49 protein-coding genes (2 of these 49 cut by a window edge) are annotated in these 57,076 nt (G+C 59.6%); 30 read left to right on the plus strand and 19 right to left on the minus strand.

Annotated elements, in window-relative coordinates; translation table 11 throughout:
- From prfB to AC5SEM_RS02035, 7 genes are all read left to right on the plus strand, one after another.
- The gene (gene prfB, locus AC5SEM_RS02005; RefSeq protein ID WP_102900567.1) for a peptide chain release factor 2 occupies positions 1-664 on the plus strand; it begins 432 nt to the left of the window's first position. Within the gene, positions 1-664 belong to an annotated coding region that runs on past the window's edge; the region does not span the whole gene.
- 113 nt (positions 665-777) lie between these two features.
- A complete protein-coding gene (gene lysS / locus AC5SEM_RS02010) occupies positions 778-2,280 on the plus strand; it encodes a lysine--tRNA ligase (protein WP_007908910.1) in 1,503 nt (500 codons plus the stop codon).
- Positions 2,281-2,385: 105 nt separating this feature from the next.
- On the plus strand, positions 2,386-3,099 hold the full coding sequence (locus AC5SEM_RS02015; protein WP_077571286.1) for a TetR/AcrR family transcriptional regulator: 714 nt from the start codon (positions 2,386-2,388) through the stop codon (positions 3,097-3,099).
- A gap of 155 nt (positions 3,100-3,254) precedes the next feature.
- Positions 3,255-3,809 (plus strand): hypothetical protein, encoded by a 555-nt coding sequence (locus AC5SEM_RS02020; protein WP_495472067.1) that lies wholly within the window; start codon positions 3,255-3,257, stop codon positions 3,807-3,809.
- 51 nt (positions 3,810-3,860) lie between these two features.
- Entirely contained in the window at positions 3,861-5,111 is a 1,251-nt protein-coding gene (locus tag AC5SEM_RS02025; protein WP_176091693.1) for a flavohemoglobin expression-modulating QEGLA motif protein, read from the plus strand.
- Between the two features lie 153 nt (positions 5,112-5,264).
- Positions 5,265-6,170, plus strand: coding sequence for an alpha/beta hydrolase (locus AC5SEM_RS02030; RefSeq protein ID WP_495472068.1), 906 nt, complete (start codon positions 5,265-5,267; stop codon positions 6,168-6,170).
- Positions 6,167-6,496 carry a PA3694 family proteiin gene (locus tag AC5SEM_RS02035; protein WP_034154859.1) on the plus strand — a complete coding sequence of 110 codons (330 nt, stop codon included), beginning with the start codon at positions 6,167-6,169 and terminating at the stop codon, positions 6,494-6,496. The genes AC5SEM_RS02030 and AC5SEM_RS02035 overlap by 4 nt, the downstream gene beginning before the upstream one ends.
- 346 nt (positions 6,497-6,842) lie before the next feature.
- Here the strand turns inward: AC5SEM_RS02035 and lptF are convergent, their stop codons facing one another.
- The 3 genes from lptF to AC5SEM_RS02050 form a co-directional block, all read right to left on the minus strand.
- Positions 6,843-7,631, minus strand: coding sequence for a lipotoxin F family OmpA-related lipoprotein LptF (gene lptF, locus AC5SEM_RS02040; protein WP_116028721.1), 789 nt, complete (start codon positions 7,629-7,631; stop codon positions 6,843-6,845).
- Between the two features lie 54 nt (positions 7,632-7,685).
- The gene (locus tag AC5SEM_RS02045) at positions 7,686-8,090 is read right to left on the minus strand and encodes a DUF4398 domain-containing protein (protein ID WP_034154861.1); all 405 of its coding nucleotides are present in this window, start codon (positions 8,088-8,090) and stop codon (positions 7,686-7,688) included.
- A 377-nt stretch (positions 8,091-8,467) separates the two neighbouring features.
- Complete coding sequence (locus tag AC5SEM_RS02050; protein ID WP_122843232.1) at positions 8,468-8,812, minus strand: pilin assembly protein; 345 nt, start codon at positions 8,810-8,812, stop codon at positions 8,468-8,470.
- Between the two features lie 213 nt (positions 8,813-9,025).
- On the opposite strand from AC5SEM_RS02050, the gene ppc reads away from it, so the two are divergent.
- The 7 genes from ppc to AC5SEM_RS02085 all read left to right on the plus strand — a co-directional run bounded on the left by ppc (position 9,026) and on the right by AC5SEM_RS02085 (position 16,349).
- Positions 9,026-11,656 (plus strand): phosphoenolpyruvate carboxylase, encoded by a 2,631-nt coding sequence (ppc, locus tag AC5SEM_RS02055; RefSeq protein WP_495472069.1) that lies wholly within the window; start codon positions 9,026-9,028, stop codon positions 11,654-11,656.
- Positions 11,657-11,956: 300 nt separating this feature from the next.
- Complete coding sequence (gene adk, locus AC5SEM_RS02060; RefSeq protein ID WP_008078383.1) at positions 11,957-12,607, plus strand: adenylate kinase; 651 nt, start codon at positions 11,957-11,959, stop codon at positions 12,605-12,607.
- Positions 12,608-12,700: 93 nt separating this feature from the next.
- Positions 12,701-13,375, plus strand: coding sequence for a tRNA (adenosine(37)-N6)-threonylcarbamoyltransferase complex dimerization subunit type 1 TsaB (tsaB, locus tag AC5SEM_RS02065; RefSeq protein ID WP_137217476.1), 675 nt, complete (start codon positions 12,701-12,703; stop codon positions 13,373-13,375).
- Between the two features lie 256 nt (positions 13,376-13,631).
- Positions 13,632-13,940, plus strand: a complete 309-nt coding sequence (locus tag AC5SEM_RS02070) for a hypothetical protein (protein ID WP_495472070.1) — start codon at positions 13,632-13,634, stop codon at positions 13,938-13,940.
- Complete coding sequence (locus tag AC5SEM_RS02075; protein ID WP_495472071.1) at positions 13,940-14,800, plus strand: DUF72 domain-containing protein; 861 nt, start codon at positions 13,940-13,942, stop codon at positions 14,798-14,800. The genes AC5SEM_RS02070 and AC5SEM_RS02075 overlap by 1 nt, the downstream gene beginning before the upstream one ends.
- A gap of 32 nt (positions 14,801-14,832) precedes the next feature.
- Positions 14,833-15,654 (plus strand): isocitrate lyase/PEP mutase family protein, encoded by an 822-nt coding sequence (locus AC5SEM_RS02080; protein WP_495472072.1) that lies wholly within the window; start codon positions 14,833-14,835, stop codon positions 15,652-15,654.
- Between the two features lie 2 nt (positions 15,655-15,656).
- Positions 15,657-16,349 (plus strand): extensin-like domain-containing protein, encoded by a 693-nt coding sequence (locus AC5SEM_RS02085; RefSeq protein WP_495472073.1) that lies wholly within the window; start codon positions 15,657-15,659, stop codon positions 16,347-16,349.
- A gap of 3 nt (positions 16,350-16,352) precedes the next feature.
- Here the strand turns inward: AC5SEM_RS02085 and AC5SEM_RS02090 are convergent, their stop codons facing one another.
- A complete protein-coding gene (locus tag AC5SEM_RS02090; protein ID WP_495472074.1) occupies positions 16,353-16,973 on the minus strand; it encodes an energy transducer TonB in 621 nt (206 codons plus the stop codon).
- Positions 16,974-17,065: 92 nt separating this feature from the next.
- On the opposite strand from AC5SEM_RS02090, the gene AC5SEM_RS02095 reads away from it, so the two are divergent.
- Positions 17,066-17,848 carry a class I SAM-dependent methyltransferase gene (locus AC5SEM_RS02095; protein ID WP_495472075.1) on the plus strand — a complete coding sequence of 261 codons (783 nt, stop codon included), beginning with the start codon at positions 17,066-17,068 and terminating at the stop codon, positions 17,846-17,848.
- A 108-nt stretch (positions 17,849-17,956) separates the two neighbouring features.
- Here the strand turns inward: AC5SEM_RS02095 and AC5SEM_RS02100 are convergent, their stop codons facing one another.
- Positions 17,957-18,592: a TetR/AcrR family transcriptional regulator gene (locus AC5SEM_RS02100; RefSeq protein ID WP_495472076.1), complete on the minus strand. Its 636-nt coding sequence runs from the start codon at positions 18,590-18,592 to the stop codon at positions 17,957-17,959.
- 94 nt (positions 18,593-18,686) lie between these two features.
- On the opposite strand from AC5SEM_RS02100, the gene AC5SEM_RS02105 reads away from it, so the two are divergent.
- The 3 genes from AC5SEM_RS02105 to AC5SEM_RS02115 all read left to right on the plus strand — a co-directional run bounded on the left by AC5SEM_RS02105 (position 18,687) and on the right by AC5SEM_RS02115 (position 26,528).
- A complete protein-coding gene (locus AC5SEM_RS02105; protein WP_495472077.1) occupies positions 18,687-19,787 on the plus strand; it encodes an efflux RND transporter periplasmic adaptor subunit in 1,101 nt (366 codons plus the stop codon).
- 6 nt (positions 19,788-19,793) lie between these two features.
- A complete protein-coding gene (locus tag AC5SEM_RS02110; protein ID WP_495472078.1) occupies positions 19,794-22,862 on the plus strand; it encodes an efflux RND transporter permease subunit in 3,069 nt (1,022 codons plus the stop codon).
- A gap of 2,274 nt (positions 22,863-25,136) precedes the next feature.
- Entirely contained in the window at positions 25,137-26,528 is a 1,392-nt protein-coding gene (locus tag AC5SEM_RS02115) for a Fic family protein (protein ID WP_495473436.1), read from the plus strand.
- Here AC5SEM_RS02115 and AC5SEM_RS02120 read toward each other — a convergent pair.
- The 3 genes from AC5SEM_RS02120 to plsB form a co-directional block, all read right to left on the minus strand.
- Positions 26,525-27,214 (minus strand): DUF4197 domain-containing protein, encoded by a 690-nt coding sequence (locus AC5SEM_RS02120; protein ID WP_016985113.1) that lies wholly within the window; start codon positions 27,212-27,214, stop codon positions 26,525-26,527. The two genes, AC5SEM_RS02115 and AC5SEM_RS02120, sit on opposite strands and share 4 nt — an antisense overlap.
- 39 nt (positions 27,215-27,253) lie before the next feature.
- Positions 27,254-27,652 (minus strand): YbaY family lipoprotein, encoded by a 399-nt coding sequence (locus AC5SEM_RS02125; RefSeq protein WP_016985112.1) that lies wholly within the window; start codon positions 27,650-27,652, stop codon positions 27,254-27,256.
- A gap of 131 nt (positions 27,653-27,783) precedes the next feature.
- The gene (plsB, locus tag AC5SEM_RS02130) at positions 27,784-30,285 is read right to left on the minus strand and encodes a glycerol-3-phosphate 1-O-acyltransferase PlsB (protein ID WP_095119305.1); all 2,502 of its coding nucleotides are present in this window, start codon (positions 30,283-30,285) and stop codon (positions 27,784-27,786) included.
- 238 nt (positions 30,286-30,523) lie between these two features.
- On the opposite strand from plsB, the gene AC5SEM_RS02135 reads away from it, so the two are divergent.
- Positions 30,524-30,733 carry a cold-shock protein gene (locus AC5SEM_RS02135; RefSeq protein ID WP_053117589.1) on the plus strand — a complete coding sequence of 70 codons (210 nt, stop codon included), beginning with the start codon at positions 30,524-30,526 and terminating at the stop codon, positions 30,731-30,733.
- 130 nt (positions 30,734-30,863) lie between these two features.
- Here the strand turns inward: AC5SEM_RS02135 and AC5SEM_RS02140 are convergent, their stop codons facing one another.
- The 4 genes from AC5SEM_RS02140 to AC5SEM_RS02155 all read right to left on the minus strand — a co-directional run bounded on the left by AC5SEM_RS02140 (position 30,864) and on the right by AC5SEM_RS02155 (position 36,107).
- On the minus strand, positions 30,864-31,241 hold the full coding sequence (locus tag AC5SEM_RS02140) for a hypothetical protein (RefSeq protein ID WP_495472079.1): 378 nt from the start codon (positions 31,239-31,241) through the stop codon (positions 30,864-30,866).
- A gap of 75 nt (positions 31,242-31,316) precedes the next feature.
- Positions 31,317-32,126, minus strand: a complete 810-nt coding sequence (locus tag AC5SEM_RS02145; RefSeq protein ID WP_495472080.1) for a putative RNA methyltransferase — start codon at positions 32,124-32,126, stop codon at positions 31,317-31,319.
- Entirely contained in the window at positions 32,126-33,277 is a 1,152-nt protein-coding gene (gene dapE, locus AC5SEM_RS02150; RefSeq protein WP_495472081.1) for a succinyl-diaminopimelate desuccinylase, read from the minus strand. The genes AC5SEM_RS02145 and dapE overlap by 1 nt, the downstream gene beginning before the upstream one ends.
- A 238-nt stretch (positions 33,278-33,515) precedes the next feature.
- Positions 33,516-36,107 (minus strand): glycosyltransferase, encoded by a 2,592-nt coding sequence (locus tag AC5SEM_RS02155; RefSeq protein ID WP_123594895.1) that lies wholly within the window; start codon positions 36,105-36,107, stop codon positions 33,516-33,518.
- A 220-nt stretch (positions 36,108-36,327) separates the two neighbouring features.
- On the opposite strand from AC5SEM_RS02155, the gene tcdA reads away from it, so the two are divergent.
- Positions 36,328-37,140, plus strand: coding sequence for a tRNA cyclic N6-threonylcarbamoyladenosine(37) synthase TcdA (tcdA, locus tag AC5SEM_RS02160; RefSeq protein WP_495472082.1), 813 nt, complete (start codon positions 36,328-36,330; stop codon positions 37,138-37,140).
- A gap of 104 nt (positions 37,141-37,244) precedes the next feature.
- On the opposite strand, the gene AC5SEM_RS02165 is transcribed toward tcdA, so the two are convergent.
- From AC5SEM_RS02165 to AC5SEM_RS02180, 4 genes are all read right to left on the minus strand, one after another.
- Positions 37,245-37,649 carry a SufE family protein gene (locus AC5SEM_RS02165; protein WP_495472083.1) on the minus strand — a complete coding sequence of 135 codons (405 nt, stop codon included), beginning with the start codon at positions 37,647-37,649 and terminating at the stop codon, positions 37,245-37,247.
- Complete coding sequence (locus AC5SEM_RS02170; protein WP_495472084.1) at positions 37,646-38,851, minus strand: aminotransferase class V-fold PLP-dependent enzyme; 1,206 nt, start codon at positions 38,849-38,851, stop codon at positions 37,646-37,648. Before AC5SEM_RS02170 ends, AC5SEM_RS02165 begins: the two co-directional genes overlap by 4 nt.
- A 133-nt stretch (positions 38,852-38,984) precedes the next feature.
- Complete coding sequence (gene dapD / locus AC5SEM_RS02175; RefSeq protein WP_077571310.1) at positions 38,985-40,019, minus strand: 2,3,4,5-tetrahydropyridine-2,6-dicarboxylate N-succinyltransferase; 1,035 nt, start codon at positions 40,017-40,019, stop codon at positions 38,985-38,987.
- A gap of 33 nt (positions 40,020-40,052) precedes the next feature.
- The gene (locus AC5SEM_RS02180; RefSeq protein ID WP_042607053.1) at positions 40,053-40,361 is read right to left on the minus strand and encodes an arsenate reductase; all 309 of its coding nucleotides are present in this window, start codon (positions 40,359-40,361) and stop codon (positions 40,053-40,055) included.
- 347 nt (positions 40,362-40,708) lie between these two features.
- On the opposite strand from AC5SEM_RS02180, the gene AC5SEM_RS02185 reads away from it, so the two are divergent.
- Complete coding sequence (locus AC5SEM_RS02185; RefSeq protein WP_495472085.1) at positions 40,709-42,340, plus strand: Na+/H+ antiporter; 1,632 nt, start codon at positions 40,709-40,711, stop codon at positions 42,338-42,340.
- Positions 42,341-42,386: 46 nt separating this feature from the next.
- Here AC5SEM_RS02185 and dapC read toward each other — a convergent pair whose 3' ends face one another.
- From dapC to map, 3 genes are read right to left on the minus strand one after another with little or no spacing between them, the layout of a single operon-like run.
- Positions 42,387-43,586, minus strand: a complete 1,200-nt coding sequence (dapC, locus tag AC5SEM_RS02190) for a succinyldiaminopimelate transaminase (RefSeq protein WP_495472086.1) — start codon at positions 43,584-43,586, stop codon at positions 42,387-42,389.
- A 43-nt stretch (positions 43,587-43,629) separates the two neighbouring features.
- Positions 43,630-46,332, minus strand: coding sequence for a [protein-PII] uridylyltransferase (locus AC5SEM_RS02195; protein ID WP_123594889.1), 2,703 nt, complete (start codon positions 46,330-46,332; stop codon positions 43,630-43,632).
- A 41-nt stretch (positions 46,333-46,373) separates the two neighbouring features.
- Entirely contained in the window at positions 46,374-47,156 is a 783-nt protein-coding gene (gene map / locus AC5SEM_RS02200) for a type I methionyl aminopeptidase (protein WP_016985097.1), read from the minus strand.
- Positions 47,157-47,529: 373 nt separating this feature from the next.
- Between map and rpsB the strand changes: the two genes are divergently transcribed.
- The 9 genes from rpsB to bamA form a co-directional block, all read left to right on the plus strand.
- Positions 47,530-48,267, plus strand: coding sequence for a 30S ribosomal protein S2 (gene rpsB / locus AC5SEM_RS02205; RefSeq protein ID WP_003222119.1), 738 nt, complete (start codon positions 47,530-47,532; stop codon positions 48,265-48,267).
- Positions 48,268-48,457: 190 nt separating this feature from the next.
- Positions 48,458-49,321 carry a translation elongation factor Ts gene (gene tsf, locus AC5SEM_RS02210; RefSeq protein WP_077571318.1) on the plus strand — a complete coding sequence of 288 codons (864 nt, stop codon included), beginning with the start codon at positions 48,458-48,460 and terminating at the stop codon, positions 49,319-49,321.
- A gap of 209 nt (positions 49,322-49,530) precedes the next feature.
- Positions 49,531-50,274 (plus strand): UMP kinase, encoded by a 744-nt coding sequence (gene pyrH / locus AC5SEM_RS02215; RefSeq protein ID WP_003222124.1) that lies wholly within the window; start codon positions 49,531-49,533, stop codon positions 50,272-50,274.
- A complete protein-coding gene (gene frr / locus AC5SEM_RS02220) occupies positions 50,271-50,828 on the plus strand; it encodes a ribosome recycling factor (RefSeq protein ID WP_007908855.1) in 558 nt (185 codons plus the stop codon). The genes pyrH and frr overlap by 4 nt, the downstream gene beginning before the upstream one ends.
- A gap of 14 nt (positions 50,829-50,842) precedes the next feature.
- Positions 50,843-51,598, plus strand: a complete 756-nt coding sequence (gene uppS, locus AC5SEM_RS02225) for a polyprenyl diphosphate synthase (RefSeq protein ID WP_007908854.1) — start codon at positions 50,843-50,845, stop codon at positions 51,596-51,598.
- Complete coding sequence (locus AC5SEM_RS02230) at positions 51,598-52,404, plus strand: phosphatidate cytidylyltransferase (protein WP_038357900.1); 807 nt, start codon at positions 51,598-51,600, stop codon at positions 52,402-52,404. Before uppS ends, AC5SEM_RS02230 begins: the two co-directional genes overlap by 1 nt.
- Positions 52,401-53,591 (plus strand): 1-deoxy-D-xylulose-5-phosphate reductoisomerase, encoded by a 1,191-nt coding sequence (gene ispC / locus AC5SEM_RS02235; protein ID WP_495472087.1) that lies wholly within the window; start codon positions 52,401-52,403, stop codon positions 53,589-53,591. Before AC5SEM_RS02230 ends, ispC begins: the two co-directional genes overlap by 4 nt.
- 54 nt (positions 53,592-53,645) lie before the next feature.
- A complete protein-coding gene (gene rseP / locus AC5SEM_RS02240) occupies positions 53,646-54,998 on the plus strand; it encodes a sigma E protease regulator RseP (RefSeq protein WP_116028746.1) in 1,353 nt (450 codons plus the stop codon).
- Positions 54,999-55,072: 74 nt separating this feature from the next.
- Positions 55,073-57,076 carry the 5' portion of an outer membrane protein assembly factor BamA gene (gene bamA / locus AC5SEM_RS02245; RefSeq protein WP_495472088.1) on the plus strand. 372 nt of this gene lie beyond the right edge of the window, so 2,004 of the gene's 2,376 nt are visible here — the first part of the coding sequence; its start codon is at positions 55,073-55,075; the stop codon falls past the right edge of the window.

The raw sequence follows: 57,076 nt of genomic DNA on the forward strand, positions 1-57,076 counted from the left end.
CAACATCCTGCTGCGCATGTACCTGCGCTGGGCGGACAAGCGCGGTTTCGATGCGACCATCATGGAACTGTCGGCCGGTGAAGTCGCTGGTATCAAAGGTGCGACCGTGCACATCAAGGGCGAATACGCCTTTGGCTGGCTGCGTACCGAGATCGGCGTGCACCGTCTGGTGCGCAAGAGCCCGTTCGACTCCGGCAACCGTCGTCACACTTCGTTCTCCGCGGTTTTCGTCTCGCCAGAGATCGACGACAAGGTCGAAATCGAAATCAACCCGGCAGACCTGCGGATCGACACCTATCGTTCCTCCGGTGCCGGTGGTCAGCACGTAAACACCACCGACTCGGCCGTACGTATCACTCACGTACCGACCAACACCGTGGTCAGCTGCCAGAACGAACGTTCCCAGCACGCCAACAAAGACACCGCCATGAAAATGCTGCGGGCCAAGTTGTACGAGCAGGAAATGCAGAAACGCAACGCCGCGTCGCAAGCGCTGGAAGACACCAAGTCCGACATCGGCTGGGGTCACCAGATTCGCTCGTATGTGCTTGATGCGTCGCGGATCAAGGATCTGCGCACCAACATCGAACGCAGCGACTGCGACAAGGTACTCGACGGTGATATCGACGAATACCTGTATGCCAGCCTGAAATCCGGGCTGTAAAAGACGCAATACAGCATCGGCTGCTTCAATCCGATCCCTGTAGGAGCCAGCCTGCTGGCGATCCCCGGGCTGCAAGGCCCGGGGGCAACGAACCTGATGGAATATCTAAAGACATGAGCGACCAACAACTCGACCCGCAAGCCCTGCAACAGGAAGAAAACTCCCTGATCGCCCTGCGCAAGGAAAAGCTGGCTGCCGAGCGCGCCAAGGGCAACGCCTTCCCGAACGACTTCCGCCGCGAAAACTACTGCGAAGATCTGCAGAAGAAATACGCGGACAAGACCAAGGAAGAGCTGGCAGAGGCTGCAATCCCGGTCAAGGTTGCCGGTCGCATCATGCTCAACCGTGGCTCGTTCATGGTGATTCAGGACATGACCGGTCGCATCCAGGTCTACGTCAACCGTAAAACCCTGTCGGAAGACACCTTGGCCGCGGTGAAAACCTGGGACATGGGGGACATCATCGCTGCCGAAGGCACCCTGGCGCGTTCCGGCAAGGGCGACCTGTACGTTGAAATGACCAGCGTGCGTCTGCTGACCAAATCGCTGCGTCCGCTGCCAGACAAGCACCACGGCCTGACTGACACCGAACAGCGCTACCGTCAGCGCTACGTTGACCTGATCGTCAACGAAGACGTGCGTCAGACCTTCCGCGTGCGTTCGCAAGTGATCGCGCACATCCGCAGCTTCCTGATGAAGCGTGACTTCCTCGAAGTCGAAACGCCGATGCTGCAAACCATTCCGGGCGGCGCCGCAGCCAAGCCGTTCGAAACCCACCACAACGCGCTGGACATGGAAATGTTCCTGCGTATCGCGCCTGAGCTGTATCTGAAGCGTCTGGTGGTCGGTGGCTTTGAAAAGGTTTTCGAGATCAACCGCAACTTCCGTAACGAAGGCGTTTCGACTCGTCACAACCCAGAATTCACCATGTTGGAGTTCTACCAGGCTTACGCCGACTACGAAGACAACATGGACCTGACCGAAGAACTGTTCCGTGAATTGGCGCAGCTGGTGCTGGGCAGCACCGACGTGCCTTACGGCGACAAGGTGTTCCACTTCGGCGAGCCGTTCGTGCGTCTGTCGGTGTTCGACTCCATCCTCAAGTACAACCCTGAGCTGACTGCCGATGATCTGAATGACATCGACAAGGCCCGCGCCATCGCCAAGAAGGCCGGCGCCAAGGTGCTGGGCTTCGAAGGTCTGGGCAAGCTGCAGGTGATGATTTTCGAAGAACTGGTCGAGCACAAGCTGGAACAGCCGCACTTCATCACTCAATACCCGTTCGAAGTGTCGCCGCTGGCCCGTCGTAACGACGACAACCCGAACGTCACCGACCGCTTCGAGCTGTTCATCGGTGGCCGCGAAATCGCCAACGCCTATTCCGAGTTGAACGACGCAGAAGACCAGGCCGAGCGCTTCATGGCGCAGGTGGCCGACAAGGACGCCGGCGACGACGAAGCCATGCACTACGACGCCGACTTCGTGCGCGCGCTGGAGTACGGCATGCCGCCAACGGCCGGTGAAGGTATCGGCATCGATCGTCTGGTGATGTTGTTGACCAACTCGCCGTCGATCCGCGATGTGATCCTGTTCCCGCACATGCGACCGCAAGCGTAAACGTTTCAGTTGAAAAGCCGCCTAAAACAGGCGGCTTTTTATTGCCTGTCTGGTACAAATGTATCAATTGGTTAATTTCGCAATAGCAGAGGAAGTTCTGTCGTGATGGGTGCAATAGCTCAAGAGGGTGCAGCGGGTATCGCCACTGCGGTCGCTGAAAGTGTTCAGTACCAGGGCCGCAAGGCCAGCCGACAGGGCAGCGAGCAGCGTCGACAGGACATTCTCGACGCGGCGATGCGCATTGTCGTGCGCGACGGCGTGCGTGCCGTGCGCCACCGCGCCGTGGCTGCCGAGGCCGGTGTGCCGTTGTCGGCGACCACCTATTACTTCAAAGACATCGATGACCTGCTCACCGATACCTTCGCCCAGTATGTGGAGCGCAGCGCGGCGTACATGGCCAAGTTGTGGATCAACAACGAAGGTTTGCTGCGCGAAATGGTCGTCAGTGGCGACGGCAGTCCCGAGTCGCGCTCGCAACTGGCCGACGATATCGCGCGGTTGATGGCTGACTACGTGCATCGGCAATTGCTTAACCGGCGCGAGCATTTGATGGCTGAGCAGGCATTCCGCCAGGAAGCGTTGCTCAACCCGCGTCTGGCGATTCTGGTGCGCTCGCATCAGCAGATTCTGCTGCAGGGCACCTGCCAATTGTTTCAGGTGCTGGGCTCGCGTGAACCGCAACAGGATGCCAAGGTGTTGACGGCGATTATCGGACGGATGGAATATCAGGGCCTGCTCAACGACGCCGAGCCTTTGGCCGAAGAGGACATGCTCGGTATTCTGACGCGCTACATGCACCTGGTGCTCGCGTCGGTGTAATCCGCTGTTGCTTCACCCTGTGGGAGCGAGCCTGCTCGCGAATGCGGTCTGACATTCAACATCTTTGTTGCCTGACACACCGCTTTCGCGAGCAGGCTCGCTCCCACCGGGTAATGTGGTGATGTTCAGGGCCGCGTGTTCATAGGGAGTATTGAATGAAAGCCTGGCGTGGCGTGCTGATCGCCTTGTCGTTCCTGCTGCTCAGTGGCTGTCTGGTGACCTTCAAGGAGCCGCTGACCGCCAGTGACCCGGCGCCCAAGGGGCTGCTCGGCAAATGGTCGAGTACCAATGCCTGGGGCGAGCCGATGAACCTTGAGCTGACGCGGTTGGGCAACGATCGCTATCAGGCCGTTACGTACTTCAAGGCCAAACCCCACGAACGCGAAGCCTATCCGTTCACCGTGTCGCGCCACGGCAGCCGCTGGTATCTGTCGGCGAAAGTCCCGGCGCAGTACGGTGGCCACTTCACCATCGCTGGTTTCGAGCTCACCGACAAACACGAACTGGTGGTCTACAACCTCGATCTCGAGCAGATCAATCAAGCGATCAAGCAGAAAGCCCTCGACGGTCAGGCTTTCCCGACCGACGATGGCGACGGCGTGCATGTCGACAGCAACCTCGACAAGGTCTTTGCTTACCTCGACGATCCGGCTAATTCCGATGTCTTCGTTGAAGCCGTACGCTACCAGCGCCTGGCACGCGGCAAATAATTCAGTTTTCTACAGGAGTTTCGGGTGGACGATTACCAGCAGACGATACGTATGTTGTCCGACCGCATTGTGCTGGCGCAGACGCCGATTCGCGTACTCGACGCGGTCAAGTGGGATGAGAACATCCGTAAGGGCTTCCTCAAGGCCAAAGGCAAGGAAATGCCGGCGGTGGATCGCGACTATTACCTCAATCGGCCGCTGAGTTTCGATTCGAGCAAGGTCAAACTGGAATTCCAGAACATCGAGCGCGACATCACCCGCCAGCTCGGCCAGTTCAACCCGGTCGGGCAGATCATGCGCCGCATGTGCAAGGAATACCGCATGGTGGTGCGCATGCTCGAAGCGCGCGGCACCGAGGATTTCGGGTTGATCTCGCAAGAGCTGTACGGCGCTGCGTCCGATGCCTTCCACGCCGGTGACCCGACGCTGGCCGACCTCGGCCTGATGATGTCCGACTACCTGAACAACATCGATGGCCGTGGCGACCTCAAGGACGAGCCGAAAATCCTCACCGCCAAGGACGCCGTGCACCTGCTGCAAACCCGTCTGAACAAGGTCTTTGGTGAGGCTGAGGAAACCATTCGCGTATTCGAGTCCGACGGCATCGTCGCCGACGCAGCGGCCGGTGCGGATTACATCAAGATCCGTACCGACGCGATGTTCAACGATCGCGACGTGCGCGCGCTGGAAGTCCACGAAGGTCTGGTGCACGTCGGTACCACGCTCAACGGTTTGAACCAGCCTATTTGCACCTTCCTGTCCAAAGGTCCACCGTCGTCGACGGTGACCCAGGAAGGCCTGGCGATTCTGATGGAAATCATCACCTTCGCCTCCTACCCGAGCCGCCTGCGCAAACTGACCAACCGCACCCGTGCCATTCATATGGTCGAGGAGGGCGCGGACTTCCTGCAGATCTTCGAGTTCTTCCGCGAACAGGGCTTCGAGATGGCGGAAAGTTACGGCAACGCCAGTCGCGTTTTCCGTGGATCGACGCCGACCGGTCTGCCATTCACCAAAGACTTGTCCTACCTCAAGGGCTTTATCATGGTTTACAACTACATTCAGTTGGCCGTGCGTAAAGGCAAGCTCGAACAGATCCCGCTGTTGTTCTGCGGCAAGACCACGCTGGAAGACATGCGTACCTTGCGCCAGCTGGTGGATGAAGGGCTGGTGGTGCCGCCGAAGTATCTGCCGGACCAGTTTCGCGATTTGAACGCGTTGTCGGCGTGGATGTGCTTCTCCAACTTCCTCAATCACTTGAGCCTGGACCGGATCGAAGCGGATTACTCCAATATCCTCTGATACCACACCGATCGTTCCCATGCTCTGCGTGGGAATGCCGCCATGGACGCTCCGCGTCCACTGTGACGCAGAGCGTCACGGGATGCATTCCCACGCGGAGCGTGGGAACGATCTCTCTGTGTTCCAACCTGATTTTTTGCGAGGTTTCACCGGATGAGAATCCTCGGCATCTTCTGCCTGCTACTGACCCTCGGCGGTTGCAGTTCGCTGTTGTTCTACCCCGAACCCGGCCAAATCTTCACCCCGGAAAAAGCCAAGCTCGAATACCGCACCGTCACCCTGGTCACGGCGGATGGCTTGAAGCTCAATGCCTGGTGGCTGCCGGCCAAGCCCGGTGTCGAGGTCAAGGGCACCGTCCTGCACCTGCACGGCAACGGCGGTAATCTGCCCATGCACTTGGGTGGCAGTTGGTGGTTGCCGAAAAACGGCTATCAAGTGTTGCTGGTTGACTATCGCGGCTATGGCTTGTCCGAGGGCGAGCCGAGTTTGCCGGCGATCTATCAGGACATCGACGCCGCATTCGCCTGGCTGGACAATGCGCCGGAGGTCAAAGGCAAGCCGCTGATTCTGCTCGGACAAAGCCTCGGCGGTTCGATGGCGGTGCATTGGCTGGTACAACATCCCGAAAGACAAAAGCAGCTCAAGGCTTTGGTCCTCGACGGCGTGCCCGCCAGTTACCGCAGCGTTGGCCAATATGCTCTCAGCACTTCGTGGCTGACGTGGCCATTTCAAGTGCCGTTGTCGTGGCTGGTGCCGGACAGCGACAGTGCAATCCACTCGATGCCGCAACTCAACGGCGTGCCGAAGCTGATTTTCCACAGCATCGACGATCCGCTGGTGCCGCTTTCCAACGGCATCCGCCTGTATCAAGCAGCGCCGCCACCGCGCGTGCTGCAACTGACCCGAGGCGGCCATGTGCAGACCTTCGGCGACCCGGTGTGGCGTCAGGTCATGCTGCGCTACCTCGATGATCCCGAGCACTTCAACGGCCTGCGCCGCCTCGGCGAAATCCCCAATTACCCGACACCCCCGAATTCTGAAGACGAGAGTCCGCAATGACTGAAGAACGCAACGCCATCCCGCTGATCATCACCGGTATCTGCAGCATCCTCGGCACCGTCGGGGCGCTGTGGTACTACGGTTACCTGCACTTCGCCAAACCCGAGGATGCGTTGCTGCTCAACGAATTCACCATGCTCAAGACGGTGCCGGGCGAGGATTACAAAGTCTCACTGGACCCGGCGCCGCAAGTGGCGCAGTGCATCGATGGCGTGCTGGTGTTGTTTGATACCGAGCAGAAAGGTCTGACCGGTGTGTTGATCAACGCGCAGAAAAAAGCGGTGCGCTGCATGGGCGAAGAGACCCCGCAGAAGCTCGAGCAGTGATTCTGCAGGACCAGCCCTCACCCTAACCCTCTCCCAGAGGGAGAGGGGACTGACCGAGGTGTCTTTCGAGTTACGCCGACCTGATCCATCGTGTCGAACACAAATTCTGAAAGCACCACAAATCGGCTCCCTCTCCCTCGGGAGAGGGCTGGGGTGAGGGGCCGCGATTTCAGCCCGCACAAAAAAGCCCCGCCTGATCTATCGTGTCGAACACAAATTCTGAAAACACCACAAATCGGCTCCCTCTCCCTCGGGAGAGGGCTGGGGTGAGGGGCCACCATTTCAGCCTCACAAAAAAAGCCCCGCCTGATCGCTCAGGCGGGGCTTTTGCGTTACTGCAGGGCGCTTAGTTCGAGCTAACCGCCGAACGTGGCATCACCGGCTGGTTATCGTTGGAAATGGTCACTTCCACACGACGGTTCATCGCACGGCCGGAGACGCTGCCGTTCTCGGCAACCGGATATTCCTTGCCGTAGCCCTGAGCCACGATGCGCGCAGGATCGACGCCCATTTTCACCAGAGCGGTACGTACGGAGTTGGCGCGACGTTCAGACAGAGTCTGGTTGTGGCTCGCAGTACCGGTGCTGTCGGTGTAACCCTCTACGATCACTTTGCGATCCGGGTTTTCCTGGAGGAATTGCGCCAGTTTGTTGATGTTGACCAGACCGCTGGATTTCAGGTCAGCACGGTCGGTGGCGAACAGTACGTCGCCGAAGGTCACCAGCGTACCGCGATCGGTCTGCTTGGCGTTGAGGCTGTCCTGCAGCTGTTTGATCTGCTGATCACGGGCATCCAGACGCGCCTGGGCACGTTGGGCCGCAGCGTTCTTCAGATTGTTTTCAGCGGTGCGCAGGGCGATGGTCTGCTTGGCCACTTCCACACGCTGGTTGGTCAGGTAGGCCAGTTGGTCAACCTTGGCCGCGTCTTGCTTGTCCAGATAAGCCTTGTCGGCCTTGTCCAGGTAGTCGCTGGCGTCTTTGGTTTCCAGTGCTGCGACTTTGCTCGCCTGTGGGTTGGCTTGCAGGCCGGCGTAGTTGGTGCGCGCGTTTTCCAGATTCGGGTTAGGCGGAGTCGAGCAGGCAGCCAAGGCAACGCTTGCGGCGAGGAGAGCGGGGATCATCAGTTGCTTACGCATAATTTTCGTCCTTTCTATCGATAAGAGATTCAGCTTTGCGGTCGGGATGCGCGCTTACTGCACGGTGCGCTGACTTTCCTGACGCAGTTCCTGAACACCTTTCTGGGAATCCTTCACAGCCTGTTCGGCTTTTGCGGCCTGAGCCTTGCGTTCGGCGACGCGAGCGTCCCACTCGGCTTGCTCGGACAGGGTGCGAGCCTCGTCATACTTCTTGTCGTGCATGGCGATTTCGGCTTGTTTCAGTTTGTCCTGCGCTTGTTTCATCTCAACCGCAGCAAACTCGGTACCGCCAGCGCTGACTGCGCTGTTTACAGCCGATTGGGTCACGGCGTATTGCTCGGTCGGCGGGTTACCGGCGCAACCGGCCAGTACAAAACTGGTACCGATCGCCAGAGCAGCCAGTTTCAGACCGCGCAGGTGGGTAAACGAGGTTTGGTTTTTCATGGTCTTCAACTCCATTAGGCATCTCCTGAAAACATCTGAATCCATCCTGGTCGAGGAGCCGCAAGCGACGTGTGAAAGCGCGTTTTTGAAACGCTCGTTCCAGGCGTGGTTACAGGTTCCGACCGGCGGGATTTTTCAAAAGTTCAGAAAAGATGGCCTATCGCCAAAAAATATTTTGACCGAATGGACAAGGCTCTAAAGCGGGAACTTTGGTGGGATGGTGCGGTACGCGCGGGGTTTCAAGACGCCAAAAACACATCGATTTTCAGCTTGAAATACCATCCCTGTAGGAGTGAGCCTGCTCGCGATGGCGTCGTATCAGACAACAAAAATGTTGAATGAAAAACCGCTATCGCGAGCAGGCTCACTCCTACAGTTTGATCTAGGTTGTGTCAGTGTTTTTGCTTGCCTTCAGCAGCCGAGAGGTCATGCAAATGCCTGCGCGACAACGCCAGAAACCGTGGCGTCGGCCCGACGTCCTCATACAACGGATCACCTTCCTCATCGGTCGCCACCACCGTCGAACCCTTCACATACGGCAGGCTCGCTTCAAACTCTTCAAGCGCCGCGCCAATCAGTTCGCCGAGCAGTTCTTCGGCATGCCGTTTGGGGTACATCTCGGCGATCGCTGCCAAACGCGCAGCGGCCTCGACGTCCAGATGAATCGTGTAGCCAGTGTCGGTCAGGCGACCCTTGGCGTTTTCTTCCCAATGCTGGGCGAGTTCACGAATTTTCATGATGACCTCATTTCGCGCCTGCTCATGGCAGGCCTGGGTGAGTGTCCGGCAGCGCCGGCGGCAAGCCGTTGTACGGCTTACTGTTGAGACTAGCTTTTGTCAGTAAGGTTTAAAGTCCCTTGGTCGGCTGCTTGTAAGAAGCGTCGTAGAGCGGCACTCTCTAGGTCATGCACTCGTTTCTAAGCCGTCCGGATTACTGCTGGGGAATTGCTGATGACCGATATTGATGCACGCTTGCGCGAAGACGTTCACCTGCTCGGAGAGCTGCTGGGCAACACCATTCGAGATCAATACGGCGAGGCCTTCCTCGACAAGATCGAGCAGATCCGCAAGGGCGCCAAGGCCGATCGCCGTGGTTCGATGGACGCCGAACTGAGCGCCAGCCTCAATCAATTGAGCGAAGACGAATTGCTCCCGGTGGCGCGGGCGTTCAACCAGTTTCTCAACCTGGCGAACATCGCCGAGCAGTATCAGTTGATCCATCGGCGCGAAGAATCGCAGCCAGCGCCGTTCGAATCCCGTGTGCTGCCGGAATTGCTCGCCCGTTTACGCAACGAAGGCCACAGCGCCGAGTCGCTGGCCCGGCAATTGGCGCGGCTGGAAATCGAACTGGTGCTGACCGCGCACCCGACCGAAGTCGCGCGGCGCACGCTGATCCAGAAATACGACGCGATCGCCGGGCAACTCGCCGCGCAGGATCATCGCGACCTGACCAGCGCCGAACGCGAGCAGATTCAAAACACCCTGCAACGGCTGATCGCCGAAGCCTGGCACACCGAAGAAATCCGCCGCACGCGTCCGACACCGGTCGACGAAGCCAAGTGGGGTTTCGCGGTGATTGAGCATTCGCTGTGGCAAGCGATCCCCAACCATATGCGCAAGGCCGACAAGGCTTTGCATGAAGCGACCGGCCTGCGTCTGCCATTGGAAGCGGCACCGATTCGCTTCGCATCGTGGATGGGCGGCGACCGTGACGGCAACCCCAACGTCACCGCTGCGGTGACACGCGAAGTGCTACTGCTGGCGCGCTGGATGGCTGCCGATCTGTACTTGCGTGATGTCGATCACCTCGCTGCCGAACTGTCGATGCAACAGGCCAGCGATGCCCTTAAAGCCAAGGCCGGCGACAGCGCCGAACCGTACCGCGCAGTGCTCAAGCAACTGCGCGAACGCCTGCGCGCGACGCGCAACTGGGCACACGCCGCGCTGACTGCGCCAACCCCGGCGCCGGCCGATGTGTTGCACAACAACCGCGATCTGCTCGATCCGCTGGAGCTGTGTTTCAACTCGCTGCACGAATGCGGCATGGGCGTGATTGCCGATGGCCCGCTGCTTGATTGTCTGCGTCGGGCGGTGACATTCGGCTTGTTCCTCGTGCGTCTGGATGTGCGTCAGGACTCGTCGCGCCACAGTTCGGCGATGACCGAAATCACTGATTACCTCGGCCTCGGTCGTTATGAAGACTGGGACGAAGAGCAGCGCATCGCTTTCCTCACCCGCGAACTGAGCAACCGTCGGCCATTGCTGCCGGCACACTTCAAGCCTTCTGCTGATACCGCCGAAGTACTCAACACCTGCAAGGAAATCGCCGCCGCACCGGGTGCGTCGCTCGGTTCCTACGTGATCTCCATGGCCGGCGCTGCTTCCGATGTGCTCGCCGTGCAACTCCTACTTAAAGAGTCCGGCGTATTGCGGCCGATGCGCGTGGTGCCGCTGTTCGAAACCCTCGCTGACCTCGACAACGCCGGGCCGGTGATGGAGCGGCTGTTACTGTTGCCGGGCTATCGCGCACGGCTGCAAGGCCCGCAGGAAGTGATGATCGGCTACTCCGACTCGGCCAAGGACGCCGGCACCACGGCAGCGGCCTGGGCGCAATATCGCGCGCAGGAACGCTTGGTGGAGATCTGCCGCGAGCAGCAAGTCGAACTACTCCTGTTCCATGGTCGCGGCGGCACCGTGGGCCGTGGCGGTGGCCCGGCGCACGCGGCGATTCTGTCGCAGCCACCGGGGTCGGTGGCGGGGCGTTTCCGCACCACCGAGCAGGGCGAAATGATTCGATTCAAATTCGGCCTGCCGGACATCGCCGAGCAAAACCTCAATCTGTATCTGGCGGCGGTGCTTGAAGCAACGCTGCTGCCGCCACCACCGCCAACACCGGAATGGCGCCATCTGATGGACGAATTGGCCGCTGACGGTGTCAGTGCTTATCGCCAGGTGGTGCGGGAAAATCCGCAATTCGTCGAGTACTTCCGTCAGTCCACGCCGGAGCAGGAGTTGGGCCGTTTGCCACTCGGCAGTCGTCCGGCCAAACGTCGGGCCGGCGGTATCGAAAGCCTGCGGGCGATCCCGTGGATCTTCGGCTGGACGCAAACGCGGTTGATGCTGCCAGCGTGGCTCGGTTGGGAGTCGGCGCTGAGCAAAGCCCTGGAGCGCGGCGAAGGCGAATTGCTCGGGCAGATGCGCGAGCAATGGCCGTTCTTCCGCACCCGTATCGACATGCTCGAAATGGTCCTGGCCAAGGCTGACGCGGATATCGCGCTGTCCTACGATCAGCGTCTGGTCGAGCCAGACTTGTTGCCGTTGGGCGCGCAGTTACGCGACCTATTGTCGCAGGCGTGCACCGTGGTGCTCGGCCTGACCGGGCAGTCGCAGTTGCTGGCACATAGCCCGGATACCCTTGAATTCATCCGTCTGCGCAACACCTACCTCGACCCGCTGCATCTATTGCAGGCCGAGTTGCTGGCCCGCTCGCGACAGCAGGATGTCGAGCAGGGCAGCCCGGTGGAACAGGCGTTGCTGGTGTCTGTGGCGGGGATTGCCGCCGGTTTGCGAAATACCGGCTAACGTTTTTGTCGTGGCGTGCGGCATCGGCAACAAACGTCGCATGCCGCTTTGCCTGACGGTGGGAAGTGCCGCCAGGCGACAGTTAATGATGGGGTTGCGACTTGGGTTACCGCGTCGCAAGGTCGCAGGGGGCGTCGGTTTCTCCGACTTTTGGCGTCTTGTGTGGGCGCAGCCTGCTGTGTATCTTGATCAGCCTTTGGCCGTTTGTGCGGCCACGACCCGTATTTTCAGGATTCGTCCCAAGCGGCGAATCCTTTGTTTTGTAAAAGCTTTTTATAAAAAAATTGAGGAGCACATCTAATGCGCGTCATTCTGCTGGGAGCTCCCGGGGCCGGTAAAGGTACTCAGGCTAAGTTCATCACCGAAAAATTCGGCATTCCACAAATTTCCACCGGCGACATGCTGCGTGCAGCGGTCAAGGCCGGTACTCCACTGGGCGTGCAAGCCAAGAGCATCATGGATGCCGGCGGTCTGGTGTCGGATGACCTGATCATCGCGCTGGTTCAGGACCGTATCGCTCAGCCAGACTGCGCCAACGGTTTCCTGTTCGACGGCTTTCCGCGCACCATTCCGCAGGCTGAAGCATTGGTCACTGCCGGCGTTGAGCTGGATGCAGTGGTCGAAATCGCTGTTGAAGACGAAGAAATCGTGCAACGCATCGCCGGCCGTCGTGTTCACGAAGCCAGCGGCCGCGTTTACCACATCGTCTACAACCCGCCGAAAATCGCGGGCAAAGACGACATCACCGGCGAAGAGCTGGTACAGCGCAAGGACGACACCGAAGAAACCGTGCGTCATCGCCTGTCGGTCTACCACTCGCAGACCAAGCCGCTGGTGGAGTTCTATCAGAGCCTGTCCGCGAAAAACGCTGGCAAGCCGAAGTACAGCCACATCCCGGGCGTTGGTTCGGTCGATGCGATCACCGCCAAGGTGCTGGCCGCGCTGAGCTGAAAAGTCTGAACCGCAGCATCATCCACGGCCCGCTTGCGGGCCGTAGTTGTTTATACTGACGCACTTTTTCCCTTCCCTGTTTTGGAAACATCGATGAGCACCTTGCTGGCCCTGGACACCGCGACTGAAGCTTGCTCCGTTGCCTTGCTGCATGACGGCAAGGTCACGAGCCATTACGAGGTGATCCCGCGTCTGCATGCGCAGAAGCTGCTGCCGATGATCCAGCAACTGCTGGCCGACGCCGGCACCACGTTGCAGGCGGTCGATGCGATTGCTTTCGGTCGCGGGCCTGGCGCGTTCACTGGCGTGCGGATCGCCATTGGTGTGGTGCAAGGTTTGGCGTTTGCGCTGGATCGTCCGGTATTGCCAGTGTCCAACCTGGCCGTGCTGGCGCAGCGAGCGTTGCGTGAACATGGCGTGAGCCAGGTCGCGGCGGCCATCGATGCGCGGATGGATGAAGTGTATTGGGGCTGCTACCGCGAGACGGCGGGGGAGATGCGCCTCGTGGGTGCCGAAGCGGTGTTGCCACCGGAAGTCGCGGCGCTGCCGGCCGATGCCAGTGGCGACTGGTTCGGCGCCGGCACCGGTTGGGGTTATGCCGAGCGCATTGCGGTCGATCTGACGGGTTCCGACGCCGGCATGTTGCCCCACGCCGAAGACCTGCTGACGCTGGCGCGTTTTGCTTGGGAACGCGGCGAGTCGATCCCGGCGGATGACGCGCAACCGGTTTACCTGCGCGACAAAGTCGCCACCCCCAAGGCTCGTTGATTCACCACAAACCCTGTGGGAGCGAGCCTGCTCGCGAAGGCGTCCGGCCAGTCAATATCAATGTTGAATGTGCTGGACTCTTCGCGAGCAAGCTCACTCCCACAGGGAATTGTGCTTCCTCCAAATTGGCCAATCGTCAGTTTGTAACCCCTCGCTTTAAACCTTTTGCGCTTTATGTGTTCTAGTTATCACTCGGCGGTTTGCTAAGTCGGTCAAGTGCCGCTAAATTGCCATCATCGATACCGAGCATGAAATTATGCGTATAGACGGCCTTTCCTCTCAGTCCTACCCCATCAAGCGCAAGCCTCGCAAAGGCCATGTGACTGTGGATGAGTCCGTCGACGATATCGACGGCGAGCTGGAATTCCCGACTGAAGAGCAATTGGCCGCCCGCGCTGCCAAAGCCTCGGCCCAACGCCTGAGCAATCTGCCTGTCCGTCAGCAAGACATGATCTACCACCGTGCGATGAAAAAAAGCGTAGCGATGGCCTTGGCCAGTTACCTGAGCACTGCCGGTTTTGTCGATTGGGATGCAGACGTGCTGGGCCTCGATCTGTACATCTGATGGATCTGCCTTACTACCTCGGTTGCCCGTCCTGGAGCGAGCACGCCTGGCGCGAGTATCTGTACCCGGTAGACGCCAAAACCTCTGATTTCCTCGGTCTCTATTCGCAAGTGTTCAACGCCGTTGAAGGCAACACGACCTTCTACGCCAGCCCGTCGCCCGCCACTGTGCAGCGTTGGGCTGAGGTGATGCCCGAACACTTTCGCTTCACCGCCAAATTCCCCGGCGACATCAGCCACAGCGGTGATCTGCGCGAGCAACTGACCGCCGCCGAAACCTTCCTGCAATTACTCAAACCGCTCGGTGAGCGCGTCTCGCCGATGTGGTTGCAACTTTCGAAAAGCTTCACACCGCATCGGCTGCCGGAACTGGCGGCGTTCATTGATGCGCTGGATTGCCCGCTGGCGGTGGAAGTGCGGCATGAACAGTTCTTCGCCAAGGGCGAGAGCGAACGCCTGCTCAATCGGCTGCTGCTGGATCGTGGTGTCGAGCGCATCTGCCTCGACCCGCGCGCGCTGTTCAGTTGCCTGTCGACCGAGTCTTCGGTGATTCACGCGCAATCGAAAAAGCCACGCGTGCCGACGCGCCCGGCGGCATTTACGCAATTTCCGCAAGTGCGCTTCATTGGCCATCCAGAGCTTGAGGCCAACGACCCGTTTCTGCTGCCGTGGGTGGCGAAAATCGCCGAGTGGATCGAAGAGGGCCGTACGCCGTATATCTTCCTGCACACTGCCGACAACCTCCTTGCGGCGAAGCTGGCGCAACGTTTTCACGCACAACTGATGCAACGTTTGCCTGGCCTGCCGGCGCTGCCTGAGCTATACAGAGAACCCGCCGCGGAGCAACTTGGCCTGCTCTGAGGCGGATTTTCTTCCTGCCCTGGAGCCTGCCGATGGATGCCCAAGCCCTTAAAGCACACGCTTTCAAAGCCCTGCATGAACGTCCGGGGATTTTTGTCATTCCCAATCCGTGGGATGCCGGTTCGGCGAAAATGCTCGCCAGCCTCGGCTATCAGGCCTTGGCAACCACCAGTGCCGGTTATGCGTTTTCCCAGGGCAAGGCCGATGGTGCTTTAGGTCTCGACGAGACCCTGGCCAATGTCCGCGCGATTGTCGCGGCCACCGATTTGCCGGTGGCGGTGGATCTGGAAAACGGTTTTGCCGATGACCCGGTCGAGGCTGCGAAAAGCCTGCTTCGCGCAGCCGAGGCGGGTGCGGTGGGTGGTTCGATCGAAGACGCGACGGGCCGCGCGGATGCGCCGATCTATTGCTTCGAACACGCGGTGGCACGTATCGAAGCAGCCGTCGCCGCCGTGCGCACGCTGCCATTTCCCTTCATCCTGACTGCCCGCGCGGAAAATTATCTGCACGGCAACCCCGATATCAACGACACCATTCGCCGCTTGCAGGCCTTCGCCGAGGCCGGCGCTGACGTGTTGTACGCGCCAGGTTTGCGCAACGCCGAAGAAGTGCTGGCGGTGGTACGCGCGGTGGCGCCGAAACCGGTCAATGTGCTGATGTCCGGCGGCTTGAAACTGACCGTGCAGGAACTGCAGGAAATGGGCGTGCGCCGCATCAGTACCGGTTCTGCATTGGCGTTGGCAGCATTCGGCGAGTTCTTCCGCGCCGCTGAAGAGATCCAGCAATCGGGCACATTCGGCTTTACCTCGCAGTCGATGCCGTACGCCAAGGCCAATCAGTTTTTCAAAGGCTGAACATGGGGCGGTGGATATTCTGGCTGGTGCTGCTGATGATTGGCGGCGCTGCGGTCAGTGTCTGGCGCGGTTGGCTTGAAGTCCCGCCGCAGTGGAATCCGTGGGCACCGCTGGACGTGAAAGCCGCGCCCAATTGGCTGACCGGTTACAAGCTGATGCGTTTGCGCAGTGATCCTGAGCTCTGTGCCCAGGCGTTAAGCAGCTCCGATCTGCGCGTCACACGTCAATCCGACAGTCCTGACGCCAAGTGCCCGCTGATCGGCGCCCTGCGCGTACAGGGCGGCGAGGCGGCGCTGAGCAGCAGTTTCCTCGCCAGTTGTCCGCTGGCGGTTGCCTACGCGATGTTTGAACACCACACCCTGCAACCCGCCGCTCAGTCTGTATACGGCCAGAAGGTCACACGTCTCGATCACCTCGGCAGCTTCGCCTGCCGCAATGTCTACAACCGCGAGAGCGGAGCGCTCAGTCGCCACGCCAGTGCCGATGCATTGGACATTGCCGGGTTTCGTCTGGCGGATGGCCGTAGCATCAGCGTGTTCAAGGACTGGCCCAAGCAAAATCAGCACGCGCAGTTTCTCCGTCAGGTGCGCGATGGCGCCTGCGAGGCGTTCAGTGTGGTGTTGAGTCCGGATTACAACGCCGCCCACCGCAATCACTTTCATGTCGATGTCGGGCGCTGGAGCGTGTGTCGCTGAGGCTTAAGCGGCGAGGCGCAGGTTCTGCAGAACGATCGGGCGCGCCCAGCCATTATCGAAGTCCAGCGCCTTTTGTTGCTCGACGATTTCTTCTGGCGGGAACGGCGGGTAAGGCTTTTGCAGCAGATCCAGATCGAATTCGGCAATCGGTAGGTACAGCGGTTTCTTCTGCGGGGCCGGGCCAGGCTCTGGAACGGGCTGACCATTGTTGATCACCACCGGCCGCACCCAGCTGCTGTCGAAATCCTGTTGCTCTTGCTGAGCTTTCAATTCTTCTGGCTGGAACGGTGGGAATGGCTTGTCGAGCAAGTCCATTTCGAACTCGGCGATCGGCAGGAACAGCGGCTCCGGCGGACGCACTTCAGTTTCGACCACATCGCACTCGCGCTGGCTGACGATGTGCGCGTGCAGCTCGCTGCCGATGGTCGGCTCTTCCGGGCTGTTCAGGTCAACCGGCGGAAATGTACCGCAGGCAGGCACCACTTCACTCGTCTGTTCGGCCAGCGCCTGGGCAAAGAAATCCTGCCACAGGTGACTGACGCCGCTCAGTGCTTGAGTGTTGTGACGGCTAAAGTCGCCATGGGGCGAGATGTAGCCAATCGATGTGGGAAGAATGCCTGACATTTTTTTCGGTTGACGCTCAGCTCTGGCAAAATGCGCGTTGAATGAATTATCGGCGGTTTTTGCCGATCCTTGAATTTTTGAGCGTGTTTTCCATGATCGAGCAACCTGCGGCCTGCCGCATCCATGTCGAAGCCCTTGGCGCTGCGTATGAAGCGCCAGCCGAGCAGTGGGCCGAACGCCTGGGCCTGCCGCGTGAAGTGGCGGACGGCGAGTTCGCCTTGCAGGTCGGCGAGCAGGGTTTGCAGCTGCAACAGCTTGGCCCGGACGCACCGGGGCCGGTGCGCGTCGACTTCGTCGAGGGCGGCGCGGCACACCGGCGCTTATACGGTGGTGGCAGCGGGCAGATGATCGCCAAGGCTGTCGGCATCGCCCAAGGCGTGCGCCCGCGCGTGCTGGATGCCACGGCGGGGCTGGGCAAGGATGCGTTCGTGCTGGCCAGTCTCGGTTGCGAAATGAGCCTGATCGAGCGCCAGCCGCTGATTGGCGCGCTGCTGGAAGATGGCCTGGCGCGAGGCGCGGAAGATTTTGACGTGGCGCCAATTGTGGCGCGGATGAAATTGCTCAAGGGCAACTCCATCGAGGTCATGCAGAACTGGGAAGGGGAGCCGCCGCAGGTGATTTATCTCGACCCGATGTTTCCCCATCGCGAGAAGACCGCGCTGGTGAAGAAGGAAATGCGTCTGTTCCGGCCGCTGGTGGGCGATGATCCGGATGCGCCGGCGTTGCTCGAAGCCGCGTTGGCTCTGGCGACGCACCGGGTGGTGGTCAAGCGGCCGCGCAAGGCGCCGTGCATTGAGGGGCCGAAGCCGAGTCATGCGCTGGATGGCAAATCGAGCCGGTATGACATTTATCCGAAGAAAGCGCTCAAGCCCTGACACCGAGTCGCTGCTATTCGCGAGCAGGCTCGCTCCCACCTTGGAATGCATTTCAACTGTGGGAGCGAGCCTGCTCGCGAAGGCGTCCGCCCAAGCAACGCAAGGCTGTCAGGGGCGATAGGCACGCATAAACAACGCTACAACTTCCTGCACATGGCTTTCCGCTGCCTCTTCAGTCAACGGCTCCCCACACCCATACAACAGCCGAAAATTCCCCGCACCCTTGATCAGGCAAAAGAAATGCTCGGCGGCATTGCGCGGCAGATCGATGCTCAGCGCGCCGGTTTCGTGGATGCGCGTCAACAGCCGTTCCATGCCCTGCACCATGCGCTGCGGGCCGGCCTCGAAGAAAATCAGTGACAGCTTCGGGTCCTGACTGCCGAGTGCCATGATCAAGCGGTGCAGATTCACCGATTCATCACTGTTGATCAGGTGATGAAAGCCGCGCGCAATGTTCAGCAACACATTTTTCACGGCGATGCCTTCGGGCAATTCGAAGAACAATGGCGGCAATTGCTCCTCGCATTTGGCCACGACGGCAGCGGAGAACAGCGTCTCCTTGTCGTTGAAATGGCTGTAGACCGTCAGCTTCGACACGCCGGCCTCGCTGGCGACCGCGTCCATGCTGGTGTTGGCATAGCCATGACTCAGAAACAGAATTTTCGCCGCGTCGAGGATTGCCTGGCGCTTGGCCAGATCCTTGGGACGGCCCGGACCGTTTGGAGCTGAAAGATTGTTCGACATTCTTCGCTTTTAATACTGGACTGGTGAGTTTGCTATTAATAACATACCCGCCAGTATAATTATTCCAAGCACCATTAGCGAAAGGTCCGTCACCATGTTCCGCCATGCGTTGTCCCTCGCGTTGCCAGTGAGTCTGGCGTTCCTTTTGTCAGCGTGTGGTCAGGAAGAGGCGACGCAAGTCACCGTGCGACCGGCCATGGTGGTGCAGCCAGAGCCTTCGGCGCAGGCCATGGAAAGTTATCCGGGCGAGGTGCGCGCCCGCTATGAACCCGATCTGGCCTTTCGCATTGGCGGCAAAGTCAGCCGACGACTGGTCGATGAAGGTCAGCGCGTGAAGGCCGATCAGCCACTCGCCGAACTCGATCCGCAAGATGTACGCCTGCAACTGGAAGCCACCCGCGCCCAGGTTGCCGCCGCCGAAGCCAATCTCAATCTGGTCCGCGCCGAGCGCGATCGCTACAAGACCCTGATGGATCGGCAGATGGTCAGCCGCTCGGCTTACGACAACGCGGAAAACCTTTACCGTTCCGGTGACGCCCGCCTCAAACAAATCAAAGCTGAATTCAACGTTTCGACCAATCAGGCCAGTTACGCGGTGCTGCGTGCGCCGCAGGACGGCGTGGTGGCCAAGCGTTCGGTCGAGGTGGGGCAGGTCGTCGCCGCCGGGCAAACCGTGTTTACCCTCGCCACCGATGGCGAACGCGAAGTGCTGATCAGCCTGCCGGAGCAGAGCTTCGGCCGCTTCAAGGTCGGTCAGCCAGTGACGGTCGAACTGTGGACGCAGCAGAACCAGCGCTTCGCCGGGCAGATTCGTGAACTGTCGCCCGCCGCCGATCCGCGTTCGCGCACCTTTGCTGCACGTATTTCCTTCACCGGCGGCAAAGTCCCGGCCGAACTGGGCCAGAGCGCCCGTGTGTTCGTGCAGTCGGCCGACAGCGTTTCCCTGTCGGTGCCGCTCTCGGCACTCACTGCCGAAAACGGCGCGACCTACGTCTGGGTCGTCAACGGCAACAACACCTTGAAGAAAACCCCGGTGCGCATCGGCCCGTTCGGCGAAAAAACCGTGCCGGTACTCGAAGGCTTGAACGCCAGCGACTGGGTAGTCGCCGCCGGTGTGCATGTGTTGCTCGAAGGGCAGCAGGTGCGTCCGGTGGATCGCTCCAACCGTGTGGTCAATCTGGCGGACAAGGAGTAAGCCCCGATGCGCTTCAACCTTTCCGAATGGGCGCTGCGTAATCGCCAGATCGTACTGTTCCTGATGCTTCTTCTGGCCATCGTCGGTGCGCTGTCCTACACCAAACTGGGCCAGAGTGAAGACCCGCCGTTCACTTTCAAAGCCATGGTGATTCAAACCCGTTGGCCGGGTGCAACCGCGCAGGAAGTCTCGCGCCAGGTCACCGAACGCATCGAAAAGAAACTGATGGAAACCGGCGAGTACGAACGCATCGTGTCGTTCTCGCGCCCCGGTGAATCGCAAGTCACGTTCATTGCCCGCGACTCGATGCACTCCAAGGAAATCCCCGACCTCTGGTATCAGGTGCGCAAGAAGGTCAGTGATATTCGCCAGACCTTGCCGCCGGATATTCAGGGGCCGTTCTTCAATGATGAATTCGGCACCACGTTCGGCAATATCTATGCGCTGACCGGCGACGGTTTCGATTACGCCGTGCTCAAGGATTACGCCGACCGCATCCAGATTCAGCTGCAACGGGTCAAGGATGTCGGCAAGGTCGACCTGCTCGGTTTGCAGGACGAGAAGATCTGGGTCGAGCTGTCCAACGTCAAACTGGCGACCCTCGGCTTGCCGCTGGCGGCAGTGCAACAAGCGCTGCAAGAGCAGAACGCGGTGTCGACCGCCGGGTTCTTTGAAACCGGTAGCGAGCGCTTGCAACTACGAGTCTCAGGGAATTTTCAGACGGTGGAGGAGATAAAAAACTTCCCGATCCGCGTCGGTGATCGTACGTTCCGCATCTCCGATGTGGCCGACGTGCGTCGCGGTTTCAACGATCCACCGGCGCCGCGCATGCGCTTCATGGGCGAAGACGCGATTGGTCTCGCCGTGGCGATGAAGGACGGCGGCGACATTCTGGTGCTTGGCAAAGCGCTGGAAGGCGAGTTCTCGCGCATCCAGAAAAACCTCCCGGCCGGTATGCAATTGCGCAAGGTTTCCGACCAGCCGGCGGCGGTGAAAACCGGGGTCGGCGAGTTCGTTCAGGTACTGGTCGAAGCGCTGGCGATTGTCTTGCTGGTGAGCTTCTTCTCCCTCGGCGTGCGCACCGGCATGGTCGTGGCGCTGACCATTCCGCTGGTGCTGGCGATGACCTTCGCCTGCATGTATTACCTCGGCATCGGCCTGCACAAGATTTCCCTTGGCGCGTTGGTGTTGGCGCTGGGCTTGCTGGTGGACGACGCGATCATTGCCGTGGAAATGATGGCGATCAAAATGGAGCAGGGCTTCGACCGCATCCGTGCGGCGAGTTATGCCTGGACCAGCACTGCGTTCCCGATGCTCACCGGTACGTTGATCACCGCCGCCGGGTTTCTGCCGATTGCCATGGCGCAGTCCGGTACCGGCGAGTACACACGTTCGATCTTTCAGGTGGTGACCATTGCGTTGCTCGCATCCTGGGTGGCGGCGGTGGTGTTTGTGCCGTATCTGGGGGAAAAACTCCTGCCGGATCTGGCGAAAATTCATGCGGCCAAACATGGCACTGGCGATGGACAGCCAGATCCGTATGGCACGCCGTTTTATCAGCGCGTTCGGCGCTTGGTGGAGTGGTGCGTGGCGCATCGCAAGACCGTGATCGTGCTGACAGTCGGGCTGTTTATCGCCTCGGTGATGTTGTTCCGCTTCGTTCCGCAGCAGTTTTTCCCGGCCTCGAATCGACTGGAGTTGATGGTCGATCTGAAGCTCGCTGAAGGTGCGTCGTTGGCCAATACCACTGGCGAGGTCAAACGGCTGGAGGCGATGCTCAAGGATCACGCCGGCATCGACAATTACGTGGCTTACGTCGGCACCGGATCGCCGCGTTTCTATCTGCCGCTGGATCAGCAATTGCCGGCGGCGAGCTTCGCGCAGTTTGTGGTGTTAGCGAAAACCATTGAGGAGCGTGAAGCGCTGCGCAGTTGGTTGATCGAAACGCTCAACGAACAGTTCCCGGCGCTGCGTTCGCGGGTTACGCGCTTGGAAAACGGCCCACCGGTTGGCTATCCGGTGCAGTTCCGCGTCACCGGTGAGCACATCGAGGAAGTCCGGGCGTTGGCGCGCAAAGTGGCGGCCAAGGTTCGTGAGAACCCGCATGTGGTCAATGTGCATCTGGATTGGGAAGAGCCGAGCAAGGTGGTCTACCTGAATATCGATCAGGATCGCGCGCGGGCGTTGGGTGTGAGCACGGCCAATCTGGCGAAGTTTCTGCAGAGTTCGTTGACCGGGTCGAGTGTCAGCCAGTATCGCGAAGACAATGAGTTGATCGAGATTCTGCTGCGCGGCACGGTGCATGAGCGCACTGAATTGTCGTTGCTGCCGAGTCTGGCGGTGCCGACGGATAACGGCCGCAGTGTGGCGTTGTCGCAGATTGCCACGCTGGAATATGGCTTTGAGGAAGGGATTATCTGGCACCGCAATCGCCTGCCGAACGTGACCGTGCGCGCGGATATTTATGGCAAGGAGCAGCCGGCGACGTTGGTCAAGCAGATCATGCCGACACTGGATTCGATTCGCGCCGAGTTGCCGGATGGTTATCTGTTGGATGTCGGCGGTACGGTGGAGGATTCCGAGCGTGGGCAAAAATCGGTGAATGCTGGGGTGCCGATGTTCATTGTCGTGGTGCTGACGCTGTTGATGGTGCAGTTGCGCAGTTTTTCGCGCACGGCGATGGTGTTTTTGACGGCGCCTTTGGGGTTGATCGGGGTGACGCTGTTTTTGATGGTGTTCCGTCAGCCGTTCGGGTTTGTGGCGATGTTGGGGACCATTGCGCTGTCCGGGATGATCATGCGTAATTCGGTGATTCTGGTGGATCAGATTGAGCAGGATATTGATTCGGGGCTTAAGCCTTGGCAGGCGATTATCGAGGCTACGGTTCGACGCTTCAGGCCGATTGTGTTGACGGCGTTGGCGGCGGTTTTGGCGATGATTCCGTTGTCGCGGAGTGTGTTTTTTGGGCCGATGGCGGTGGCGATCATGGGCGGGTTGATTGTTGCGACGGCGTTGACGCTGTTGTTTTTGCCGGCGTTGTATGCGGCTTGGTTCCGGGTGCGTAAGGACGCTTGATTGTTTTGTGACGTGGCGGCCTTCGGGCCGACCATGCTCTGGTTGTTCTTTGTGAATATCCGTTGCTTCGGGGGCTGCCGCTGGCGGTTTCGCTCTTACAGCGAGTCCCTTTGGCAAACGCCCCAAAGGAACCAAAGGTCTGTGCCCTGACGTTCGGCCCGCTCGCTGGGGCTCGGGGTTCCTTCGCTCCGGGATCGATCCGGGGGGCATCGCCTACGGTTTGCTTCGCTGCACCTCCTCTCGATGTGTTCGACTTCGTCGAACGGTCGCTGCGCTCCCACCCCCGGATCAATCCCTCCACTCAGCCTGCCGACGGGCTTCCAGATCAAGATCAAAAGCTGCAGCCGAGCTAACGCTCATCCTGTTGAGTGGTGAGGAGCAGAAGCGATCTGCTCTCGCTTTTCTGTGGGAGCGAGCCTGCTCGCGAAGGCGGCCTGACAGCCGACCTGTTTTTTGCAGATGTACCCCATCCAACTGTAGGAGCGAGCCTGCTCGCGAAGGCGGCCCGAAAGCCGACCTGTTTTCCGCAGGTGTACCCCATCCAACTGTAGGAGCGAGCCTGCTCGCGAAGGCGGCCTGACAGCCGACCTGTTTTTTGCAGATGTACCCCATCCAACTGTAGGAGCGAGCCTGCTCGCGAAGGCGGCCCGACAGCCGACCTGTTTTCCGCAGGTGTACCCCATCCAACTGTAGGAGCGAGCCTGCTCGCGAAGGCGGCCCGACAGCCGACCTGTTTTCCGCAGGTGTACCCCATCCAACTGTAGGAGTGAGCCTGCTCGCGAAGACGGCCTGACAGCCGACCTGTTTTCCGCAGGTGTACTCAATCCAACTGTAGGAGCGAGCCTGCTCGCGAAGACGGCCTGACAGCCGACCTGTTTTCCGCAGGTGTACCCCATCCAACTGTAGGAGTGAACCTGCTCGCGAAGACGGCCTGACAGCCGACCTGTTTTCCGCAGGTGTACCCCATCCAACTGTAGGAGTGAACCTGCTCGCGAAGACGGCCTGACAGCCGACCTGTTTTCCGCAGGTGTACTCAATCCAACTGTAGGAGTGAGCCTGCTCGCGAAGACGGCCTGACAGCCGACCTGTTTTCCGCAGGTGTACCCCATCCAACTGTAGGAGTGAACCTGCTCGCGAAGACGGCCTGACAGCCGACCTGTTTTCCGCAGGTGTACTCAATCCAACTGTAGGAGTGAGCCTGCTCGCGAAGGCGGCCTGACAGCCGAACTGTTTTCCGCAGGTGTACCCCATCCAACTGTAGGAGTGAGCCTGCTCGCGAAAGCGGCCTGACAACCTGTTTCCGCAGGTGTACTCAATCCAACTGTAGGAGCGAGCCTGCTCGCGAAGGCGGCCTGACAGCCGACCTGTTTTCCGCAGGTGTACCCCATCCAACTGTAGGAGTGAGCCTGCTCGCGAAGGCGGCCTGACAACCTGTTTCCGCAGGTGTACTCAATCCAACTGTAGGAGCGAGCCTGCTCGCGAAGGCGGCCTGACAGCCGACCTGTTTTCCGCAGGTGTACCCCATCCAACTGTAGGAGTGAGCCTGCTCGCGAAGGCGGCCTGACAGCCGACCTGTTTTCCGCAGGTGTACCCCATCCAACTGTAGGAGTGAGCCTGCTCGCGAAGGCGGCCTGACAACCTGTTTCCGCAGGTGTACTCAATCCAACTGTAGGAGCGAGCCTGCTCGCGAAGGCGGCCTGACAGCCGACCTGTTTTCCGCAGGTGTACCCCATCCAACTGTAGGAGTGAGCCTGCTCGCGAAGGCGGCCTGACAGCCGACCTGTTTTTTGCAGGTGTACTCAATCCAACTGTAGGAGTGAGCCTGCTCGCGAAGGCGACCCGACAGCCGACCTGTTTTCTGCAGATGTACTCAATCCAACTGTGGGAGCGAGCCTGCTCGCGAAGGCGGCCCGACAGCCGACCTGTTTTCCGCAGGTGTACCCCATCCAACTGTAGGAGTGAGCCTGCTCGCGAAGGCGACCCGACAGCCGACCTGTTTTCCGCAGATGTACCCCATCCAACTGTGGGAGCGAGCCTGCTCGCGAAGGCGGCCTGACAGCCGACCTGTTTTCTGCAGATGTACTCAATCCAACTGTGGGAGCGAGCCTGCTCGCGAAGGCGGCCTGACAGCCGACCAGTCTCTAGCTGAAGGCCCATAGCCCGCTTTACCTGCGCCACTTCCTACATCTTTTTCAGAAGCCTCTGATCTTGAGCCAGATTGCCTCGGATGTTGTACTCCAGCCTCTGCTTTCCAGCCTTCCTGAGTTTGTCTTGATGAAAAAGCCGCCAGCATTGAAAGGTAGAACCGACGCGGTGTTCGACTTGTTGGTGCGCCCGACTCACCGGCAACGTCTGGCTGATTATCTTGCGCTGCTCAAGCCGCTCGATGATCAAGGTCGTTATCTGCCATTCGAAACGTTGCGTTATCGCTGGGCGTCGGGTCTGGATGCCAGGCTGTGCTGGGCGTTGGTCAAGAAGGCGCGGGCGGCCCAGTACATTAACCTTCTGCCACTGGGCGAGCCGGTGCAGTGGGGCAAGTATCTGTTCACGCCGCTGGCACAGAAAACCATCTCCATCGTCGATCGGCAGGCCAGTACGGCCGCGCTGGAATACATGACCAGCCAGATCGGCGAGCGGGCGCATTTCAGTTATCTGCTCAATGACTTGATCGAAGACGAGGCCATCGCCAGTAGTCAGCTGGAGGGCGCGGCGACTACCACGCGCGTGGCCAAGGACATGCTCAAGCGGCAGCGTCTGCCCCGTACTCCGGATGAGCGCATGGTGTTGGGTAATTACCGGATGATGAATTTTGCCTGGGAGATGCGTTACCAACCCATGAGCGTGGAGTTGATTGCGGCGATTCATCGGGTGGGTGTCGAGGGTATCGATGACGAGCAGTATTCCCCCGGGGTGTTCAGGATCAATGACGAAGTGGTCGTTCAGGACGGGGCGGGCAACACGGTGCACCGGCCGCCACCTGCAGCAGGATTGGTGTCGCGGTTGGAGCGACTGTCGCACTGGATCAACCTGCCCGAAGGCTCACCGCAAGAGACGAGCTACCTGCATCCACTGATCAAGGCAATCACGCTGCATTTTGCCTTGGGCTACGAACATCCCTTTCGCGACGGCAACGGGCGGGTCGCCAGGGCGTTGTTTTACTGGTTCATGTTCAAGAACGAGTTTGCGGGGTTTCGCTACGTAGCGATCAGTTTGTTACTGCGTAATGCGCCGGTGAAATACGGACGTTCATACCTGCATACCGAGGCGGATGAGCTGGATCTGACGTACTTCATCGAATTCCAGTGCTCGGTGATCCAGCGAGCGGTGCTCGGGTTTACCGATGTTTACCGCAAGAGCGTGGGGTGCTCCGAAGAGTTCGAGCGCAGGCTGAAGAATTGCGGCTTCTTTGATCAACTCACGGAAAAACAACGCGCGTTGTACGAGGTGGCCAAAAACGGAGTGGCGAAGGAGTTCACCGCGAGCAATGTGGCTGAGAACTTTGCTTGCTCGTATAGCGAGGCGATGTCGGCACTGGATGGATTAGACGAGTTGCGGGTTTTTGAACGAAGGAAGATGGGGCGGGAGTGGGTGTTCTTTTTACGTAAACCTGTCGGTGGATGGAAGCACGGGAGCGAATTCCTTCGCCCCCATGTTGTGACGGCTTAAAGCGTGCCGAACACCTTCTTCGCCAGACTGGTCGCCGCAGCAGCCGGGTTCTGGCGGATGGTTTCTTCCTGTTTGCCGATCATTTCGAACAGGCCATTCAGCGCTTGCTCGGTCACGTAGTTTTCAACATTGGCGCTCTTCGCATCGACAACGCCAAACGCAGCGGCCTGACCCGCGAACGAGTTGTACTTCTGCGCCACGCCAACCTTGTCGGTTGCCTGTTTGACGATCGGCAGGAACTTGGCGCGGATCTGTTCGCGGCTGGATTTGTCGAGGTATTGCGTGGCCGAATCCTTGCCGCCGCTGAGGATGCCTTTGGCGTCTTCCACGCTCATTTTCTTCACGGCGTCGACAAGGATTGGCTGGGCCTGGGTCACCGCGGATTCGGCAGCCTTGTTCATCGCGGTTTCCAGTTCTTCGACCTGGGCGCCCATGCCGAAGGCTTTCATCTTGCTTGCGGCTTTGCCGAGTTTGCCCGGGAGTTCGATCTTTACGTCGGGGTTGTTGCTGAAACCGCCGGGGGTGCCGAGTTGCTTGACGGCGATTTGCGCGCCTTGGGTCAGGGCATCCTTGAGGCCGCCGGTGGCGTCTTTTTGCGACAGGTCACTGAGCGACAGGGCCAGCGCGCTGGCGGAGATCATCAGGCCTGCGCACAGGCCAGCGAAGCGAAGGGTAGGGCGGAGCATGGCGGCTTCCTTGTTGCGGAAAAGGGCTGCGGAAATGGATTAACGAACGGCGTCGACGCGGATTTTCAGCGGCTGCGGGTCGTTGCCGTCGAGTTGCACGGCGTGGTTTTCGGTGGTGATGAACATCAACTCACCGTTGACTTCAATGCGCGCGCTGACCGAGTAACGGTGGCCCGGTTTGACTTGGGCCGGATCGTAGCTCAAGTGGAAGGGCAGCGGCACCTGGCCTTTGACCGGGCCTTTTTGCTCGTCCAATACGACGGCTGGCGCATCGGCTAGCGAGACGTCTTGCAGGCTGACGCTGAGGGTCGCGCTCGGTGGCAGGGCGATGCGCTGCAGGTAGAACACTTCACCGTCGAGGCCGACCTTGCCGGCAGGTGTGGTCGATTGGCAGGCGCTCAACAGTGTGGCGGCGGCGAGCAGGGTGAGTTTTTTCATCGGGAATTCTCCTATCAGTGTGGGAGCGACGGTGCGACGATTCGACCTGCTCGCGAAAGCGGTATTTCAGTCACTGAGATGTCGACTGACACTCTACCTTCGCGAGCAAGCTCACTCCCACCAGGTTTGCATCAGGTCTCGGGTTGGGCGACGACCTGATCGGCAGCATCTTCACTGCGATGCAGTGCAACTTGGCGGATCGACAAACGAATCTCCGCCGGCAACACGCGTTTGGCCGCACCTTCGGCGAGTTCGCCGAGCAGTTCGTGGTAACTCAGTTTGCCGGCCTCGTCGCGGCGCAGCACGTCGAGGTCGAGCAGGGTCTGGATGAAGTGACGGAACAGACTCTTGTCGAAGAACTCCGGCGCATTCAGGCCGTGTAGGATCGACAGGCGCTGAGCCATGACCGTACAGAGGTCTTCCAGCTCTTCGGCGCTGATGCTGTTCTGGCCGCTGTTGAGCAGCAAGGACACGGTCATGTAGAAGCGCTGCAAGGTCTGAGCGATGCTCTTCGACAGCAGCGTCAGCAAGACGAAATGCCGCGAACTCGGTGCCGGACGCAGATAGACGTCTTTCTCGAAACGCAGCAGGCCTTGCTCGACGAACGCTTCCAGCCACTGATCGACTACGCCGTCCAATTCGTCCAGCGTCCAGCGAATGAACAGTTCCGATTGCAGGTACGGATACAACGCGCGGGTGTAGCGCAGGATCTGTTCGCGACTCATGCGCGAAGCGCTCTGGAAGAAGCTCGCCAGCAACGCCGGCAACGCGAAGATGTGCAACACGTTGTTGCGGTAGTAAGTCATCAGGACGGCATTCTGCTCATCCAGATAGAGAATCTTGCCCAGCGCATCGTTCTGCTCGGCGAGCAGGTCCATGTCCTTCACATGCTCGATCAGCGCGCGGCCATCGCCTTCCGGCAGCGTGGTGTGCGGCGAGTACGGGACTTTGCGCAGCAGCGCCAGGTACAGATCCAGCACTCGCGCCATGGCACGATCATCCAGCGCCAGACGCGTAGTCGACAGCAGCGCCAGCGCCACCAGGTTGACCGGGTTGATCGCCGCCGCTTCGTTCAGGTGCTGCGCGACTTTTTCGCCGAGGCGATTGGTGGTTTCGTTGAGCCACGCCGGTTTGTACTGCGGGCCGAGTTCCTGCTGGCGCCAGTCCGGTTGCTCGGCGTCGAGGAATTCCGCCAGTTTGATCGGCTCGCCGAAGTTCACCGCGACCTGACCGAAACGCTGCTTGAGCGCACCGATGACTTTGAAAATGTCGAAGATCGATTCTTTCTTCTTGCTCGCCCCGCGCAACTCGCCAAGGTAGGTACGACCTTCCAGTACGCGCTCGTAACCGATGTATACCGGCACAAACACGATCGGCATGCGCGACGAACGCAGGAAGCTGCGCAGGGTGATCGCGAGCATGCCGGTTTTCGGCTGCAGCATGCGCCCGGTGCGCGAGCGCCCACCCTCAACGAAATACTCGACCGGGAAACCTTTGGTGAACAGCGTGTGCAGGTATTCGTTGAACACCGAGGTGTACAGCGGATTGCCCTTGAACGTGCGGCGCATGAAGAACGCGCCGCCGCGACGCAGCAGGCTGCCGATCACCGGCATGTTCAGGTTGATCCCGGCGGCGATGTGCGGCGGGGTCAGGCCGTTGCGGAACAGCAAATACGAGAGCAGCAGGTAGTCGATGTGGCTGCGGTGGCACGGCACGTAGATCACTTCGTGACCCTGGGCGACTTTCTGCACGCCTTCGATGTGGTTGACCTTGATGCCGTCGTAAATCTTGTTCCAGAACCAGCTCAGCACCACTTCGAGGAAGCGAATGGCGGTGTAGGTGTAGTCCGAGGCGATCTCGTTGCCGTAGCGCAGGGCCTGCGCCTTGGCTTTCTCCGGCGAGATGTTTTCGCGCTCGGCTTCGTCGAGGATCGCTTGCTTGACCAACGGCTGGTTGAGCAGGCCTTTGACCAGGTTACGGCGGTGGGAAATGTCCGGGCCGATGACCGCTGCTTTCAGATTGCGGAAGTGCACGCGCAGGATTCGCTGGGCCATGCGCACGGTGCGTTCGTGGCCCTTGTTGTGCTCGATCAGCTCGCGCAGGTGAATCGGCGCCGAGAATTGCACGCGGGTTTTACGGCCGAGAACAATGATGCTCAGCAGACGACGCAGGCGCCCGGTGACGGCCCAGCTGTCGGCGAACAGCAGCTTCCACGGACTGTTTTCGCTGTCCGGCGATTGGCCCCAGAACACGCTGACCGGGATGATTTGCGCATCTTCGGCAGCATTCTGGGTGAGGGCGCTGACCAGACGGGTCAGGGTCGGCGGCGCACCGCGTTTGTCCTGGCGGCCGAGCCAGTCCGGATCCGGCGTCAGGTAGAAAAACGCTGCCGGCTCGATCAGCGAACCCACCGACACCGGCAGCACCGGACGCGGCAGACCGGCCTTGGTGCACTCGGTGTCGAGCACGGCCAGATCGGTCAGCGAAGGGTTTTGCAGGACGTAGAACACCGGACGACTGCGGTCGAGGTTGAGGGTGAACGACGACTGGTTGATCGTCTCCGAGCGGACCCAGAGGTACAACAGTCGGCGCAGGGTGCCAAACACAAGACGGCGGAACGGGGAACGGGTCATACGGCTTCTGCATGAGTGGATAAAACCGAGCGTTTGCTCGGGTGGGCGATAGTGTGCCGGATTACTCGAAAATCGGCAAAAAAGCGGCGAAGTAATCTCCTGTTGAGACTTTCCGCACCTGTCATATACTCGGCGGTCTGTCGCCGGGGCCCTTTTATGGACGTCGGACGCAGGCTGACGTTCCTCTAAGGCTTTCCTGCGAAAAGCCTGTTCAATAATAAAAAAGGAGTATGAACAGATGGCAACACGTGAAACCGGCAACGTGAAGTGGTTCAACGACGCCAAGGGCTACGGCTTTATCCAGCGCGAAGACGGGGTGGACGTGTTCGTGCACTACCGCGCGATTCGCGGCGAAGGGCATCGGTCGCTGGCTGAAGGTCAGCAGGTCGAGTACGCGGTGATTACTGGCGAGAAGGGTTTGCAGGCTGAGGACGTTGTAGGCCTGTAACACAAACCTCCAGAACGCCAAAAACCATTGTAGGAGTGAGCCTGCTCGCGATTGCGCTGAATCAGTCAACATTGATATCGACTGGCACACCGCAATCGCGAGCAGGCTCACTCCTACATGGGATCTGTGTTTATGCGGTTTTCCAGGTGATTTCTTCTTCACCGTCTGCGCTGATGCGCATCCAGCGATCCGCTGTCTCCTCACCTTCTTCTTCAACCCACGTCCCCGGCGCGCAACGCACTTCGACGTTCAGCGCAGCGAATGCGGCGCGGGCGCAGGCGATGTCGTCGTCCCATGGGGTCTGGTCGCTTTCCAGAAAAAGGCTGTTCCATTTGCCCACGGCTTTCGGCAGCCAGGTCACTGGCACGTTGCCGGCCTTGCACTTGTAGGTCTGGCCTTTCTGTACCCAGTCGCTGCACGGGCCCAGCGCGGCGCCCAGCCAGGCCGAAATGGCCTTGTGGTCGACGTCGGCGTCTTTCAGGTAAATCTCGATATCCGGTTGGCGCATGGATGTCCTCACTGCGGGTCTGAAAAATCCATTCGCGGATTTAGCCGGCCCCGGGCACTCGCCCGAGACCAAAAGTTATTGAAGAACGAAATAATCGTAGCGCATCGACACGGTGGTCTCGAACGGCTCGGCCTGTTCGATGACTGCCGCACGACGCTCGGCACTGGCGCGCCAGCCGTGGGGTGTCATCGCCAACAGGTTGGCGCGATCCTCGGGCTTGTCCAGCGTTAGCTTGAATTCCAGGGTTTCACTGTGCGCCAGCGCCATGCCTTGCGGCACCAGGGCCAGATGCTTGTCGTCGGTGTATTCGCGAACTTCGTCGTACAGGCGTTCGCGCAGTTCCATCAGGTGGCCGCTGGTCGGGCCGACTTTCATCAGACCACCGCCGACACTGAGCAAACGCTTGGCTTCTTCCCAGTCCAGTGGACTGAAAACGCTGGCGAGAAACTGGCAACTGCTCGACGCCAACGGCACACGGGCCATGCTGGCGATCAACCAGCTAATCGCCGGGTTGCGCTTGCAGGCGCGTTTGACCGCCTCGCGGGAAATATCCAGCGCGTAGCCATCAGCGTTCGGCAAGGCCTCGGCGATTTGCGCGGTGTAATAACCCTCGCCACAGCCGATGTCGACCCAGCGATCCGGCGCATAACTTGCCGCCAGTTCAGCCAGACGCTTGGCCACTGGCGCGTAATGGCCAGCGTTCAAGAAGTCCCGGCGCGCCTCGACCATGGCCTGGTTGTCGCCAGGGTCGCGGCTGTTCTTGTGCTGCACCGGCAGCAGGTTCAGGTAACCCTGGCGCGCACGGTCGAAGCGGTGGCCGGCGGGGCAGACCACGCCATTGTCCACCGCATTCAGCGGTTCATTGCAAATGGGGCAAGCGAGCATCAGGCGAGCAACTTGATCAGGGTCTGGTAGTAGATCTCGGTCAGTACATCGAGATCCGCCGCCAGCACGCGCTCGTTGACCTGGTGAATGGTCGCGTTGACCGGGCCCAGTTCAACAACCTGCGTGCCCATGGTCGCGATGAAACGGCCATCGGAAGTACCACCGCTGGTCGACGCTTTGGTCTCACGGCCGGTGATGCCCTTGATGCTCGCCGACACCGCGTCGAGCAGTGCGCCCGGTTCGGTGAGGAATGGCAGGCCGGACAGCGCCCAGTCGATGTGCCAGTCCAGATCGTGCTTATCGAGAATATCGGCTACACGTTTCTGCAGGCCTTCGACGGTCGATTCGGTGGAGAACCGGAAATTGAACACCGCCACCAGATCACCCGGAATCACGTTGGTCGCGCCAGTGCCGGAATTGACGTTGGAAATCTGGAAACTGGTCGGCGGGAAGAAATCGTTGCCGTGATCCCAATGCTCGGCGGCCAGTTCGGCCAGTGCCGGAGCGGCGAGGTGAATAGGATTCTTCGCCAGATGCGGATAGGCCACGTGGCCCTGAATGCCTTTGACGGTGAGCTTGGCGCCCAGCGAGCCGCGACGACCGTTCTTCACCACGTCACCAACCAAAGTGGTGCTCGACGGTTCGCCGACGATGCACCAGTCCAGACGCTCGTTACGCGCGGCCAAACGCTCGACCACCGCTTTAGTGCCGTGGTGCGCCGGGCCTTCTTCATCGCTGGTGATCAGGAACGCGACCTTGCCCTTGTGGTTCGGGTAATCGGCGACGAAACGCTCAGCGGCGACGGTCATCGACGCCAGGCTGCCTTTCATGTCTGCCGCGCCACGGCCGCAGAGCATGCCGTGTTCGTCGATCAGTGCGTTGAACGGGTCGATCTGCCATGCGGTGACCGGACCGGTCGGCACCACGTCGGTGTGGCCGGCGAAGCACAGCACGGGGCCGTCGTTGTTGCCGTGGGTCGCCCAGAAGTTATCCACATCTTCGATGCGCATCGGCTCGAGGCTGAAACCGGCATCGCCCAGGCGCTGCATCATCTGCTTCTGGCAATCGGCGTCGACCGGCGTCACGGACGGACGGCGGATCAGGTCGATGGCGAGTTGGAGGGTCGGCGAAAGGTCGGCGTGGGCCGTCATGGAAAACTCCGGGATCATGAATTTGAGCGAGGGCCAATGTGGGAGCGAGCCTGCTCGCGAATGCGGTGTATCAGGCAACATAAGGGTTGAATGTTACAAAGCCTTCGCGAGCAAGCTCGCTCCCACAGGGATTGGGTTCGGTCGGTTACACCGCGTATCACGCCAAGCCCCGCAAAATGGCGGTTATCTTAAAGCAAAACGGCGACCATTGGCCGCCGTTTAGTGCATCGATGAGGATTTAGACGACCGGTGCCGGCTCAGGCGCAGCGGCCGGTTTCGGCAACGACGACAGGAACGCCATGATCAGCGCCGCCAGATACGGCAGCGACTGCACCAGCAACATCACCACCCAGAAACGCATGTCGTTGCTTGGCATGCCATTGACCAGGAAGATCCCCAGCGCCGCGCCCCACAACAGCAGCATGATGAACAGCTCTTCCCGCGCTTCGGAAATCGCCACCCAGAAGCCGTGGTTGTCGGCGTTTTTCGGCGTGCGGAAGAACGGAATGCTGCTGGTGAAGAAACCGTACAGCACCGCTTTGGCGATGGTGTGCGACAACGCCAGCCCGGCCAGTGCCGCGCAGAATGCATCCTTCAGGTTCACGCCGACGGCGCGACGATAGAGGAAGATGATCTTGCCGACCTTGAACACGAACAGCGCCAGTGGCGGGATTGCGAAGATCAGCAGCGGCGGATCGACGCGTTGCGGCACGATGATCATTGCCGCCGACCACAACAGCGCACCGACGGTGAAGAAGATATTCATGCCGTCCGCCACCCACGGCAACCAGCCCGCGAGGAAATGATAACGCTGGCCACGGGTCAGCTCGGTGTCCTTGCCGCGCAACAGGCTGCCGGTGTGGCGTTTGATGATCTGAATCGCACCGTAGGCCCAGCGGAAACGCTGTTTCTTGAAGTCGATAAACGTATCCGGCATCAGGCCCTTGCCGTAGCTGTCGTGGTAATACGCCGCCGACAGGCCTTTTTCGAACACGCGCAGACCGAGTTCGGCATCTTCACAGATGCACCAGTCAGCCCAACCCAATTCTTCCAGCACCGAACGACGGGTCATGGTCATGGTGCCGTGCTGAATGATCGCGTCACGGTCGTTACGAGTGACCATGCCGATATGGAAGAAGCCTTTGTACTCGGCGTAGCAGAGCTTCTTGAAGGTGCTTTCGTTCTGGTCGCGATAATCCTGCGGCGATTGCACCACAGCGATTTTCGGGTCGGCGAAGTGCGGCACCATGTGCTTGAGCCAGTTCGGATGCACGCAGTAATCGGAGTCGATCACGGCGATCACTTCGGCATCCTTGGCGGTGTGCGGAATCAGGTAGTTCAGCGCACCACCCTTGAAACCGGCCAGCGGCGAGACGTGAAAGAACTTGAAGCGCGGGCCGAGGGTTTCGCAGTAATCGCGCACCGGCTCCCATACCGCCGGATCCTTGGTGTTGTTGTCGATGATCAGGACCTCGTAGTCCGGATAATCGAGCGCTGCCAGTGCGTCGAGGGTCTGTTTGACCATCTCCGGCGGCTCGTTGTAGCACGGCACGTGGATCGAGACTTTCGGGCGATAGCTGGAGTCGCCCTCGACCGGCAGAAATTCGCGCCGCCGCTTGTGAATCCACACCGCTTCGGCCAATTCATGCGCTTCGGTCAGCAACACGATAAACACCCCGAGCGCACCCAGCGCCAAGAGGAAGCCCACCGTCAAACTGAACCACGTGCTGTATTGCAGGCTGTAGTCGTAACCGATCCACACCAGCACCGAACCGCAAAGGAAGGCGATAAAGGTCAGGAAGATCCGCCCGCGTTGACGCAGGGCCGAGCCGTCGATCATCAGCAAGGTCAGCGACAACAGCGCCAGCACCACCGAACCGATGGCCAGCACGCGCCATTGCGGGATCGCGACCACCGGGCCTTCGAAGTTGAATTTCTGCTGACGCGCGGCGTTGAACACGCCCCAATAGGCGCCGACCGAACCTTCATCGCTGGCCTTCCACGGCTGGTCAAACGCTTCGATCACGAAGTAGTTGAAGCCTTGGCGATTGAGCTTGTTGACCAGGGTACGCAGGTAAATCGCTTGATCCGCCGGCGACGCATCGGCGCCACCGCGCATGCGACCGTTGCTCGGCCAGCCGACCTCGGAGAGCAGCAGCGGTTTTTTCGGGAACAGTTTTTTCAGATCGCGAGCGCGGTCGAAGACGAACTGGCCAGCCTTGTCGACCGGAATGAATTCCCAGTACGGCAGAACGTGCGCAGCAATCAGGTCAACGTGCTTGGCCAGCTCTGGATGTTCTTCCCAGACGTGCCATTGCTCGGAGGTGGTCACCGGCACTTTCACCGCAGCGCGCACGCGATCAAGCAATACGCTCAGCTCTTGGGCGGTGATTTCCTTGCGGAAGATCGCTTCGTTACCGACCACCACGCGCACCACACTGCGTGAGGTATTGGCCAGTTCGATCGCGCGGGTGATTTCCCGTTCGTTGCGTTCCTGGTCGGGGCTGATCCAGATCCCCAGGGTCACGCGCAGGCCGAATTCTTCAGCCAGTTTCGGGATGTCTTGCAGCGAGCCGTCGACCGAGTAGATGCGGATGTTGTCCGTCAACTTGCTCATGATCTCCAGATCGCGGCGCATTTCGTCGTCAGTCGGATACTGATCCTTCTGCGGGAATTGTCCTTGCTGGAACGGCGAATAGGAGAAACCGGAGATCTGCTCCGGCCAGTTCGGCGCGGAAACCGGGCGATTGATCAGCGCCCAGAAACCGGTGAACAGGGCAGCGATTGCCAGAACCACCACCAGGTTGAGTCCAAATTTACGCGATGACATAGCTATTTCGGGTTCCAAAGGCTGTGGAACGGAGGATCGGTCGGCTAGACGCCCGAGGGGCGCGCATCCTACACCGGCAGTTCGCAAGTCGTACATCAGACAGGGAAATGCCCGACATTGGGCAGCCGACTTTGACTTAAGTTCTTACACTTGTAGCTCGAAGCTTAAAACTTGTCGCTGTGTAGCCCTATAATGCGCGCCGGTTTTTGGGGTAATGGTCATGAGTACAGAAGATCCGCGGTTTGCAGGCATTGCCCGTTTGTATGGCATCGAGGGCCTGGCGCGCCTGCGCGCGGCCCATGTGGCGATCGTCGGCGTCGGTGGCGTCGGTTCCTGGGCGGCGGAAGCCATGGCCCGTTGTGGTGTCGGCGAGATTTCGCTGTTCGACCTCGATGACGTCTGCGTCAGCAACGCCAACCGTCAGTTGCACGCACTGGACAGCACCGTCGGCAAGCCCAAGGTCGAAGTGATGGCCGAGCGTCTGCGCGGGATCAACCCGGATTGCACCGTGCACGCGGTGGCGGATTTCGTCACCCGCGAGACCATGGCCGAATACATCACGCCGAATATTGATTGCGTGATCGACTGCATCGACGCGGTCAACGCCAAGGCTGCGCTGATCGCCTGGTGCAAGCGCCGCAAGATCCAGATCATCACCACTGGCGGTGCGGGCGGGCAGATTGATCCAACGTTGATTCAGGTGTGCGATCTAAACCGCACCTTCAACGATCCATTGGCGTCGAAAGTGCGCTCGACACTGCGGCGCGATTATGGCTTCTCGCGCACCGTGACCCGCCATTACAGCGTGCCGTGTGTGTTTTCCACGGAACAACTGCGTTATCCGAAGCCGGATGGCAGCATTTGCTTGCAGAAGAGTTTTGTCGGCGATGGCGTGAAACTGGACTGTGCCGGCGGGTTTGGTGCGGTGATGATGGTCACGGCGACGTTCGGCATGGTCGCGGCGACCAAGGCTGTGGACAAGATTGTCGCCGGTGTTCGGCGCCCGGCGGATCGCATTAAACCTGAGGTTTGATCGGTGAGGCTGATGGCCTCTTCGCGAGCAGGCTCGCTCCTACAGGGGGAATGCGTTCCAATTGTAGGAGTGAGCCTGCTCGCGATGGCTGCGAAGCAGCCGCTTTAAAGTGCCAACTCATTCATCCGCTGGAGCACAGCATTCAGGCCATTGCTGCGCGATGGCGATAGCTGGCGCGACAGGCCGAGCTGATTAAACCAATCAGGCAAGTCGATTTGCTTTAAATCAGTCGCCGACAACCCGTTGACCCGCAACAGCAACAACGCCACCAACCCGCGAATCATCCGTGCATCGCTGCTCGCGCTGAATTGCCAGTGACCGTCGTGCAGTTCGCCAACCAGCCACACCTGACTCTCACAGCCATGCACCCGGTTCGCCTCGCACTTATCCGCATCACCAAGCGGCGGCAGACGATCACCAAACTGCATCAACAATCGCGCCCGCTGTTCCCAGCCGGCCGCGTTCTGAAAGATCTGCAACGCTTCTGCCGCTTCGACCGGCAAGCTCATCGCAACAACTCCAGCGCCTGATCCAGCGCTTCGAAAAAGCGCTCCAGATCCTCGGAGTCGTTGTACAACGCCAGCGACACGCGGATCGCCCCGGCCAGTTCGAAGCTTTTCAGCAGCGGCATGGCGCAGTGGTGCCCGGCGCGCACGGCAATGCCTTGCTCGGTCAGCAGATGCGCCAGATCGGCGTTGTGCACGCCCTCGACGACAAAACTTGCCAGCGCCAGTTGCGGCTTGCCGAGCAGACGAATGCCATTACGCGCCGCGAGGCCACGCAGCAAATAGTCATGCAACGCGGCTTCATGAGCAGAGACCGCGTCCTGATCCAGACCCGCCAGATAATCCAGCGTCGCGCCGAGGCCGATCACACTGGCAATTGGCGGCGTGCCCGCTTCAAAACCCAGTGGCGCCGGGCGAAAGCGCGCGTCGTGATAATTGGCTTCCAGCACCATCTCACCGCCGAACTGCCAGGGCTTCAACTGCTCAAGTGCTGCATTGCGCCCGAATAGCACGCCGAGGCCATCCGGGCCATACAGCTTGTGACTGGAAAACACATAAAAGTCGCAACCCAGCGCCTGCACGTCATGCCGACCATGAACCACGCCCTGCGCGCCATCGACCACGGTCAGCGCGTTCTGCGCCTTGGCCATGCCCAGCAACGCCGGCAATGGCTGCCATGCACCGAGCACGTTGGACAGCTGACTGACCGCCAGCAAGCGCGTGCGCGGGCCGATCAGATGCACAGCGGCGGCGAGGTCGATCAGGCCGTCGTCATCCAGCGGCAGGATCACCAGTTTCAGAGCGCGACGTTGCGCCAGTTGCTGCCACGGCAGCAGGTTGGCGTGATGCTCCAGGGCGCTGATGACAATTTCATCGCCCGGGTGGAAAAGATGTTCGAGGCCATAGGCCAGGAGATTCAGCGCACTGGTGGCGCCGTGGGTAAAGACGATCTGCCCGCTGTCACCGGCATTCAGCCACTGGGCGACCTTCAGCCGACTGTCCTCGAACGCCTGCGTCGCGTGAGCGCCGGGCAGGTGTTGCGCGCGATGCACATTGGCCGCGCCATTGGCGTAGTAATGCGTCAACGCGTCGAGCAGGGCCTGGGGTTTTTGCGTGGTGGCAGCGTTGTCCAGATAAGTCTGGTCTTGCCGTTGCAGCGCGGTGATGGCCGGAAAATCGGCGCGCCACGGGGAGGGAATCATCACGGTCTTTAGCCCTGGTGAAGAGGGGCGGGATGTACGCCAAATCCTGTAGGAGTGAGCCTGCTCGCGATGGCGTCCGTGAGGGCGCTAAAAGCATCGCGAGCAGGCTCACTCCTACAATGGATTATCCAAGCACTTAGTTGTGAGCGTGCAGCGCTTCGTTCAGTTCGATCGCCGATTTGTGGGTCTTGCATTCCACAGCACCGGTTTCCGAATTGCGACGGAACAGCAGGTCAGTCTGACCAGCCAATTCACGCGCTTTCACAACCTTGACCAGGTTGTTGTTTTCGTCGAGCAGCGCCACCTTGGTACCGGCGGTCACGTACAGGCCCGACTCAACGGTGTTACGGTCGCCCAACGGGATGCCGATACCGGCGTTGGCGCCGATCAGGCAGCCTTCGCCGACCTTGATCACGATGTTGCCGCCGCCCGACAGGGTGCCCATGGTCGAGCAACCGCCGCCCAGGTCCGAGCCCTTGCCGACGAACACGCCAGCCGACACGCGGCCTTCGATCATGCCCGGGCCTTCGGTGCCGGCGTTGAAGTTGATGAAACCTTCGTGCATCACGGTGGTGCCTTCGCCTACGTAGGCGCCCAGACGCAGACGTGCCGCGTCAGCGATACGCACGCCGGCCGGAACCACGTAGTCGGTCATTTTCGGGAACTTGTCCACCGAGAACACTTCCAGCAGCTCGCCACGCAGACGGGCTTCCAGTTGCATTTCCGCCAGTTCGCTCAGGTCAACAGCACCTTGGCTGGTCCAGGCAACGTTCGGCAGCAGCGGGAAGATCCCGGCCAGGCTCACGCCGTGTGGCTTGACCAGACGGTGCGACAGCAGGTGCAGCTTGAGGTAGGCCTCAGGGGTCGAAGTCAGCTGTGCGTCTTCAGCCAGCAAAGTGGCGACCAGCGGCTTGTGGCTTTCAGCCAGACGGGTCAGCAGCTTGCCTTGCACGGCGTCGATGCCTTTCACGGCTTCGGCCAGTTGCGCAGCCTGAGCGGTGGTGAAGGTGATGGCCTGGTTGCCTTCGGTGTAACCGAGGATCGGCGCAACCGCCGCGACCAGTTCGGCCGATGGGTTGAGCAATGGCTGTGCGTAGAACACTTCCAGCCACGCGCCTTGACGGTTCTGAGTGCCGACACCAAAAGCGATGCTGAACAGGGAATTGGACATGTAAATACACCTCTACAAAGAGTGACGGGCTGCTTACTTCAGAGCGGCCGCGTAGATATCTGGCTTGAAGCCAATCAGGGTTCGGTCACCGAGATCGAGCACCGGGCGCTTGATCATCGAGGGTTGAGCGAGCATCAGTTCGATGGCTTTCGACTGGTCGAGATCGGCTTTGCGTTCGTCGTCGAGTTTGCGAAAGGTCGTGCCTGCGCGGTTCAACACCGTTTGCCAGCCATGCTCGTCACACCATTGGGTCAGGTGTTCACGGTCGATGCCGGCGGTTTTGTAATCGTGAAAGTCGTAACTGACAGCGTGTTCATCGAGCCAGGTGCGCGCCTTCTTCATGGTGTCGCAGGCTTTGATGCCGAAAAGGTGCAACGTTTTACTTGAAACGGTCAAGGAATTGCCCCCTTTACAGGTGCTGGAGAAAAAATGGTGTCGGATTATGCCATGACCAAAGCGTTTCGTCGGCCACGGTTGTCGTAACGCTGCAAAACCTGTGGGAGCGAGCCTGCTCGCGAAAGGGCCATTTCAGTCAATATCGGTGTTGAATGATCCACCGCATTCGCGAGCAGGCTCGCTCCCACAAGGGACTGCAATCCGGCAGCTGCGACATAGGTGCAACGGTCAGACGCATCCTAAGCGGCTAATATGGCAGTTCAACGCTGTCGATTGTCTGAGATTTCCGCTTTATGCAAACCGCTTACACCGTCCTGATCCTGCTGATGCTGGTCAGCGTCTCGCGGCTGGTCGGACGGGTCATCCCGTTGCCACTGCCTCTGGTGCAAATCGGCGCCGGTGCCTTGCTCGCCTGGCCGACCTTGGGTCTGCATGTGGCCCTCGATCCCGAATTGTTTCTGTTTCTGTTCCTGCCGCCCCTGCTGTTTTCCGATGGCTGGCGCATGCCCAAGCGCGAGTTCTGGCATTTGCGCGGGCCGATCCTGACGCTGGCGGTCGGGCTGGTGCTGTTCACCGTGGTCGGTGCCGGGTACTTCATTCATTGGTTGTTGCCGTCAATTCCGTTACCGGTAGCCTTTGCCCTCGCGGCGGTTTTGTCGCCGACCGACGCCGTAGCGGTGTCGGCCATTTCGCAAAACCGTTTGCCGACCCCGCTGATGCATATATTGCAGGGCGAGGCGCTGATGAACGATGCCTCGGGTCTGGTGACCTTCAAGTTCGCCCTGGTAGCGGCCATCACGGGCGTGTTCTCGCTGACCAACGCCAGCCTGACCTTTGTCGTGGTGGCGCTCGGCGGGTTGGCGGTCGGTGTGGCCTTGAGCTGGCTGGTCGGGCGCTTGCGGGCATGGATGATCGCCCGCGGCTGGGATGATCCGGCCACTCACGTGGTGTTCATGTTGCTGTTGCCGTTCGCTGCTTATGTGTTGGCCGAGCGTCTTGGCGTGTCGGGCATTCTCTCGGCCGTGGCGGCGGGGATGATGCAGAGCTGGCTAGATCTGCTGCCTCGGCAGACCAGCACTCGACTGCTTAATCGCAGCGTCTGGTCGCTGCTGGAGTTCGCATTCAACGGCTTGATCTTCCTCCTGCTTGGCCTGCAATTGCCGGACATCATCAAAGCTGTGGTCAGCCATGAACCGACGCTCTGGCCAACGTTGTTCTATCGCTGCCTCGATGTCGTGGCGATATTCTTCGCGCTGGTGTTACTGCGGTTTATCTGGGTGCAAAGCATCTGGCGATTATCTGTGCTGCTGCGCCGTTTGCGTGGCAAGGGCGAGCTGACGCAAGTCCCGACCGCGCGCTCCTGCTGGCTGCTGACCGTCGGCGGTGTGCGCGGTGCGGTGACCCTGGCCGGTGTGATGTCAGTACCGATGTTGATGGGGGCTGATGCGTTTCCCGAGCGTGATCTGCTGATTTTCATCGCTGCCGGAGTGATTCTGCTGTCGCTGGTTTCGGCCTGTATCGCGCTGCCTCTGCTGTTGCGCGGCATCGAAAAAAGCCCGGACGACAAGCGGCGCCAGGAAGTGCGTGATGCCTGGCGCAAAACCGCAGAAGCGGCGATTCATGCGCTGGAGACCGAGGAAACCACCCCGCAGGACGCCGCTCAGGCTGCGCTGTCGGCCGAGTTGAAGGCGCGGATCATGTCCGAGTATCGCCATCAGCTCGATGTCTTCAACGACTCCGCCGAAGCGCAGGCCTTGGCGTTCCAGATGGATCTGCTCGAGCGTCGCATGCGCCTGAAAGGGCTCAGGGCACAGCGCCTGGAACTGTATAGCCTCAGTCGACATCACCAGATCGGTGATGACGTCCTCAGAGAAGTGTTGGCCGATCTGGATTTGAGCGAAGCCAATCTGGGGAAGGTCAAGTAACTCATCGGGATGCCCGCACAAAATTCCTTGTGCGGGCTCTTGATGATTACTTCTGGCGAGTGATGAAGGCGCGAATCCGTTCAGCGGCTTCGACACATTCTGCCAGCGGCGCAACCAGCGCCATGCGCACACGGCCAGCGCCCGGGTTGACGCCATCGACGTCGCGGGACAGGTAAGAACCCGGCACCACGGTCACGTGCTCCTGCTCGAACAGATCACGGCAGAACGCGGCGTCATCACCTTGCACGCTCGGCCACAGATAGAAGCTGCCGTCCGGACGCTGCACGTCCATCACCGGGCTAAGGATTTCCAGCACCGCATCGAACTTCTCGCGGTACAGCGCACGATTGGCGCGCACGTGGACCTCGTCGTTCCACGCGGCAACGCTGGCCAGTTGGGTTTGTACCGGCATCGCGCAGCCGTGGTAGGTGCGATACAGCAGGAAGCCTTTGAGGATGTCGGCATCACCGGCGACAAAACCTGAGCGCAGACCCGGCAGGTTGGAGCGCTTGGACAGGCTGTGGAACACCACGCAACGCTTGAAGTCCTTGCGGCCCAGTTCGACGCAGGCCGTCAGCAGGCCTGGCGGCGGCGTTTGCTCGTCAAAGTACAGTTCGCTGTAGCACTCGTCGGCGGCGATCACGAAATCGTACTCGTCGGCCAGGGCGATCAGCTTTTTCAGGGTATCGACCGGGATCAGTGCGCCGGTCGGGTTACCCGGCGAGCAGAGGAAGAGGATCTGGCAGCGTTTCCAGATATCTGGCGAAACGGCATCGAAATCCGGGTTGAAGCCGTTTTCGTCGAGGCATGGCAGGTAGTGCGGCTTGGCCCCGGCGAGGAACGCGGCGCCCTCGTAGATCTGATAGAACGGGTTCGGGCTGACCACCAGCGCGTCGTCGCCACGGTTGACCACGGTCTGGGTGAATGCGAACAACGCTTCACGGGTGCCATTGACCGGCAGCACGTTGCGCGCCGGATCGATCCAGCCGCTCGGCACGCCGAAACGCCGCTCGCACCAGCCGGCGATGGCTTCGCGCAGGGCGGGGATGCCGAGGGTGGTCGGGTATACGGCCATCTGATCCAGACTGTTCGCCAGGGCTTCGGCGACGAAGCTTGGCGAACGGTGTTTCGGCTCGCCGATCGACAGGGCGATCGGGCGTTTGTCCGGGTTCGGCGTCACGCTGCCGAGCAGAGCGCGGAGCTTTTCGAACGGGTACGGCTGGAGCTGGTTCAGAGCGTTGTTCATTGGGGCTGGGTCTCTCGCAAAGCCATTTGAATCCGGGGCGCCATCAGATACTGATGCGCGACAATTTGATATCGGGTTCCTGATTAACGCTCAGTTGCTCAACGATCGCATCCTGCAAACGGCTGCACAGCAACGGGTCGGACAACGGTTGGTTGTGGGCGTCGGTGATGAAGAACACGTCTTCCACCCGCTCGCCGAGTGTCGCGATCTTGGCGTTCTGCAGCGACAGGTCGAATTCGAGGAAAATCCCGCCGATCCGCGCCAGCAGGCCCGGCCGATCGGGCGCGGTCAATTCCAGCACGGTCACCGGACGCTGCGCATCGTTGTGAATGGTGACCTGCGGCGCAAAGGCGAAATGCTTGAGCTGGCGCGGCACCCGGCGCTGGATGATCGTCGGGTAATCGTCGGGATTGCGCAGGGCTTCGGTAAGGCCTTCGCGGATCTGCTTGACCCGCGCCGGGTTGTCGCCGATGGACTCGCCTTCGTTGTCGAGCACGATGTAGGTGTCGAGGGTGAACTGGCTGCTCGAGGTGATGACCCGGGCGTCGTGAATGTTCAGGTTGAGCTGATCCATCGCCGCCACGGTCACCGCGAAGAAGTCGTGTTGATCCGGTGCATAAATGAAGATCTGCGTGCCGCCCTCGAACTCGCGCTGGGTGGTTTCCTTGATCAGCACCAGCGGCCCGCCATCGACCGGTTGCTGGAGGATCGCATCGCTGTGCCAGGCCACGTCACCGGCGGTGTGGCGCAGGAAATAGTCATCGCCCAACTGCGCCCACAGTTGCTCGACATCGTCCGGATCGGTGCCGCCGCGCACCAGAATATCCAGCGCGGCGCTCTGGGTCTGGCGGATCTGCTCCTCGCGATCGACCGGGTTTTCCAGGCCGCGACGCAAGGCGCGTTTGGTCTCGGTGTAGAGCTGGCGCAACAGGCTGGCGCGCCAGGAATTCCACAGCGTCGGGTTGGTCGCGTTGATGTCGGCCACGGTCAGCACGTAGAGATAGTCGAGGCGGGTTTCATCGCCAACGGCCAGGGCAAAGTCGTGGATCACTTGCGGGTCGGACAAGTCCTTGCGCTGCGCGGTGGTCGACATCACCAGGTGGTTCTGCACCAGCCAGACGATCAGGCGGCTGTCCCACACCGGCAACTGGTGGCGCTGGCAGAACGCTTCAGCATCGACCGCGCCGATCTCCGAGTGATCGCCATGCCGGCCCTTGCCGATGTCGTGGTACAGGCCGGCCATGTAGATCAGTTCAGGCTTGGGCAGTTTGGCCATCAGCTTGGCGGCCAGCGGGAATTTCTCCGAGACCTGGGTGTACTGCAATTTGCGCAGGTGCTTGATCAGGTTCAGCGTGTGCGCATCGACCGTATAAATGTGGAACAGGTCGTGCTGCATCTGCCCGACGATAAAACCGAACTCCGGCAGATAGCGCCCGAGAATGCCGTAACGGTTCATCCGTCGCAGGTTGCGGTGAATGCCGATCTTGCACTTGAACAGCTCGATGAACAGGCTGGTGTTGCGAATATCGTTGCGGAAGTTGTCGTCGATCAGGTGACGGTGCTCGCGCAGCAGACGAATGGTGTCGGCGCGCACGCCTTTGATTTCCGGCTGCTGCGCCATCAGCACGAAGATTTCGAGCATGGCGAACGGCGTGCGGCGGAACACGTTGTCGTTGCGTGCCTCGATATAGCCGTCATGCAGTTGGAAGCGCGAGTTGATCGGCTGTGGCGGCGCTTCGTCTTCCGGCGCGAGGATGACTTCCTCGAAGTGCTGGATGATCAGGTCGCTGAGCTGGGCGATGCTCATGACCACGCGGAAATACTGCTGCATGAAGTTTTCGACGGCCTGTTTGGCGTCGTCACCTTCAAACCCGAGCAGCCCGGCAATAGTGCGTTGATGATCGAACAGCAAGCGGTCTTCGGAGCGACCGGCGAGCATGTGCAGGGCGTAGCGCACTTTCCAGAGGAATTCCTGGGAGGAGGCGAGCAGCGCGTTTTCACTCTCGACCAGGAAACCTTCGCCAGCGAGTGCGCGCAGGTTAAGGGTGCCGTACTGACGTCGTGCCACCCACAGAATCGTCTGAATATCCCGCAGGCCGCCGGGCGAGCCTTTGACGTTGGGTTCCAGGTTGTATTCGGTGTCGTTGTATTTGTGGTGGCGGGCCTTTTGTTCGGCACGCTTGGCGAGGAAGAACTCCTTGGCCGGCCACATGTGTGCGGTGCTGGTGACGTCGAGCATGCGCTGACGCAGGCGCTCGGGGCCGCAGATGGTGCGGCTTTCCATCAGGTTGGTGACCACTGTGAGGTCGGCGCGGGCTTCTTCGGCACATTCATCGACCGAGCGTACGCTTTGACCGACTTCCAGGCCGATATCCCACAGCAGCGTCAGAAAGCGCTCGATGGAGTCGCGGAAAACTTCGTGATCGGCGCTGTCCAGCAGGATCAGCAAATCGATGTCGGAATACGGGTGCAGTTCACCGCGACCATAACCGCCGACCGCGACCAGTGCGATGTCGGCGTCTTCGCTCCAGTTGAACTGCTCCCAGGCCTTTTGCAGGATGTTGTCGACGAACCAGGCACGGTCTTCGATCAGGCGGCGGATGTCGCGACCTTGGCGAAAACGCGTGTCGAGGACCTCGCGAGCCTGGCGGATCGCCTTCTTGAACGCCGCGATAGGACTCGCTTTGAGGGCCAGTTCAGCCTGGAACTGGCCGCGGTCGAAGAGTTCGGGATCCACCTGCGGCATCGATTGGCTTTCCTTCTATAAGGCTGGGAGCGTTGTCTGGATCAGGCCGAGATGCGCGGGATGGTGTCATCGGCGCGCAGGGTGAAGATCTCGTAGCCGGTGTCGGTCACCAGCAGGGTGTGTTCCCACTGCGCCGAGAGCTTGCGGTCCTTGGTGATCGCGGTCCAGCCATCGCCCAATACTTTGGTGTCGGCCTTGCCCTGGTTGATCATCGGCTCGATGGTGAAGGTCATCCCGGCCTTCAGTTCCATGCCAGTGCCGGCGCGGCCGTAGTGGAGGATCTGCGGCTCTTCGTGGAAAACCTTGCCGATGCCGTGACCGCAGAACTCGCGAACCACCGAGAAACCGTTCTTCTCGGCGTGCTTCTGGATCACTTCGCCGATGTCACCGAGGCGGCAGCCGGGTTTGACGATCTCGATCGCCTTGTACATGCATTCCTGGGTGATCTGCGACAGGCGTTCGGCCCAGACCGGTACTTCGCCGACGTGGAACATGCGGCTGGTGTCGCCGTGGTAACCGTCCTTGATCACGGTGACGTCGATGTTCAGGGTGTCGCCGTTTTTCAGCGGCTTGTCATTCGGAATGCCATGGCAGACCACGTGGTTGATCGAGGTGCAGATCGACTTCGGGTAGCCCTTGTAGTTGAGCGGGGCGGGGATGGCTTGCTGCACATTGACGATGTAGTCGTGGCAGATCTGGTTCAGCTCATCGGTGGTGACGCCCGGTTTGACATGTTCGGCAATCATTTCCAGCACATCGGCGGCCAGTTTGCCGGCGACGCGCATGCCAGCGATGTCCTCGGGGGTTTTGAGGTTGACGGTCATACAGGCTCTCTCTGCGCTCGGCGGCGCTTGCTGATACGAATAGGGTGGCAGGTGTGCGTTTTGCGACCCTGAAAAACGCGATTCTAACAGACGCACGGCGCAATTCAGCGCCCGCGTGCATCGCTTCTCTCTATACAATGGTGCGTTCGGGGCCGATTCCAAGGGGGCTGCGCCCATGTCCTTGGTGCGAATACAGATTCCGGGTTCCGTTTCTGCGCACCCTGTGGTATAAAATGCGCCGCTTTCCGGGGATACCCCGAAAAGCTTAAATCCACACACGTGTCGACACGATGACCTGGGTGCTTTTGGCTTTATGCCACTGGTTGGTCATTGGGATACGTGGAGGCCAAACCCGACTTATTAAGGAACTATCATGTCCCAAGTCAATATGCGCGATATGCTGAAGGCCGGTGTGCACTTCGGTCACCAAACCCGTTACTGGAATCCGAAAATGGGTAAGTACATTTTCGGCGCGCGTAACAAGATTCACATTATCAACCTTGAAAAAACCCTGCCAATGTTCAACGAAGCTCTGACTTTCGTAGAGCGTCTGGCCCAGGGCAAAAACAAGATTCTGTTCGTCGGCACCAAGCGTTCCGCTGGCAAGATCGTTGCTGAAGAAGCAGCACGTTGCGGTTCGCCGTACGTCGATCACCGCTGGTTGGGCGGCATGCTGACCAACTTCAAAACCATTCGTGCTTCCATCAAGCGTCTGCGTGACCTTGAAGTTCAAGCCGAAGACGGTACTTTCGCCAAGCTGACCAAGAAAGAAGCGCTGATGCGCTCCCGTGATCTTGAGAAGCTGGATCGTTCGTTGGGCGGCATCAAGGACATGGGCGGTCTGCCAGACGCACTGTTCGTGATCGACGTTGACCACGAGCGCATCGCGATCACCGAAGCCAACAAGCTGGGCATCCCGGTAATCGGCGTTGTCGACACCAACAGCAGCCCGGAAGGCGTTGACTACATCATCCCAGGCAACGATGACGCAATCCGCGCTATCCAGCTGTACATGGGTTCGATGGCTGACGCAGTAATCCGTGGTCGCAACAATGTTGCTGGCGGCACTGTAGAATTCGCAGCTGAAGAAACTCAGGCTGCAGCTGAGTAATTAACGCCCTGGCGTTGACTCAGTAAGCAAAAAGGGGGCTTGGCCCCCTTTTTGCCACCTCGAAAACCATTTGTTGGCGCCCACGGCACTGTTTGTAATGTGCGGCAGCTAACAAGGGTGGTTCGGGAAGAATTGAACGCCCGTTCGATCGGGTGGAATGGTTGAAAACCTATCCAAGAGGAATTTGAAAATGGCAGCAATTACTGCAGCGTTGGTTAAAGAACTGCGCGAGCGTACCGGCGAAGGCATGATGGACTGCAAGAAAGCCCTGGAAAAGGCTGACGGCGACATCGAAAAAGCCATTGATGACATGCGTGCTTCGGGCGCGATCAAGGCTGCGAAGAAGGCTGGCAACGTTGCCGCCGAAGGCGCAATCGCAATCAAGGACGACGGTAAAGCTGCCGTTATCCTGGAAGTGAACTCGCAGACCGACTTCCTGGCTCTGCAAGACGACTTCAAAAACTTCGTTGCTGCCAGCGTTGAAAAAGCTTTCGCTGACAAGCTGACCGACGCTGCTCCGCTGATCGCTTCGCAAGAAGCTGCTCGTGAAGCACTGGTTGCCAAAGTAGGCGAAAACGTCAACATCCGTCGTCTGACCCGTATCGAAGGTGACGTTGTAGGTTCGTACCTGCACGGCAACAAGATCGGTGTTGTTGTGGCTCTGAAAGGCGGTGACGTCGAGCTGGCCAAAGACATCGCGATGCACGTAGCTGCAAGCAACCCTGAGTTCCTGCTGCCTTCGCAAGTTTCGGACGAAGCGATCGAGCGTGAAAAAGCTGTGTTCCTGCAGCTGAACGAAGAGAAGATCAAAGGCAAGCCAGAAAACATTGTTGAGAACATGGTCAAAGGCCGTATCAGCAAGTTCCTGGCAGAAGCAAGCCTGGTTGAGCAGGCGTTCGTCAAGAACCCTGAAATCAAGGTTGGCGAGCTGGCCAAGAAAGGCGGCGCAGAAATCGTTTCCTTCACCTACTACAAAGTGGGCGACGGCATCGAGAAGCCAGTAGACAACTTCGCTGAAGAAGTTGCTGCTCAGCTGGCTGCCGCCAAGCAGTAAGACGGTTTTTCAACTGTCGCCGAAAGAGGCTGCCCGCTAACGCGCGCAGCCTCTTTTCAGATGGGGTTGCCAATTTTTTATTGGTTTCCACTTGGAACTGACTTACAAAGCCATGTTCCGATGGCGCTGAAGCAGCGCCAAGCTAGAGTGAACGCCAGCTGTAAACAGCTCGCAAAGAATTTTTAAATACGCCGCAGGAGAGATTCGCAATGGCTCAGCAGGGCAGTGGTTATCAGGCTCGCTATAAACGCATTCTACTCAAGCTTAGCGGCGAGGCCCTGATGGGCTCGGAAGAGTTCGGGATCGATCCAAAAGTGCTGGATCGCATGGCGCTGGAAGTCGGCCAGCTGGTCGGCATCGGTGTACAGGTCGGTCTGGTGATCGGTGGTGGCAACCTGTTCCGTGGCGAAGCCCTGAGCAAAGCCGGTATGGATCGGGTCACAGGCGACCACATGGGCATGCTGGCCACTGTGATGAACGCCCTGGCCATGCGCGATGCGCTGGAACGTGCCAATATCTCGGCCATCGTGATGTCGGCCATTTCCATGGTTGGCGTGACCGATCACTATGATCGCCGCAAAGCCATGCGCCACCTGAACTCCAAAGACGTCGTGATTTTCGCAGCCGGTACCGGCAACCCGTTCTTCACCACGGATTCGGCAGCCTGCCTGCGTGCAATCGAAATCGATGCCGACGTCGTGCTGAAAGCGACCAAGGTCGATGGCGTTTACACCGCTGACCCGTTCAAAGACCCGCATGCCGAGAAGTTCGATCATCTGACTTATGATGAAGTGCTGGATCGCAAGCTGGGTGTAATGGATCTGACCGCTATTTGCCTGTGCCGCGACCACAAGATGCCGCTGCGCGTATTCAACATGAACAAGCCCGGTGCCCTGCTGAACATCGTCCATGGCGGCGCTGAAGGCACCCTGATCGAGGAAGGTCAACAATGATCAACGAAATCAAAAAAGACGCTCAAGAGCGCATGCAAAAATCCCTGGACTCTCTGGCCCACGCATTCGGTCAGATTCGTACCGGCAAGGCTCACCCAAGCATTCTGGGTAGCGTGATGGTGCCGTACTACGGCGCAGACACCTCCATCACTCAAGTGGCGAACATCACCGTTAAGGACTCGCGTACCCTGCAAGTCGTTGCGTTCGAGCGCAACATGCTCGCCGCAGTCGACAAGGCAATCCAGAGCGCTGGCCTGAACCTCAACCCGACCAACCTGGGCGAGTTGTTGCTGATTTCCATGCCGGCCCTGACTGAAGAAACCCGCAAGGGCTTCACCAAGCAGGCGCGCAGTGCCGCCGAAGACGCGCGTGTTGCCGTGCGCAATATTCGTCGTGACGCCTTGGGCGAGCTGAAAAAACTGGTCAAGGACAAAGAAATCAGCGAAGACGAAGAGCGTCGTGCCGCTGCCGATATTCAGAAGCTCACCGACAAGGCCGAGGCTGATATCGACACGGCTACCAAGCAAAAAGAAGCGGATCTGATGGCCGTATAAGGTTCGAGCTTTTAATGGACAAGACCAAGCAGACTGCGCCGTCCGCGGTGCCGCGCCATGTCGCGATCATCATGGATGGCAACAATCGCTGGGCGAAAAAACGCTTTATGCCGGGTGTCGCCGGGCATAAAGCGGGCGTGGATGCTGTGCGTGCGGTAATTGAGGTGTGCGCCGAGGCCAAGGTCGAAGTGCTCACCCTGTTCGCGTTTTCCAGTGAGAACTGGCAGCGTCCGGCCGATGAGGTCAGTGCCTTGATGGACTTGTTCTTCAAGGCATTGCGTCGTGAGGCCAAGCGCCTCAACGACAACAACATCAGCCTGCGCATCATTGGCGATCGCTCGCGCTTTCATCCGGAGCTTCAGGCGGCAATGCGTGAAGCCGAGGCGATGACGGCGGGTGCCAACCGTTTCATCCTGCAGATCGCCGCCAATTACGGTGGCCAGTGGGATATCGCGCAAGCTGCACAGCGTCTGGCGCGTGAAGTTCAGGCCGGGCACCTGCGTCCGGAAGACATCACTCCTGATCTGCTGCAAACCTGTCTGGCGACCGGCGATCTGCCATTGCCTGACTTGTGCATTCGTACCGGTGGTGAGCACCGCATCAGCAACTTCTTGCTGTGGCAACTGGCTTACGCCGAGTTGTACTTCTCCGACCTGTTCTGGCCGGACTTCAAACACGATGCCATGCGCAATGCGCTGGCCGATTTCGCTTCGCGCCAGCGTCGCTTCGGTAAAACGAGCGAACAGGTCGAAGCTGGAGCCCGGGTTTAATGCTTAAACAACGAATCATCACTGCACTGATCCTGCTGCCGATCGCCTTGTGCGGGTTTTTCCTGCTGGAAGGCTCCGGTTTTGCCTTGTTTATCGGTCTGGTTGTGACTTTGGGTGCCTGGGAATGGGCGCGTCTGGCTGGCTTCACCGGGCAAGCGTTCCGCGTGGGTTTTGCCGCCGTGGTCGCGTTCATGTTGTTCATCATGTACATCCTGCCCGGGCTTGCCCCGTGGGTGCTGGGTGCGTCTGTATTGTGGTGGGCGGCGGCGACCTGGCTGGTGCTGACCTATCCGCGCTCCAGCGTGCATTGGTCGAGTGCGGCAACCAAACTGGTCATCGGCCTGCTGATTCTGCTGCCGGCCTGGCAAGGCCTGGTGCAAATCAAACAGTACCCGCTGGGTAACTGGCTGATCATGGCCGTGATGGTGCTGGTCTGGGGCGCCGATATCGGTGCCTACTTCTCTGGTCGCAAATTCGGCAAGCGCAAGCTGGCTCCGCAAGTCAGCCCAGGCAAGAGCTGGGAAGGTGTTTACGGTGGTCTGGCGCTGAGTTTGCTGATTACAGCGATTGTCGGTCTGGTGCGTGACTGGACCGTCGCCGAGCTGCTTAAGGGCTTGATCGGCGCTGCGCTGATCGTCTTTATCTCGGTTGTCGGCGATCTGACCGAAAGCATGTTCAAGCGTCAGTCCGGCATCAAGGACAGCAGTAATCTGCTGCCCGGTCATGGCGGCGTGCTTGATCGTATCGACAGTCTGACCGCGGCAATCCCGGTATTTGCCGTGCTGCTGTGGATGGCGGCACCGTGAGTCGTCCTCAACAGATTACCGTTCTCGGTGCGACGGGCTCGATCGGTCTGAGCACGCTGGATGTCATTGCTCGTCATCCTGAGCGTTATCAGGTCTTCGCGTTGAGTGGTTTCACGCGCCTCAGTGAGCTTTTTGCTTTGTGCGTGCGCCATGTGCCGCAATTTGCTGTGGTGCCCGAGGCCGCCGCCGCGCGTGGCTTGCAGGATGATTTGCGTGCCGCCGGTTTACCGACCCGTGTGCTGGTGGGGGAGGAGGGTCTGTGTCAGGTCGCTGCTGCTCCGGAAGTCGATGCGGTGATGGCGGCGATCGTCGGTGCGGCAGGTCTGCGCCCGACCCTGGCGGCCGTCGAGGCCGGCAAGAAGATACTCCTCGCTAATAAAGAGGCGCTGGTGATGTCCGGCGCCTTGTTCATGCAGGCGGTGCGCAAGAGCGGTTCGATACTGTTGCCGATCGATAGCGAACACAACGCGATTTTCCAGTGCATGCCACAGGATTTTGCCCGTGGATTGAGTTCGGTGGGTGTTCGTCGGATTTTACTCACAGCCTCTGGTGGCCCGTTCCGACAGACGCCGATGAGTGAGCTGGCGCATGTTTCACCTGATCAGGCGTGTGCACACCCGAACTGGTCCATGGGGCGCAAGATCTCGGTCGATTCGGCCAGCATGATGAATAAAGGTCTTGAGCTGATCGAGGCCTGTTGGCTGTTTGATGCACAACCTTCGCAGGTCGAGGTGGTGATTCATCCGCAGAGCGTGATTCACTCGCTGGTCGATTATGTCGACGGTTCGGTGCTGGCGCAGTTGGGCAATCCCGACATGCGTACACCGATCGCCAATGCCTTGGCCTGGCCGGAGCGCATTGATTCCGGTGTCGCACCGCTGGATCTGTTCGCCATCGCGCGGCTGGACTTCGAGGCGCCGGATGAAGAGCGCTTCCCTTGCCTGCGTCTGGCACGGCAAGCTGCCGAGGCTGGCGACAGTGCGCCAGCGATGCTCAATGCGGCCAACGAAGTGGCCGTGGCAGCGTTTCTCGACGGACGGGTCCGTTACCCGGAAATCGCGAGTATCATCGAGGAAGTCTTGGATCTCGAGCCGGTGGTTGCGCTGGCAGATCTCGAAGCCGTGTTTACGGCAGATGCCAAGGCACGAGTTCTGGCAGAACAGTGGTTGAAGCGTCACGATCGATAGAATTTGCAACACAATGGCTACACGCGGCACTGAACAGGATTGCGGAGAAAGTAGATGAGCGCGCTCTATATGATTGCCGGCACCCTGATCGCCTTGGGTGTGCTGGTCACCTTTCACGAATTCGGCCACTTCTGGGTCGCGCGTCGCTGTGGCGTCAAGGTTCTACGTTTCTCCGTAGGCTTCGGCATGCCGTTGCTGCGCTGGCACGACAAGCAAGGCACCGAGTTTGTGGTTGCCGCGATTCCGCTGGGCGGCTACGTCAAAATGCTCGACGAGCGTGAGGGTGAAGTTCCGGTTGATCAGCTAGATCAATCGTTCAACCGCAAATCCGTACGCCAGCGTATCGCCATTGTTGCGGCCGGGCCCATTGCCAACTTTCTGTTGGCGTTGGTGTTCTTCTGGGTATTGGCGATGCTCGGCAGCGAGCAGATTCGCCCGGTCATTGGTGCAGTTGAATCCGGCAGTATCGCCGCCAGTGCCGGTTTGAACGCTGGTCAGGAAATTGTTGCTGTCGATGGTGAGCCGACTACCGGTTGGGCCGCCGTCAATCTGCAATTGGTACGACGCCTTGGTGAAAGCGGTTCTCTGCAGTTGCTGGTGCGTGAGCAGGGCTCGTCGGCGGATACGCCTCGTGAGCTGAAGCTGGACAACTGGCTCAAAGGTGCAGATGAGCCGGATCCGATTCGTTCTCTGGGTATTCGTCCTTGGCGCCCGGCGTTGCCGCCGGTGTTGGCTGAGCTTGATCCGAAAGGCCCGGCCCAGGCGGCCGGCCTGAAGACTGGCGATCGCCTGTTGGCCCTCGACGGTCAGGCGCTGAATGACTGGCAGCAAGTGGTTGATACCGTTCGTACGCGTCCTGATACCAAAATCATGCTGCGTATCGAGCGTGACAGTGCTCAAATCGACGTCCCTGTAACCCTGGCAGCGCGCGGTGAAAGCAAATCGCCTAGCGGATATCTGGGTGCGGGCGTAAAAGCTGTCGACTGGCCACCGGAGATGATCCGCGAGGTCAGTTATGGCCCGTTGGCCGCGATTGGCGAGGGTGCCCGTCGCACTTGGACCATGAGCATTCTGACACTCGATTCACTGAAGAAAATGCTGTTCGGCGAGCTCTCGGTAAAAAACTTGAGTGGACCGATAACCATTGCTAAAGTGGCGGGCGCTTCTGCCCAGTCGGGCGTCGCTGATTTCCTGAATTTCCTTGCTTATCTGAGTATTAGCCTGGGAGTTCTGAATTTGCTGCCCATTCCTGTACTGGATGGGGGGCATTTGTTGTTTTATCTGATCGAGTGGGCGCGTGGTCGTCCCTTGTCGGATCGGGTGCAAGGTTGGGGGATACAGATCGGTATCAGTTTGGTGGTCGGGGTGATGTTGCTTGCTCTGGTCAACGATCTGGGTCGACTGTAACGCTTCGCTGAATTGCGAATCTGCCGCATTTTGCGGCAGTTTGTTTATTGCCAGTTGGAATAAGAAAGGACTTCATGAAACGTCTGCTGCTAACTGCGGTTCTCACCGTATTGATGATCGCCGAAGTTCACGCCGAGTCCTTCACTATCTCTGATATTCGCGTCAATGGCCTCCAGCGGGTCTCCGCGGGTAGCGTCTTTGGTGCCTTGCCGTTGAACGTCGGTGAGCAGGCGGATGATCGTCGCCTGGTGGAATCCACTCGTGCGTTGTTCAAAACCGGTTTCTTTCAAGATATCCAGCTGGGCCGCGAAGGCAACGTTCTGGTCATCACGGTCGTCGAGCGTCCGTCGGTCGCCAGTATCGAAATCGAAGGCAACAAGGCGATCTCGACTGAAGACCTGATGAAAGGTCTCAAGCAATCCGGTCTGGCCGAAGGCGAAATCTTCCAGCGTGCCACCCTCGAAGGTGTGCGTAACGAGCTGCAACGTCAGTACGTCGCGCAAGGTCGCTACTCGGCTACGGTCGATACCGAAGTGGTATCGCAACCGCGTAACCGTGTCGGCCTGAAAGTGAAGATCAACGAAGGCACCGTTGCGGCCATTCAGCACATCAACGTGGTGGGCAACACGGTTTTCCCTGAGGAAGACCTGACCGACCTGTTCGAACTGAAAACCACCAACTGGCTGTCGTTCTTCAAGAACGACGACAAGTACGCCCGTGAAAAACTGTCCGGTGACCTGGAGCGTCTGCGTTCCTACTACCTGGATCGTGGCTATATCAACATGGATATCGCTTCGACGCAGGTGTCGATCACCCCGGACAAGAAACACGTCTACATCACTGTCAACGTCACCGAAGGCGAGAAGTACACCGTTCGTGACGTCAAGCTCAGTGGTGATCTGAAAGTCCCTGAAGATCAGGTCAAGTCCCTGCTGCTGGTGCAGAAGGGGCAGGTGTTCTCGCGCAAACTGATGACCACCACGTCCGAGCTGATCACCCGTCGTCTGGGTAACGAGGGCTACACCTTCGCCAACGTCAACGGTGTTCCTCAGCCACACGATGACGATCACACTGTGGACATCCTGTTTGCTGTCGATCCGGGCAAGCGTGCCTACGTCAACCGCATCAACTTCCGTGGCAACACCAAGTCCGAAGACGAAGTGCTGCGTCGTGAAATGCGTCAGATGGAAGGTGGCTGGGCTTCGACTTACCTGATCGACCAGTCCAAGACCCGTCTTGAGCGTCTGGGCTTCTTTAAAGAAGTCAACGTCGAAACCCCGGCTGTTCCGGGTGTCGACGACCAGGTTGACGTGAACTACGCCGTTGAAGAACAGGCGTCCGGTTCGATTACCGCCAGTGTCGGTTTCGCCCAGAGCGCCGGTCTGATCCTCGGTGGTTCGATCACCCAGAACAACTTCCTTGGTACCGGTAACCGCGTCAGCATCGGTTTGACCCGCAGCGAATACCAGAGCCGCTACAACTTCGGCTACGTTGACCCGTACTGGACTGCCGATGGCGTGAGCCTGGGTTACAACGCGTTCTATCGCACCACTGACTACAAAGACCTCGACGTCGACGTAGCAAGCTATGCGGTAGACAGCCTGGGTGCCGGCGTGAACGTTGGCTACCCGATCAGCGAGACTTCGCGCCTGACCTTTGGTCTGTCCGCTCAGCAGGACACGATCAAGACCGGTACTTACACCGTTGACGAGATTTTCGACTTCGTTAACAAGGAAGGCGACAAGTACCTGAACTTCAAGGCTTCGGCCGGCTGGTCCGAATCGACCCTGAACAAAGGCGTGCTGCCGACCCGTGGTCGTTCGCAGAGCCTGACGCTGGAATCGACCATTCCAGGTAGCGATCTGTCTTTCTACAAACTCGATTACCGTGGTCAGTTGTTCCAGCCGATCAGCGAGAACTACACCCTGCGTCTGCACACCGAATTGGGTTATGGCGACGGTTATGGTTCGACTGACGGCTTGCCGTTCTATGAAAACTACTATGCTGGTGGTTTCAACTCGGTTCGTGGCTTCAAGGACAGCACCCTCGGCCCGCGCAGTACGCCGAGCCGTGGTACC

Source organism: Pseudomonas sp. CH61, assembly GCF_059429415.1.

What these genes read in the sequence shown, in the direction of transcription:
- lysS (WP_007908910.1), top strand. Translation starts at nt 778, where the DNA reads ATGAGCGACCAACAACTCGACCCGCAAGCCCTGCAACAGGAAGAAAAC.
- AC5SEM_RS02015 (WP_077571286.1), top strand. Translation starts at nt 2,386, where the DNA reads ATGGGTGCAATAGCTCAAGAGGGTGCAGCGGGTATCGCCACTGCGGTC.
- AC5SEM_RS02020 (WP_495472067.1), top strand. Translation starts at nt 3,255, where the DNA reads ATGAAAGCCTGGCGTGGCGTGCTGATCGCCTTGTCGTTCCTGCTGCTC.
- AC5SEM_RS02025 (WP_176091693.1), top strand. Translation starts at nt 3,861, where the DNA reads ATGTTGTCCGACCGCATTGTGCTGGCGCAGACGCCGATTCGCGTACTC.
- AC5SEM_RS02030 (WP_495472068.1), top strand. Translation starts at nt 5,265, where the DNA reads ATGAGAATCCTCGGCATCTTCTGCCTGCTACTGACCCTCGGCGGTTGC.
- AC5SEM_RS02035 (WP_034154859.1), top strand. Translation starts at nt 6,167, where the DNA reads ATGACTGAAGAACGCAACGCCATCCCGCTGATCATCACCGGTATCTGC.
- lptF (WP_116028721.1), bottom strand. Translation starts at nt 7,631, where the DNA reads ATGCGTAAGCAACTGATGATCCCCGCTCTCCTCGCCGCAAGCGTTGCC.
- AC5SEM_RS02045 (WP_034154861.1), bottom strand. Translation starts at nt 8,090, where the DNA reads ATGGAGTTGAAGACCATGAAAAACCAAACCTCGTTTACCCACCTGCGC.
- AC5SEM_RS02050 (WP_122843232.1), bottom strand. Translation starts at nt 8,812, where the DNA reads ATGAAAATTCGTGAACTCGCCCAGCATTGGGAAGAAAACGCCAAGGGT.
- ppc (WP_495472069.1), top strand. Translation starts at nt 9,026, where the DNA reads ATGACCGATATTGATGCACGCTTGCGCGAAGACGTTCACCTGCTCGGA.
- adk (WP_008078383.1), top strand. Translation starts at nt 11,957, where the DNA reads ATGCGCGTCATTCTGCTGGGAGCTCCCGGGGCCGGTAAAGGTACTCAG.
- tsaB (WP_137217476.1), top strand. Translation starts at nt 12,701, where the DNA reads ATGAGCACCTTGCTGGCCCTGGACACCGCGACTGAAGCTTGCTCCGTT.
- AC5SEM_RS02070 (WP_495472070.1), top strand. Translation starts at nt 13,632, where the DNA reads ATGCGTATAGACGGCCTTTCCTCTCAGTCCTACCCCATCAAGCGCAAG.
- AC5SEM_RS02075 (WP_495472071.1), top strand. Translation starts at nt 13,940, where the DNA reads ATGGATCTGCCTTACTACCTCGGTTGCCCGTCCTGGAGCGAGCACGCC.
- AC5SEM_RS02080 (WP_495472072.1), top strand. Translation starts at nt 14,833, where the DNA reads ATGGATGCCCAAGCCCTTAAAGCACACGCTTTCAAAGCCCTGCATGAA.
- AC5SEM_RS02085 (WP_495472073.1), top strand. Translation starts at nt 15,657, where the DNA reads ATGGGGCGGTGGATATTCTGGCTGGTGCTGCTGATGATTGGCGGCGCT.
- AC5SEM_RS02090 (WP_495472074.1), bottom strand. Translation starts at nt 16,973, where the DNA reads ATGTCAGGCATTCTTCCCACATCGATTGGCTACATCTCGCCCCATGGC.
- AC5SEM_RS02095 (WP_495472075.1), top strand. Translation starts at nt 17,066, where the DNA reads ATGATCGAGCAACCTGCGGCCTGCCGCATCCATGTCGAAGCCCTTGGC.
- AC5SEM_RS02100 (WP_495472076.1), bottom strand. Translation starts at nt 18,592, where the DNA reads ATGTCGAACAATCTTTCAGCTCCAAACGGTCCGGGCCGTCCCAAGGAT.
- AC5SEM_RS02105 (WP_495472077.1), top strand. Translation starts at nt 18,687, where the DNA reads ATGTTCCGCCATGCGTTGTCCCTCGCGTTGCCAGTGAGTCTGGCGTTC.
- AC5SEM_RS02110 (WP_495472078.1), top strand. Translation starts at nt 19,794, where the DNA reads ATGCGCTTCAACCTTTCCGAATGGGCGCTGCGTAATCGCCAGATCGTA.
- AC5SEM_RS02115 (WP_495473436.1), top strand. Translation starts at nt 25,137, where the DNA reads ATGAAAAAGCCGCCAGCATTGAAAGGTAGAACCGACGCGGTGTTCGAC.
- AC5SEM_RS02120 (WP_016985113.1), bottom strand. Translation starts at nt 27,214, where the DNA reads ATGCTCCGCCCTACCCTTCGCTTCGCTGGCCTGTGCGCAGGCCTGATG.
- AC5SEM_RS02125 (WP_016985112.1), bottom strand. Translation starts at nt 27,652, where the DNA reads ATGAAAAAACTCACCCTGCTCGCCGCCGCCACACTGTTGAGCGCCTGC.
- plsB (WP_095119305.1), bottom strand. Translation starts at nt 30,285, where the DNA reads ATGACCCGTTCCCCGTTCCGCCGTCTTGTGTTTGGCACCCTGCGCCGA.
- AC5SEM_RS02135 (WP_053117589.1), top strand. Translation starts at nt 30,524, where the DNA reads ATGGCAACACGTGAAACCGGCAACGTGAAGTGGTTCAACGACGCCAAG.
- AC5SEM_RS02140 (WP_495472079.1), bottom strand. Translation starts at nt 31,241, where the DNA reads ATGCGCCAACCGGATATCGAGATTTACCTGAAAGACGCCGACGTCGAC.
- AC5SEM_RS02145 (WP_495472080.1), bottom strand. Translation starts at nt 32,126, where the DNA reads ATGCTCGCTTGCCCCATTTGCAATGAACCGCTGAATGCGGTGGACAAT.
- dapE (WP_495472081.1), bottom strand. Translation starts at nt 33,277, where the DNA reads ATGACGGCCCACGCCGACCTTTCGCCGACCCTCCAACTCGCCATCGAC.
- AC5SEM_RS02155 (WP_123594895.1), bottom strand. Translation starts at nt 36,107, where the DNA reads ATGTCATCGCGTAAATTTGGACTCAACCTGGTGGTGGTTCTGGCAATC.
- tcdA (WP_495472082.1), top strand. Translation starts at nt 36,328, where the DNA reads ATGAGTACAGAAGATCCGCGGTTTGCAGGCATTGCCCGTTTGTATGGC.
- AC5SEM_RS02165 (WP_495472083.1), bottom strand. Translation starts at nt 37,649, where the DNA reads ATGAGCTTGCCGGTCGAAGCGGCAGAAGCGTTGCAGATCTTTCAGAAC.
- dapD (WP_077571310.1), bottom strand. Translation starts at nt 40,019, where the DNA reads ATGTCCAATTCCCTGTTCAGCATCGCTTTTGGTGTCGGCACTCAGAAC.
- AC5SEM_RS02180 (WP_042607053.1), bottom strand. Translation starts at nt 40,361, where the DNA reads ATGAAGAAGGCGCGCACCTGGCTCGATGAACACGCTGTCAGTTACGAC.
- AC5SEM_RS02185 (WP_495472085.1), top strand. Translation starts at nt 40,709, where the DNA reads ATGCAAACCGCTTACACCGTCCTGATCCTGCTGATGCTGGTCAGCGTC.
- dapC (WP_495472086.1), bottom strand. Translation starts at nt 43,586, where the DNA reads ATGAACAACGCTCTGAACCAGCTCCAGCCGTACCCGTTCGAAAAGCTC.
- AC5SEM_RS02195 (WP_123594889.1), bottom strand. Translation starts at nt 46,332, where the DNA reads ATGCCGCAGGTGGATCCCGAACTCTTCGACCGCGGCCAGTTCCAGGCT.
- map (WP_016985097.1), bottom strand. Translation starts at nt 47,156, where the DNA reads ATGACCGTCAACCTCAAAACCCCCGAGGACATCGCTGGCATGCGCGTC.
- rpsB (WP_003222119.1), top strand. Translation starts at nt 47,530, where the DNA reads ATGTCCCAAGTCAATATGCGCGATATGCTGAAGGCCGGTGTGCACTTC.
- tsf (WP_077571318.1), top strand. Translation starts at nt 48,458, where the DNA reads ATGGCAGCAATTACTGCAGCGTTGGTTAAAGAACTGCGCGAGCGTACC.
- pyrH (WP_003222124.1), top strand. Translation starts at nt 49,531, where the DNA reads ATGGCTCAGCAGGGCAGTGGTTATCAGGCTCGCTATAAACGCATTCTA.
- frr (WP_007908855.1), top strand. Translation starts at nt 50,271, where the DNA reads ATGATCAACGAAATCAAAAAAGACGCTCAAGAGCGCATGCAAAAATCC.
- uppS (WP_007908854.1), top strand. Translation starts at nt 50,843, where the DNA reads ATGGACAAGACCAAGCAGACTGCGCCGTCCGCGGTGCCGCGCCATGTC.
- AC5SEM_RS02230 (WP_038357900.1), top strand. Translation starts at nt 51,598, where the DNA reads ATGCTTAAACAACGAATCATCACTGCACTGATCCTGCTGCCGATCGCC.
- rseP (WP_116028746.1), top strand. Translation starts at nt 53,646, where the DNA reads ATGAGCGCGCTCTATATGATTGCCGGCACCCTGATCGCCTTGGGTGTG.